This window comes from Enterococcus italicus (genome assembly GCF_023743875.1).
Lineage (GTDB): Bacteria > Bacillota > Bacilli > Lactobacillales > Enterococcaceae > Enterococcus_G > Enterococcus_G italicus.
In genome coordinates this window covers 11,139-68,809 of sequence record NZ_JAMRVB010000001.1, presented here as the reverse complement: position 1 = coordinate 68,809, position 57,671 = coordinate 11,139, and the positions used below count along the sequence as shown (strand labels likewise).

60 protein-coding genes, 1 tRNA gene, 1 pseudogene and 1 other annotated feature (1 of these 63 only partly in view) are annotated in these 57,671 nt (G+C 41.4%); of the genes and pseudogenes, 11 read left to right on the top strand and 51 right to left on the bottom strand.

Features of this window, described 5'->3' with window-relative positions; all coding sequences use genetic code 11:
- The 13 genes from proC to NE257_RS00290 all read right to left on the bottom strand — a co-directional run.
- Nucleotides 1-51, bottom strand: the 5' end (the start) of a protein-coding gene (gene proC / locus NE257_RS00350; protein WP_251854569.1) for a pyrroline-5-carboxylate reductase. It extends 750 nt beyond the left edge of the window; 51 of the gene's 801 nt are visible here — the first part of the coding sequence; it begins with the start codon at nt 49-51; its stop codon lies off the left edge, out of view.
- Nucleotides 48-359, bottom strand: coding sequence for a hypothetical protein (locus NE257_RS00345; RefSeq protein WP_251885530.1), 312 nt, complete (start codon nt 357-359; stop codon nt 48-50). The genes proC and NE257_RS00345 overlap by 4 nt, the downstream gene beginning before the upstream one ends.
- Nucleotides 356-730, bottom strand: a complete 375-nt coding sequence (locus NE257_RS00340) for a type II toxin-antitoxin system PemK/MazF family toxin (RefSeq protein ID WP_007209139.1) — start codon at nt 728-730, stop codon at nt 356-358. The genes NE257_RS00345 and NE257_RS00340 overlap by 4 nt, the downstream gene beginning before the upstream one ends.
- Before the next feature lie 17 nt (nt 731-747).
- Nucleotides 748-1,860 (bottom strand): alanine racemase, encoded by a 1,113-nt coding sequence (gene alr, locus NE257_RS00335; RefSeq protein WP_251851023.1) that lies wholly within the window; start codon nt 1,858-1,860, stop codon nt 748-750.
- Nucleotides 1,861-1,876: 16 nt separating this feature from the next.
- Nucleotides 1,877-2,230, bottom strand: coding sequence for a holo-ACP synthase (acpS, locus tag NE257_RS00330; RefSeq protein WP_007209141.1), 354 nt, complete (start codon nt 2,228-2,230; stop codon nt 1,877-1,879).
- Nucleotides 2,231-2,378: 148 nt separating this feature from the next.
- Nucleotides 2,379-3,947, bottom strand: a complete 1,569-nt coding sequence (gene cshA, locus NE257_RS00325) for a degradosome RNA helicase CshA (protein WP_251885529.1) — start codon at nt 3,945-3,947, stop codon at nt 2,379-2,381.
- A 346-nt stretch (nt 3,948-4,293) separates the two neighbouring features.
- Nucleotides 4,294-5,319, bottom strand: a complete 1,026-nt coding sequence (add, locus tag NE257_RS00320; RefSeq protein WP_251885528.1) for an adenosine deaminase — start codon at nt 5,317-5,319, stop codon at nt 4,294-4,296.
- A 224-nt stretch (nt 5,320-5,543) separates the two neighbouring features.
- Nucleotides 5,544-6,887: a UDP-N-acetylmuramoyl-tripeptide--D-alanyl-D-alanine ligase gene (locus tag NE257_RS00315; protein ID WP_251885527.1), complete on the bottom strand. Its 1,344-nt coding sequence runs from the start codon at nt 6,885-6,887 to the stop codon at nt 5,544-5,546.
- A gap of 56 nt (nt 6,888-6,943) precedes the next feature.
- Entirely contained in the window at nt 6,944-8,011 is a 1,068-nt protein-coding gene (locus NE257_RS00310) for a D-alanine--D-alanine ligase (RefSeq protein ID WP_251885526.1), read from the bottom strand.
- 111 nt (nt 8,012-8,122) lie between these two features.
- Nucleotides 8,123-8,572, bottom strand: a complete 450-nt coding sequence (locus NE257_RS00305; protein ID WP_251869565.1) for a YaiI/YqxD family protein — start codon at nt 8,570-8,572, stop codon at nt 8,123-8,125.
- A gap of 226 nt (nt 8,573-8,798) precedes the next feature.
- Entirely contained in the window at nt 8,799-9,434 is a 636-nt protein-coding gene (gene udk, locus NE257_RS00300) for a uridine kinase (protein ID WP_251869566.1), read from the bottom strand.
- Nucleotides 9,435-9,533: 99 nt separating this feature from the next.
- On the bottom strand, nt 9,534-10,208 hold the full coding sequence (locus NE257_RS00295) for a YjjG family noncanonical pyrimidine nucleotidase (protein ID WP_251885525.1): 675 nt from the start codon (nt 10,206-10,208) through the stop codon (nt 9,534-9,536).
- Nucleotides 10,186-10,932 (bottom strand): pseudouridine synthase, encoded by a 747-nt coding sequence (locus NE257_RS00290; protein WP_251885524.1) that lies wholly within the window; start codon nt 10,930-10,932, stop codon nt 10,186-10,188. Before NE257_RS00290 ends, NE257_RS00295 begins: the two co-directional genes overlap by 23 nt.
- 295 nt (nt 10,933-11,227) lie before the next feature.
- On the opposite strand from NE257_RS00290, the gene NE257_RS00285 reads away from it, so the two are divergent.
- Together NE257_RS00285 and NE257_RS00280 are read left to right on the top strand one after the other, a co-directional pair.
- On the top strand, nt 11,228-11,842 hold the full coding sequence (locus NE257_RS00285) for a 50S ribosomal protein L25/general stress protein Ctc (RefSeq protein WP_251850948.1): 615 nt from the start codon (nt 11,228-11,230) through the stop codon (nt 11,840-11,842).
- Between the two features lie 222 nt (nt 11,843-12,064).
- The gene (locus NE257_RS00280; protein ID WP_251885523.1) at nt 12,065-12,889 is read left to right on the top strand and encodes a helix-turn-helix domain-containing protein; all 825 of its coding nucleotides are present in this window, start codon (nt 12,065-12,067) and stop codon (nt 12,887-12,889) included.
- A gap of 273 nt (nt 12,890-13,162) precedes the next feature.
- Here the strand turns inward: NE257_RS00280 and NE257_RS00275 are convergent, their stop codons facing one another.
- The 24 genes from NE257_RS00275 to lepB all read right to left on the bottom strand — a co-directional run bounded on the left by NE257_RS00275 (nt 13,163) and on the right by lepB (nt 34,217).
- A complete protein-coding gene (locus tag NE257_RS00275) occupies nt 13,163-14,011 on the bottom strand; it encodes a MetQ/NlpA family ABC transporter substrate-binding protein (protein WP_251885522.1) in 849 nt (282 codons plus the stop codon).
- Nucleotides 14,012-14,030: 19 nt separating this feature from the next.
- Nucleotides 14,031-14,717, bottom strand: coding sequence for a methionine ABC transporter permease (locus tag NE257_RS00270; RefSeq protein WP_251885521.1), 687 nt, complete (start codon nt 14,715-14,717; stop codon nt 14,031-14,033).
- Complete coding sequence (locus tag NE257_RS00265; RefSeq protein ID WP_251854558.1) at nt 14,710-15,741, bottom strand: methionine ABC transporter ATP-binding protein; 1,032 nt, start codon at nt 15,739-15,741, stop codon at nt 14,710-14,712. The genes NE257_RS00270 and NE257_RS00265 overlap by 8 nt, the downstream gene beginning before the upstream one ends.
- A 52-nt stretch (nt 15,742-15,793) precedes the next feature.
- Nucleotides 15,794-16,035 (bottom strand) — a binding site (T-box leader).
- A 55-nt stretch (nt 16,036-16,090) separates the two neighbouring features.
- Nucleotides 16,091-16,435 (bottom strand): glycine cleavage system H family protein, encoded by a 345-nt coding sequence (locus NE257_RS00260; protein WP_251885520.1) that lies wholly within the window; start codon nt 16,433-16,435, stop codon nt 16,091-16,093.
- The gene (locus NE257_RS00255; protein WP_251854556.1) at nt 16,417-16,791 is read right to left on the bottom strand and encodes an arsenate reductase family protein; all 375 of its coding nucleotides are present in this window, start codon (nt 16,789-16,791) and stop codon (nt 16,417-16,419) included. The genes NE257_RS00260 and NE257_RS00255 overlap by 19 nt, the downstream gene beginning before the upstream one ends.
- Nucleotides 16,792-16,809: 18 nt before the next feature.
- Nucleotides 16,810-17,988, bottom strand: coding sequence for an FtsW/RodA/SpoVE family cell cycle protein (locus NE257_RS00250; protein WP_007209159.1), 1,179 nt, complete (start codon nt 17,986-17,988; stop codon nt 16,810-16,812).
- 109 nt (nt 17,989-18,097) lie between these two features.
- Entirely contained in the window at nt 18,098-18,466 is a 369-nt protein-coding gene (locus NE257_RS00245) for a hypothetical protein (RefSeq protein WP_007209160.1), read from the bottom strand.
- 132 nt (nt 18,467-18,598) lie between these two features.
- Nucleotides 18,599-18,671 (bottom strand) — tRNA-Thr (locus tag NE257_RS00240).
- A gap of 95 nt (nt 18,672-18,766) precedes the next feature.
- Nucleotides 18,767-19,396: a uracil phosphoribosyltransferase gene (gene upp, locus NE257_RS00235; RefSeq protein ID WP_251854555.1), complete on the bottom strand. Its 630-nt coding sequence runs from the start codon at nt 19,394-19,396 to the stop codon at nt 18,767-18,769.
- Between the two features lie 136 nt (nt 19,397-19,532).
- Nucleotides 19,533-20,774 carry a serine hydroxymethyltransferase gene (gene glyA / locus NE257_RS00230; RefSeq protein ID WP_007209162.1) on the bottom strand — a complete coding sequence of 414 codons (1,242 nt, stop codon included), beginning with the start codon at nt 20,772-20,774 and terminating at the stop codon, nt 19,533-19,535.
- A gap of 80 nt (nt 20,775-20,854) precedes the next feature.
- A complete protein-coding gene (locus NE257_RS00225) occupies nt 20,855-21,895 on the bottom strand; it encodes an L-threonylcarbamoyladenylate synthase (protein WP_007209163.1) in 1,041 nt (346 codons plus the stop codon).
- 161 nt (nt 21,896-22,056) lie between these two features.
- Nucleotides 22,057-22,890 (bottom strand): peptide chain release factor N(5)-glutamine methyltransferase, encoded by an 834-nt coding sequence (gene prmC / locus NE257_RS00220; protein WP_007209164.1) that lies wholly within the window; start codon nt 22,888-22,890, stop codon nt 22,057-22,059.
- Nucleotides 22,883-23,956, bottom strand: coding sequence for a peptide chain release factor 1 (prfA, locus tag NE257_RS00215; RefSeq protein ID WP_007209165.1), 1,074 nt, complete (start codon nt 23,954-23,956; stop codon nt 22,883-22,885). The genes prmC and prfA overlap by 8 nt, the downstream gene beginning before the upstream one ends.
- 12 nt (nt 23,957-23,968) lie before the next feature.
- Nucleotides 23,969-24,547: a thymidine kinase gene (locus tag NE257_RS00210; protein WP_007209166.1), complete on the bottom strand. Its 579-nt coding sequence runs from the start codon at nt 24,545-24,547 to the stop codon at nt 23,969-23,971.
- 274 nt (nt 24,548-24,821) lie between these two features.
- The gene (locus NE257_RS00205; protein ID WP_251850941.1) at nt 24,822-25,238 is read right to left on the bottom strand and encodes an Hsp20/alpha crystallin family protein; all 417 of its coding nucleotides are present in this window, start codon (nt 25,236-25,238) and stop codon (nt 24,822-24,824) included.
- 154 nt (nt 25,239-25,392) lie between these two features.
- Nucleotides 25,393-27,144 (bottom strand): DNA helicase RecQ, encoded by a 1,752-nt coding sequence (recQ, locus tag NE257_RS00200; RefSeq protein ID WP_251885519.1) that lies wholly within the window; start codon nt 27,142-27,144, stop codon nt 25,393-25,395.
- A gap of 108 nt (nt 27,145-27,252) precedes the next feature.
- Complete coding sequence (locus tag NE257_RS00195; RefSeq protein ID WP_251850939.1) at nt 27,253-27,648, bottom strand: hypothetical protein; 396 nt, start codon at nt 27,646-27,648, stop codon at nt 27,253-27,255.
- A 40-nt stretch (nt 27,649-27,688) separates the two neighbouring features.
- The gene (locus NE257_RS00190; RefSeq protein ID WP_007209171.1) at nt 27,689-28,081 is read right to left on the bottom strand and encodes an OsmC family protein; all 393 of its coding nucleotides are present in this window, start codon (nt 28,079-28,081) and stop codon (nt 27,689-27,691) included.
- Nucleotides 28,071-28,973 (bottom strand): ATP-binding cassette domain-containing protein, encoded by a 903-nt coding sequence (locus NE257_RS00185; protein ID WP_007209172.1) that lies wholly within the window; start codon nt 28,971-28,973, stop codon nt 28,071-28,073. Before NE257_RS00185 ends, NE257_RS00190 begins: the two co-directional genes overlap by 11 nt.
- A complete protein-coding gene (locus NE257_RS00180) occupies nt 28,966-29,835 on the bottom strand; it encodes an ABC transporter ATP-binding protein (RefSeq protein WP_007209173.1) in 870 nt (289 codons plus the stop codon). The genes NE257_RS00185 and NE257_RS00180 overlap by 8 nt, the downstream gene beginning before the upstream one ends.
- Nucleotides 29,832-30,668 (bottom strand): ABC transporter permease, encoded by an 837-nt coding sequence (locus NE257_RS00175; RefSeq protein ID WP_251850938.1) that lies wholly within the window; start codon nt 30,666-30,668, stop codon nt 29,832-29,834. The genes NE257_RS00180 and NE257_RS00175 overlap by 4 nt, the downstream gene beginning before the upstream one ends.
- Nucleotides 30,665-31,627 carry an ABC transporter permease gene (locus NE257_RS00170; protein ID WP_251885518.1) on the bottom strand — a complete coding sequence of 321 codons (963 nt, stop codon included), beginning with the start codon at nt 31,625-31,627 and terminating at the stop codon, nt 30,665-30,667. The genes NE257_RS00175 and NE257_RS00170 overlap by 4 nt, the downstream gene beginning before the upstream one ends.
- Nucleotides 31,628-31,708: 81 nt before the next feature.
- Nucleotides 31,709-33,274 carry an ABC transporter substrate-binding protein gene (locus NE257_RS00165; RefSeq protein ID WP_251854551.1) on the bottom strand — a complete coding sequence of 522 codons (1,566 nt, stop codon included), beginning with the start codon at nt 33,272-33,274 and terminating at the stop codon, nt 31,709-31,711.
- Between the two features lie 373 nt (nt 33,275-33,647).
- On the bottom strand, nt 33,648-34,217 hold the full coding sequence (gene lepB / locus NE257_RS00160; protein ID WP_007209177.1) for a signal peptidase I: 570 nt from the start codon (nt 34,215-34,217) through the stop codon (nt 33,648-33,650).
- A 167-nt stretch (nt 34,218-34,384) separates the two neighbouring features.
- Between lepB and NE257_RS00155 the strand changes: the two genes are divergently transcribed.
- The 3 genes from NE257_RS00155 (at nt 34,385) to NE257_RS00145 (ending at nt 37,947) form a co-directional block, all read left to right on the top strand.
- Nucleotides 34,385-35,791, top strand: coding sequence for a TrkH family potassium uptake protein (locus NE257_RS00155; RefSeq protein WP_251885517.1), 1,407 nt, complete (start codon nt 34,385-34,387; stop codon nt 35,789-35,791).
- Between the two features lie 106 nt (nt 35,792-35,897).
- Nucleotides 35,898-37,250 carry a Mur ligase family protein gene (locus NE257_RS00150; RefSeq protein ID WP_251854549.1) on the top strand — a complete coding sequence of 451 codons (1,353 nt, stop codon included), beginning with the start codon at nt 35,898-35,900 and terminating at the stop codon, nt 37,248-37,250.
- A complete protein-coding gene (locus NE257_RS00145; RefSeq protein WP_007209180.1) occupies nt 37,243-37,947 on the top strand; it encodes a type 1 glutamine amidotransferase in 705 nt (234 codons plus the stop codon). The genes NE257_RS00150 and NE257_RS00145 overlap by 8 nt, the downstream gene beginning before the upstream one ends.
- A 228-nt stretch (nt 37,948-38,175) precedes the next feature.
- Here the strand turns inward: NE257_RS00145 and manA are convergent, their stop codons facing one another.
- From manA to NE257_RS00130, 3 genes are read right to left on the bottom strand one after another with little or no spacing between them, the layout of a single operon-like run.
- On the bottom strand, nt 38,176-39,129 hold the full coding sequence (gene manA / locus NE257_RS00140) for a mannose-6-phosphate isomerase, class I (RefSeq protein WP_251854548.1): 954 nt from the start codon (nt 39,127-39,129) through the stop codon (nt 38,176-38,178).
- A gap of 2 nt (nt 39,130-39,131) precedes the next feature.
- A complete protein-coding gene (locus NE257_RS00135; RefSeq protein ID WP_007209182.1) occupies nt 39,132-40,142 on the bottom strand; it encodes a serine hydrolase domain-containing protein in 1,011 nt (336 codons plus the stop codon).
- A 15-nt stretch (nt 40,143-40,157) separates the two neighbouring features.
- Complete coding sequence (locus NE257_RS00130; RefSeq protein ID WP_007209183.1) at nt 40,158-40,967, bottom strand: CppA N-terminal domain-containing protein; 810 nt, start codon at nt 40,965-40,967, stop codon at nt 40,158-40,160.
- Between the two features lie 174 nt (nt 40,968-41,141).
- On the opposite strand from NE257_RS00130, the gene NE257_RS00125 reads away from it, so the two are divergent.
- The 3 genes from NE257_RS00125 to NE257_RS00115 all read left to right on the top strand — a co-directional run bounded on the left by NE257_RS00125 (nt 41,142) and on the right by NE257_RS00115 (nt 43,062).
- The gene (locus tag NE257_RS00125; protein ID WP_007209184.1) at nt 41,142-41,573 is read left to right on the top strand and encodes an HIT family protein; all 432 of its coding nucleotides are present in this window, start codon (nt 41,142-41,144) and stop codon (nt 41,571-41,573) included.
- Nucleotides 41,570-41,923 carry a YtxH domain-containing protein gene (locus tag NE257_RS00120; RefSeq protein ID WP_007209185.1) on the top strand — a complete coding sequence of 118 codons (354 nt, stop codon included), beginning with the start codon at nt 41,570-41,572 and terminating at the stop codon, nt 41,921-41,923. The genes NE257_RS00125 and NE257_RS00120 overlap by 4 nt, the downstream gene beginning before the upstream one ends.
- Before the next feature lie 131 nt (nt 41,924-42,054).
- Nucleotides 42,055-43,062: a peptidylprolyl isomerase gene (locus NE257_RS00115; protein WP_040367035.1), complete on the top strand. Its 1,008-nt coding sequence runs from the start codon at nt 42,055-42,057 to the stop codon at nt 43,060-43,062.
- A 54-nt stretch (nt 43,063-43,116) separates the two neighbouring features.
- Here the strand turns inward: NE257_RS00115 and NE257_RS00110 are convergent, their stop codons facing one another.
- The 6 genes from NE257_RS00110 to NE257_RS00085 form a co-directional block, all read right to left on the bottom strand.
- A complete protein-coding gene (locus NE257_RS00110) occupies nt 43,117-44,064 on the bottom strand; it encodes a 3'-5' exoribonuclease YhaM family protein (RefSeq protein ID WP_007209187.1) in 948 nt (315 codons plus the stop codon).
- A 56-nt stretch (nt 44,065-44,120) separates the two neighbouring features.
- Nucleotides 44,121-46,778: an AAA family ATPase gene (locus NE257_RS00105; protein WP_251850932.1), complete on the bottom strand. Its 2,658-nt coding sequence runs from the start codon at nt 46,776-46,778 to the stop codon at nt 44,121-44,123.
- The gene (locus NE257_RS00100) at nt 46,778-47,983 is read right to left on the bottom strand and encodes a metallophosphoesterase family protein (RefSeq protein WP_007209189.1); all 1,206 of its coding nucleotides are present in this window, start codon (nt 47,981-47,983) and stop codon (nt 46,778-46,780) included. The genes NE257_RS00105 and NE257_RS00100 overlap by 1 nt, the downstream gene beginning before the upstream one ends.
- 94 nt (nt 47,984-48,077) lie before the next feature.
- Complete coding sequence (locus tag NE257_RS00095) at nt 48,078-48,464, bottom strand: VOC family protein (RefSeq protein WP_007209190.1); 387 nt, start codon at nt 48,462-48,464, stop codon at nt 48,078-48,080.
- A gap of 92 nt (nt 48,465-48,556) precedes the next feature.
- Nucleotides 48,557-48,904: a YlbF/YmcA family competence regulator gene (locus tag NE257_RS00090; RefSeq protein ID WP_007209191.1), complete on the bottom strand. Its 348-nt coding sequence runs from the start codon at nt 48,902-48,904 to the stop codon at nt 48,557-48,559.
- A gap of 64 nt (nt 48,905-48,968) precedes the next feature.
- A complete protein-coding gene (locus NE257_RS00085) occupies nt 48,969-51,143 on the bottom strand; it encodes a PBP1A family penicillin-binding protein (RefSeq protein WP_251885516.1) in 2,175 nt (724 codons plus the stop codon).
- A gap of 175 nt (nt 51,144-51,318) precedes the next feature.
- Here NE257_RS00085 and NE257_RS00080 point away from each other — a divergent pair, with 175 nt between their 5' ends.
- Nucleotides 51,319-52,191 (top strand): RluA family pseudouridine synthase, encoded by an 873-nt coding sequence (locus NE257_RS00080; protein ID WP_251885515.1) that lies wholly within the window; start codon nt 51,319-51,321, stop codon nt 52,189-52,191.
- Between the two features lie 26 nt (nt 52,192-52,217).
- Here NE257_RS00080 and NE257_RS00075 read toward each other — a convergent pair.
- From NE257_RS00075 to NE257_RS00065, 5 genes and pseudogenes are all read right to left on the bottom strand, one after another.
- A pseudogene (locus tag NE257_RS00075) lies at nt 52,218-52,295 on the bottom strand (IS6 family transposase); the annotation flags it as partial.
- 92 nt (nt 52,296-52,387) lie between these two features.
- Nucleotides 52,388-52,654: an IS66 family transposase gene (locus tag NE257_RS11715; protein WP_251855262.1), complete on the bottom strand. Its 267-nt coding sequence runs from the start codon at nt 52,652-52,654 to the stop codon at nt 52,388-52,390.
- Nucleotides 52,647-52,784: an IS66 family transposase gene (locus tag NE257_RS11710; protein WP_286011750.1), complete on the bottom strand. Its 138-nt coding sequence runs from the start codon at nt 52,782-52,784 to the stop codon at nt 52,647-52,649. The genes NE257_RS11715 and NE257_RS11710 overlap by 8 nt, the downstream gene beginning before the upstream one ends.
- 94 nt (nt 52,785-52,878) lie before the next feature.
- Nucleotides 52,879-53,628, bottom strand: coding sequence for a pseudouridine synthase (locus NE257_RS00070; RefSeq protein WP_251885514.1), 750 nt, complete (start codon nt 53,626-53,628; stop codon nt 52,879-52,881).
- Between the two features lie 105 nt (nt 53,629-53,733).
- Complete coding sequence (locus NE257_RS00065) at nt 53,734-55,380, bottom strand: putative polysaccharide biosynthesis protein (RefSeq protein WP_007209197.1); 1,647 nt, start codon at nt 55,378-55,380, stop codon at nt 53,734-53,736.
- 213 nt (nt 55,381-55,593) lie between these two features.
- Here NE257_RS00065 and murE point away from each other — a divergent pair, with 213 nt between their 5' ends.
- Complete coding sequence (murE, locus tag NE257_RS00060) at nt 55,594-57,111, top strand: UDP-N-acetylmuramyl-tripeptide synthetase (RefSeq protein ID WP_251885513.1); 1,518 nt, start codon at nt 55,594-55,596, stop codon at nt 57,109-57,111.
- 98 nt (nt 57,112-57,209) lie between these two features.
- The gene (locus tag NE257_RS00055) at nt 57,210-57,629 is read left to right on the top strand and encodes an Ohr family peroxiredoxin (protein ID WP_040367041.1); all 420 of its coding nucleotides are present in this window, start codon (nt 57,210-57,212) and stop codon (nt 57,627-57,629) included.
- Nucleotides 57,630-57,671: the final 42 nt, after the last annotated feature.

The window sequence follows — 57,671 nt, the reverse complement described above, 5'->3', positions numbered from 1 at the left end:
AATCATCGCTTGGGCCATATTACCGGCACCGATGAACCCTATTTTCTTCATGCTTGTTCCTCCGATTTCGTAAATGATTGTACGCTGTTCTCTTTTATGATTAAGTAGCCACGCTGAGGTGGTCGCATCTGAGTAAATTGCTGAAAGGATAGGAGCAATTGCCACTCTTTATCTCCTTGTTGGAAGACACCGACATAAGTGACCCCATCCGGCTCTTCTTTTTTTGAAAGTTGTGTCAACAAACAATACCCAATCAGTATGCCTCGTTTTGTGCACAATTGCTGGCTTTTCTTTCGTAGGAAATAAACAAAGAAAAACAGGGTAATCAAAACAACACTATAGCCTACTAATTGACTCATTTAGGCAACAATCCATTCTCCGATACTTTGATATCAATCCCGACACTTACTTTGATTGCTTTTTCGACTTCAATCATTTTTTCTTCATCAATGCGATAAATTTTATCCTTTAATCGCGACTTGTCAATTGTGCGAATCTGCTCTGTCAAAATCACGGAATCCCGTTCAAGACCCGATTTTGATGCCGGTAGTGAGATATGGGTCGGTAATTTTGGCTTAGAAATTTTTGCGGTAATCGCAACAACGATAACGGTCGGACTAAAGTGATTTCCTAAATTATTTTGAACGATTAATACTGGTCGAACTCCCCCTTGTTCTGAACCAACAACTGGAGATAAATCTGCAAAGTATACATCTCTCCGTCTTATCATACTCTTCCCCCTATTATTTACTCATATTCTCTTGGCAGTCGCTCAGATAATAAGCAAGCGACTTCATAATGAATCGTACCAATATAGCTTGCAATGTCTTGCAATGAGATAGTTTTGTCTCCATCTGTGCCGATCAGTGTCACCGTCGTGCCTACTGGTATATCAGCGGGTAAGCGAATCATCAATTGATCCATGCAGACACGGCCGACTATTTCACAGAACTGGCCATTTACTAACACATGAAATCCTTGTAACTTTCGGACATAGCCATCCGCATATCCAATCGGTACCGTTCCAATCCATTCATCCTGTGTTGTTTCATATGTATGACCATAGCCAACACCGGATCCACTAGGTAATTGCTTGACCTGAACTAGCTGCGAGGTCAATGACAGTGCGGGCACTAATGAATAGCTCGGCTGAAGTGCATCTGAGGATGGATTCAGGCCATACATAGCTACACCATAGCGAACCAGATTCCCTAATGGCTCATGCCACAACTGAGTCGCGCTATTGGTGACGTGAATATACTGAGGAGCTTCTAATACAGCGATAGTCTCAAAGAAGCGTGCCTTTTGCTCTTGCCAATAGGTCGCATCTGCTTGGTCGGCTGTCGCAAAATGCGTGAATACGCCCTCTAGATAAAATCCCTCTGCTTGCGCTAGTGACACCTCTGCTTGCTTGACCTCGCCTGAATCAATAAAGCCAATACGACCCATCCCTGTCTCAATCGCCAAATGGACAGCAATCGGCTCATCCCATGGGTTTTTAAGATAGGTTTGTTCGGCTTGTTTCAACCAGTCAGTTGAAGCGACTGGAATCGCCAATTGATACTGACTGACAATCGGCAAGTATGCACAATCGACCAATCCTAAAATAAAAACAGGTAAAGTAATACCCGCCTCTCTTAATTCAATCCCTTCATCAATTGTTGCCACACAAAAACCAGCAACGCCTTCTTCTTCCGCAATTTTTGCTACTTGAACGGCACCATGTCCATAGCCATTTGCCTTTATTACTGCAAATAATGATTGATCTGCGGATAAATGCTCTTGAACAGTCCGTAAATTTTCACGAATGGCCTCTGTATGGATGGTAATCCGCGTGGGACGATAGATGGATTTCACCATACTCGTTACCTTCTTTCTATTCCTCTAGGATAATTTGTGCAAAGATCATGATATCTGTATGAGTAATACTGACATGTGCAACACCTGACTGAAATGGCGAACGCGTCACAATTGGTGCACCGGCTTCATTTGCCAAAACTTCGATGTCTTGAAAACTCACCTTGCCAATACCAGTCCCCCATGCTTTTGAAAACGCCTCTTTGCATGCAAAGCGACCGCCTAAAAATTCCACTTGACGATGAAAAGGCAACCGATCATACCATTCCAACTCTTTTGAAGTCAAAACTCTTTTCGCAAATTGCGGCTTTTCTTTTACAATTTTTGCCATGCGCTCTGTTTCGACCGCATCAATGCCAATTCCCTTTATCATACTTCAATTGTCCTTCCTTAGTTAGTCTTATTCTACCCAAAAAAAGCGAGAAAATACAGAGGAATTTTCCTCACTCTTCGAATTCCTACTACCGAACAAAAAAAGCTATCGAAGCCCCTAATTTTGTAGGCTTCGATAGCTATCTTCATTAATCTTGGTTAGAGCGGATGACAAAGCTGCGTTTGCTGCTGTCATTTGTGCGACGACTTTTCTTGTAGCCATCTTCACGGTTGCGGTTAGCCGGCTTGCGGTTACGGCTACCATTTTCGCCATCACGGCTATAACGGTTGTCGCGATTTTCTCCTCGACCGCCACGGCTATCACGACGGCGATTGTTGTTGCCTCTGCGGTTGCCGCCACCATTTCCACCACGATTGCCAAAGTTTTTCTTCCCTTGTGGCAATGGTCTTTCAGGTGTAATTTTGACTGGCACTAAGTCAGTTGGGTCTTTGGCTAGTATTTTCACTAGTAAAGCAGCCAAATCTTGTGCAGAGTAGCGTTCAAGCAAATCATCTGCAGCAGATAGGTAACGGTCCAAGCCGTTTTCATCCATTTTTGATTCAATTTCTTCCAAAGCAGCACCAAGTTGTCCTTTAAATGCTTCTTTTTCGGTTGGTGGACGTAATGGTGTCATGCGTTTTTTCGTTAAGTTTTCGATAGTATGCAAGTAGCTCATTTCGTTTGGTGTCACGAATGTTACAGACATCCCACCTTTACCGGCACGGCCTGTACGTCCAATCCGGTGAACATAGCTTTCTGGATCTTGAGGGATATCATAGTTGTACACGTGTGTCACACCTGAAATGTCCAATCCACGAGCAGCCACGTCAGTCGCTACTAAAATATCTAAGTTCCCATTTTTAAAGCTACGTAGGACACTCATCCGTTTTTGTTGAGATAAGTCACCATGGATGCCTTCAGCTTTATAGCCACGTGTTTCTAGTCCACGAGCTAATTCATCTACACGGCGTTTTGTACGACCGAAAATGATCGTCAATTCTGGTGTTTGCACATCCAATAAACGTGTCATAATATCAAATTTTTCAAAGTCTTTTGAGCGAACATAATATTGATCAATTAGGTCTGCTGTCATTTCTTTGGCTTTGATTTTTACGTGTTCAGGATTTTGCATGAATTTCACGCCGATACTTTTAATTGCTGGTGGCATAGTTGCAGAAAATAATAATGTTTGACGAGTCGAAGGTACTTTAGAGATGATTGATTCAATATCTTCTAAAAATCCCATGTTTAACATTTCATCTGCTTCATCCAATACTAAGGTTTCGACAGTTTCCAATTTTAGGGTGTGGCGATTAATATGGTCTAACATACGTCCTGGTGTACCCACAACGATATGTGGACGGTCTTTTAATTGACGGATTTGGCGGCCAATATCTGCTCCACCGTAAACTGCCATTACACGAACCTTTTTATCTTTACCTAGACGATACAGTTCTTCTTGTGTTTGGATTGCTAATTCACGTGTTGGTGAAATAACCAATCCTTGAAGATGGGAACTGCTCGTATCAATTTTTTCTAACATTGGTAAACCAAATGCTGCCGTTTTACCGGTACCAGTCTGTGCTTGACCAATCACATCTCTTCCTGATAATGCTAAAGGAATTGTTTCAGATTGAATCGGTGTTGCTTCCTCAAATCCTGAGCGTTCTACCGCTGTTAACAATTCTGGTGAAAGTTCTAATTCTTTAAATTTCAAATGAATCCTCCTATTATTTCCTCATACAGTTCATCTGTACGGTCCCTCTGTTCTGATTTCAGCGGGCATGTATTCTTTGAGGTGTTCGTAGTTCTCATCTACCGTCATCCAAGGTAGATACACACCGAAAAACCACCTCTTGAAGGCATTAGAAAAGGCTAGGACAAAATTGTACAGCCTTTCGTCTCAGCCTAGCTTTGAATATACAGTAGAATAAATTCTACTAGCTATCTATTAGTTCCTTAATTAAAAGGGTCAATCCGTTTCTAAATGAATACTTCATCTTTCGGCACGTAGATCATTGTATCATAGCTTGAAATTTTCATCAAGTTTACAGTCTTTCATTTCAAACGTTATCAGCAAATTGAGCTGTCGCCATCTCGTGCATTATTTGTTGCTTCAATTGCTCAGATGCATAAGAATACTGTATCGCATCTTGATTCATTTTTTGGATATCTTGCCAGCTTAATTGATGTGCTTGGCTAATTTGCCAATACTCGTTAGTTAAGGTCGTATCAGACACCGTGCGATTGTCCGTATTTAAGCAGACCTTTAAGCCATTACGTAGCCAGTCTTTGATCGGATAATCTTGGTAGTCAGCCACCGCTTTGGTCTGAATATTGCTCGTCGGACATCCTTCAATACAGACCGAGTGACTCGCGCAATCCATTTGTGCTTGCTGATTGTTTTTTAGCGCAATCCCATGCCCAATGCGTGTTGCTCCAAAGGCAATCGCTTGATAAATATTCGCCACACAGCCGCATTCACCCGCATGTAGCGTAAATGGAATGGTTTTTTCTTCTATATAAATACGTAAATTATCACCTAGCTCTTCTAAGTACGCATCTTCTTCCGGTCCAGCTAAATCAAACCCTACTACCTTCTCTTCTGAGCAATCGAGACTCTCTTGAAAGACTTGAGCAATCGCCCGTGCTTCTTCTTGGCGCATACCAATAATCAAAATATTACCATCGATGGGATATTGTTTCTCTGCTTGGGCAATGCCTTTTGCGACAGCTTCGATTGTCTCAATCACCGTCAACCCTTTCGCCATTGAAAGACTCGGTGCAAAGCGAATTTCAATATAGCGTACGCCGTCTTCAGCTGCTTGCTCCATTACATCGAAGGCCGCCATTTCAAGTGCCTTTTTGGTCTGTAAGTAAGGCAATACGAAATCAAAACACTGCAAATATTCAGCTAAATTTCGACAATCCTTTGGCGCTTGCATCTGTTGACGTATGTCATCTATGTTGGATATGGACATGTGTTGCTCCTGAGCAATAGCTTGCAGCGTTTCTGGTCGAATCGAGCCATCCAAGTGACAATGCAACTCAGCTTTGGGGAATTTTTTTAGGGTTTGATAAGTGATCATGCGAACCTCCTGAAAAGTATATTGTTCGCATTATAGCGATATTCCAGATGATAGTAAAGGATATCTTCTTAAGATTAGGATTGTTTTCATTTAATTTTCCTAATTTTTTCATTTTTTTAAAAATGAGCCACAAACAAATAACAGGAACTCCCAAAGTTTGCGGGTAAACTTTGGGAGTTCCTGTTTTTTACTTCCAGCTGAGACTGTATCAGCCGCTAACGTTGTTATTCAGTTTCACTTGTCAGTGCATCAACAACTTGATTCAATTTCATCCCGTTGCTTCCTTTTAATAGCAGCATATCGGCTGGTTGAAGTAATTGCTTTAAGTCCTCAATCAGTGCCGCTAATTCATTTGCATCATACAGTTGGAGCGGAACGTCACTGTCTCTAGCAGCTAATTCTTTGGCCAAATAATCCATTTGTTCTCCGACTAAAAATAAGCCATCATAATTTTGGACGTGATCAGCCATCGCCGCATGCATGACTGATGATTCTGGTCCTAACTCAAGCATGTCCGCTAGTACTGCAAAGCGTCGGCCTTGGACTGGCAGTTTGCCAAAGCTATCTAATACCAACCCCATAGCAGTAGGATTGGCATTATAGACATCACTTAAAAGCCGTGTCCCATTTTCCATCTCTAGCCACTGCGTACGATTTTGGGTCACTTGCACGTTTTTCAGTCCATTGGCGATTTGCTCAGGTGTGACGCCAAATTTTTCACCAATACTATACGCAATTAAGGCATTTTTGACATTGTATGTTCCTAATAAAGGTATGCGGTAGTCTTGCTCCTTCACGGAAAATACCGTTTGTTCCGCATGCTCTTCAAGAATATGCGCAGCGACATCGCCTGCATCTATTCCAAACGTCACGACTTGTTGCGTCATCCCTTGGACAAATGGGGCTAACAATGGCTCATCGCAAGGAATAATCAAGCACCCATCCGCTGCCAATGCTGTCGCAATCTCCATTTTCCCTTGGGCAATCTTTGCTCTAGACCCTAAGTTTTCAATGTGTGCTTCACCAATCATCGTAATGGCTGCGATATCTGGTCTGGCAATTGTGGAGAGGGTCGTAAGGTCACCTGCATGATCCATCCCCATTTCAAGCACGACAACTTCGGTATCTTTTGGCATGTGTAAGATGGTGTAAGGCAAGCCAATTTCGTTGTTATAATTTCCTTGTGTTTTATAGGTGCGGAATGCTTGTGACAACACAGATGCCGTAAGATCTTTGGTCGTCGTCTTCCCGTTACTCCCCGTAATAGCGACAACTTTTGGTGCAAGCAACTCACGGTAATACGTCGCTAGTTTTTGCATCGCTTCTAGACAATCAGTCACCTGAATGACTGTGATGTCTTCTGGTTGGTCTTGCACACTCCAAAACGTTGCAATCGCTCCAGAAGCAATCGCTTGGTTAATAAAGGTATGCCCATCCCTGGCACCGGCTAATGGGACAAATAAACTTCCTGCCACTACTTTGCGGCTATCAAATTCGACACTTGTGACAATCCGACTATCTTCTACTTCAAGACCAAATAATTGGGCCACTTCTTTTACTGTAAACATCTGGCTCTCCTTTAAAAAAGAGCAAAGCCACTAATAAGCGGTTGCTCTTTCCTCGTTTATTCGTTCATAACATCCATTAATAATGCTTGTCGTTGTTCAAAGCGATTCATTCCTAGTTGAATTAATTCCTCAATTAAATCACCATACTTCAGTCCAGTTTGCTCCCATAACGAAGGATACATACTAAATTGGGTAAATCCTGGCATGGTATTTAATTCATTTAAGAACAATTCATTTTTGCTAGTCAAAAAGAAATCACACCGGCTTAACCCACTACCACCTAGCATCGTGTAGGCTTTTTTGGCATACTCTTGTGCTTTCACTTGAACTTCATCAGGTACAGATGCTGGGATTTGCATTTCAATTTTGTTATCAATGTATTTCGAATTGTAATCATAAAACGCAACGTCTTTAACAATTTCTCCAGCCATTGTCGTGCGCACATCTTCGTTTCCAAGAATGGCCACTTCAATTTCTCTAGCTTCAATTCCTTGCTCAATCACTGCACGCGTATCGTATTGATAGGCTTCCTCTAACGCATGCTGTAATTCTTCGCGGTTTTCAGCTTTTGAAATACCTACACTCGAACCCATATTGGCTGGCTTAACAAACATCGGATAAAGCATTGATCCCTCGCATTGTTCGAAAACTTGCTTTGGATTTTCTTTCCATTGATGCTTTAAGACAGGCACATACGGCACTTGAGGAATACCTGCTGCTTGTAAAATGTACTTCGTCATAATTTTGTCCATTCCACACGCACTCGTTACGACACCAGCACCCACATATGGCATGCCGATGGTTTCCAAAAAGCCTTGGATTGTCCCATCTTCACCATTTGGTCCATGTAAGAGTGGGAAGACAATTGCTTCTTCTTGCTTGATTTCACTCGGATGAATTTCTTTTGCTGATGCTTGTTCACCTTTCCAGGTTAATTGCAAGATATCTTTGGACTCTGGCTTCTCTGTCAAGAGCGGACCTTTCACCCATTCACCCTTCTTAGAAATAAATACCAACTGAACTTGGTAATACTCATAATAGATTGCTTGTAAAACAGAAAAAGCAGACAAAACGGATACTTCATGCTCCGCGCTTTTTCCCCCATATAACAAAATAATTTTCAAAAGTTTTTCCTCCTGTAAGGTCACTTTCCAGTAATTTTCTCCCTTATTTTAGCATAAAAACAAGAATATGCCACTAACCCATCCAAAATAATCCAAGCAATTCCGTGCCATTTACTTTAAACTTTTGGTTAACTCTTCGCGTAAAATACGCAAAAAGATTTGGCGATCCTGCTGTGTAAATGCACTAGGTCCTTTCACTCTGCGATGTTGCTTTCGCATCTGCGCATGCTCAAAGCGCTGTAGCAATAGTAGATCAATCGTCTCAGAAAGATACTCCTTGCCTGAGTGGTGAAACACACGCACACCCTTAGGCAATAACAGTGAAGCCAGCCCATAATCTTGCGTAATCACCCAATCATCTGCTTGTACAAGCTTAACAATTTCATAATCTGCCCGATCTGCACCTTTTTCTACATAAATCAAGGAGACAAAATCCGGATAGTCTTTGACCGTATAGTGAGCAATACTCGTTACAATGACGACTGCTAATTGACATTCTTTGGCTACTTGGATGACTTCGTTTTTTACCGGTGAGCCATCTCCATCAATCATAATGCGCAACGCATTTCCCTCACTTTTCTTTGAAATAAAAAAAGCCAACAGACTCTCATCTGTTGGCTAGCCAGTGTTATTTCTAACAGATGACACCATTTCCACATAGCTGTCATCCGACACCCTACAATCCGGTAGGCGAGAATCTCTTGTGCCTCTGGTTGAGTGGTTAGCATACGCTAACTTCCTCGGCTCATCGCATACCAGTTATCATAACACAAAAGTTGACAAAAAACTAGTTTGCTTCAGCTTTTAAGATTGTTTTGACCTTTGTTGTAATCAAATCAATCGCCACATGATTCTTACCACCCTCTGGCACAATCACATCTGCGTAGCGCTTAGTAGGCTCGATGAACTGATGATACATTGGTTTCACCACTGATAAATATTGATGAATAACTGAGTCCAATGTCCGACCACGCTCTTCCATGTCACGCTTAATCCGGCGAATAATGCGGATATCATCATCGGTATCGACATAAATTTTGATATCCATCAAGTCACGCAAACGCTCATCTTCTAAAATCATGATTCCTTCTAAGATAATGACCTCTTTAGGCTCTTGATGTACCACTTGATCACTGCGCGTATGTGCCACGTAGTCATATACTGGGATATCGATTGCTTGGTAGGCTAACAATTGTTCCAAATGGGCAATCAACAAATCCGTATCGAAGGCTAGCGGATGATCATAGTTTGTCTCCAAGCGCTCATCAAAGCTTAAGGAACTTTGATCTTTGTAGTACGAGTCATGCTCAAGCATCATAATGGAATGATTTGGGAAATGATCAAGAATTGCGCGACTCACACTTGTCTTCCCACTTCCTGATCCTCCAGTTACGCCAATAATAATCGGTTGCTTCTTGCCCATTCCATTACCTCTTTCATTCACATTTTTACACTGTTATCTATTATAGCGAAAATCTCAAAAAATACCATGTATAACAGCCGATTTTCTTTGAAAGATGTGTTAGATTTTTTTCAATAAGTATGGCAACTCCGTCAAGTGCTGAATCCAATACGTGCTATTGGTAGATGGGGTGGGGTGCAAATAAATCGTATCAATCCCACTTTGGTGACCACCTTGAATATCAGAAGTCAGTGAGTCCCCGATAATGACAAATTGCTCTTTCATTATGCCTGGATTTTCGGAAAAGACTTGCTCAAAGAAGCGTGGATCAGGTTTTCGGACACCTAAGTCTCCTGATACAAATAGTTTATCAAAATAAGGCAAGAGTTGCGCTTTAGCTAGTCGCTCTCTTTGTGTCTTCCCATCGCCATTTGACACAATTTGCAGTGAATATCCTTGCTTAAAAAGTCCTTGAATCACTTCTAAGCTCGCGCCCAAGCGTTGATGTTGCTGAGTAAGACTCGCTCGAAAGGTGCTGTCTAGTATCGCAGCGTCACCGACTAATTGACAATCACACAACGTCTGAGCAAAGCGCCAGATTAACCACTGCTCTCGAGTAGCCCGACTTTTTTCAATTTGCTGCCAAGCGAGTTGATTATATGTATGATATGTTTTAGCTGTTCGCTTAGTTAATGGTACTTGCTGCTCAGAAAAAGCACTCTTCAAAGCTGCCGCCTCTGCCGCTTGGAAGTCGAGTAATGTATCATCCACATCAAATAATAATACTTGGTACATCTTTGTTGCCACCTTCCATAAAGGGTCGTAATGCTTCTAATTCATGTTTCGTCAGTGCCCGATATTCCCCGACAGGCAACGTCTTGAGTTCAAGAGGACCAAAGCTGATTCGCTTCAAAAAGGTCACTTTTTTCCCACAAGCTAAGAACATTTTTTTCACTTGATGAAATTTTCCTTCTGATAAGACGACTTCCGCCTCACTCTCATCATCATGACAGCTCTTTAAAAGAAGCTGCGCTGGCAGACAGCGCGTCCCGCCGTGAAAAACAATGCCCTCTGAAAAGGCCTGTACGTCCTTTTCAGTCAAGCGCGCATTCACTCGGACACTGTACTTTTTATCGACTTTCTTCGTTGGATGAAGAAGTTGATACCCCAGAGGTCCATTCGTCGTCACTAAGACCAATCCTTCTGTATCGCGATCCAGCCGCCCCACTGCATACAGCCCAGCTACCAGATCGTCTGTGGCGAATAAATCAAAAATCGTTTGCACCACTTTATCATGATTGGCAGTAACGTACCCAGCTGGCTTGTTCAACAGCCAGTAGCGTTCATACCACTTGACTACTTGGCCATCAACAGTTAAACAGTGGAGATGACTATCAACATTAAAAGACTGATTACGCATGATTTCTCCGTCAATCTGCACCAATCCTTTGGCAAATAGTCGTTTCATTTCTTTCCTACTTGTGTGTAGCTGTGTCTCAATTACTTTGTCAATTCGCATGTATTCCCTACTTTTATTCGTAATTTTTTATCATTATACCGTAGCTGCCATTGTGAAAAAAGGGTTATCGTTTGACTTTGAATTTGAAAAGGCCTATCGTTAATAGTGTAAAGTAAATAAGTTTCTCATACACAGCGTTATAACCTGGTGGAGAAAAGTTAAAAAAACTTTTTGGGGTAGCTGTGACTAGCTACCCTCTTTTTGCGTGTCTCACGTACCACTTAATGTGCAAGAGTAACAAAATTTGCTTAAAAACTACTACCCATTTGGTAGGAAATTTAGGAGGAATTGAGTTATGTCAGTATCATTGGAAGTAAGTAAGAGAGAAGTTCGCCCCCGTTCTTTACGGAACAAATTACGTCACGAAGGAAAAATTCCTGCAGTTGTGAATGGTTACCAAATCGAAAGTACAGCCATCTCACTTGATAGTGCAGAAATTGAAAAAGTATTGCGTCAACATGGATTGAATACTGTATTAACCATGAGTATCGATGGTAAAAAAGTCAATACGTTGATCCATAACTATACGACTGATACCTTCACTTCAAAATTAACTCACATTGAATTTTTATCTGTCAACATGAACGAAGTCACTGAAGTCGAAGCCGAAGTTGTTTTAGTCGGTGAAGCTGCTGGTGTGCGTGCCGGTGGAGTCTTAACCCAAACATTGTACAGTGTGACAGTCGCTGCAACACCAGACAAATTACCAGAAAATGTCGAAGTAGACGTAACAGACTTAGAAATTGGTCAATCACTAAGCGTGGCAGACTTGAAAGTTGATGGTGATTACGAAATCGTCACTGATGCAGAAGAACAAGTCGTTACAATCACTGAAGCACAAGTAGAGGAAGAAGAAACAACTGAAGAAGCTTCAGAACCAGAAGTTATTGGTGAAAAAGAAGAAGAATAATTAACTTTAAGGGTCGAACATAGTGTTCGACCCTTTTTTGAAATGAACGTTCAAAGTTAGCCATTTTTGTTACAATTTCTTTTTTTGTACGCTATTTTTTACTTTTTTATTCTCTCAAAATTTCTAGAATGTTGGCGAATAGTCACATTCTGGAAATTTTTTTAGAATCTCGTTTGATAGTTTAAATTTAATAAGTTATTTAATAGTCAGGGAGGTTCTTTCATGCAGAGTTTATTTTTTTCAAAAGCCCATCTCAAAAAACTAACTGAATTAAAACAACTCAATTACCGCTTACTTCCAACTACCAGCTCCTTCACTGTGGCAGAAGCAGCTGTACCTTTTGGTGATTATGTCCATTTTTTCCAAGAATCCTTACAAGAAAGTCTTCATTTCCAATTGCTAAATCAGCTTTTACAAGAGCCTTTTTCAACTAATAAGGACCTGTGTGAAAAAATATTTGTTAGCGAGTCTACCTATCTTCGGAAAATAAAAGAACTAGGCAATCAATTAAACAAGTATTGTCTACTTACTAATGATCTGAGACAACCTTCCTCTAAATTAGCTGAAATTCAACGTCGCACGATGCTCATTCCTGTCATGGCGTTGGATCTACTGGATCTTCCAAGTGAAGAAGCTATCGAACAGACGCTCTTTTCACTCTTATTAGAAGAAAAGCAAAAATGGAACAGTTCGTTAAATCGGTTTATGTATGAAAGCCTCCATCATCCCGCTTCGCTGTTTTTCCAAAGTGAATCAAATTATATCTACCTTTGGAAACTCATTCTGGGCATTGAGCATTATCCAGTCGATAGTCAGTTTTCCAGGTACTTAGCCTCTCATATGAAAAAAAAGAACCTCTTTCACTTTTCTCTCTCTGAACAACGAGAGCTCGGACGCTTGTTCTTATTTTTTTTCGCAATCTATCCTTGTGGTATACCGGATTGTTTCTACGACCTAATATGTAAGCGCTACAAAAATATAAAAAAGCACTACTCACCTGCTATTGATCAATACTCATTGCTACTTACCTTTTTTCTTTTCCCTTAAATACAAAAATAACGTCGTGCTACTAAATCCGCAATAGGAAGTCAAAAATGAGCTACTATTAAAAAAAGAGAATCCAAAAGTTCGAAAAACAACTTCTGGATCCTCTTCTTTTACTGGTACCTAAACGCAATTGTCACAACCTTGGTTAAACGGTGTTCAAAAGCAGCTCCTCGGCAATAAGTCAAAAATTCCCAAAAATTTGGAAATCAATTTTCGGAATTTCTGAGCTTATTGCTCGGAGCTAAACGCTTTTTTTCACAGCCGCTTTTAAAATTATTTGGAATCAGCGTCCACGATTTTAACGGAGCCTTTCCATTTTTCATTAACGTAATCTTTGATTGTATCTGAGTGTAACACTTCAACCAATTTTTTGATTGCGTCTTTATTTTCATCGCCTTTACGTACAGCAATGATATTCACGTATGGTGTGTTGTCTTTTTCCAATAGAACGGCATCTTTTTGTGGGTTTAAATCAATTCCTAAAGCAAAGTTGGCATTAATGGCAACAAGGTCACCTTCGCCATTTTGGTAGACTGTCGCTAGCATTGCTGGTGCAATATCATGATTAAATTTCAAGTTTTTAGGATTCGTAGCAATGTCATCAAATGTTGCGGTTTCTTTATCTACGCCATCTTTCAAAGTAATCAAGCCATTGTCTTCTAGAATCGTCAAAATACGGCCCCAGTCAGATGTCGAGTTCGAAGTAATGATTGTCGCTCCATCTGCTAAGTCTTTGATATCATCAATTTTTTTAGAATACAAGCCCATTGGTTCCACATGGACAGCCCCAGCATTCACAATGTCATACCCGTATTTTTCTACTTCTTGATTCAAATATGGAATATGCTGGAAATAGTTCGCATCAATATCACCTGCATTTAAAGCTTTGTTAGGAATTGCATAGTCGTCCATCACTGTAATTTCCAAGTCTACCCCTTCTTTAGCCAAAAGAGGTTTCGCTTGTTCTAATATTTCAGCATGTGGCGTACTTGAAGCTCCGACCTTTAGTGTTGTGGTTTTTTCACTACTTGACTCACTTGAGCTTGAGTTGCTACTGCCACAAGCTGCTAGCGTCACCGCTGCAACTGCTGTAAAAATTAATCCCAATGTTTTTTTCTTCATCTTCTTTTCCCCCAATTTTTTATCGTTTATCTGTTTGTTTCGTCAACGTATCACCGATTGCTTGAACGATAAAGACAATCACTAATATGATGACTGTTGCAACCATTGTAACTGTGTAGTTCCCTCGTTGAAATCCTTCTTGCCATGCCAATGAACCTAAGCCACCAGCACCGATTGTCCCCGCCATAGCGGTATAACCAATCATAGTAATCGTCGTCACCGTAATGCCCGATATTAAGGCTGGAATGCTTTCAGGAATTAATACTTTGTATACGACTTGCCAATAGCTAGCTCCCATCGCCTCCGCTGCTTCAATCACCCCTGCGTCAACCTCACGCAAAGCAATTTCGACCAGCCGTGCATAAAAAGGCGCTGCGGATAATACCAAGGCTGGAATCGCTGCTTTCGCTCCCAGCATCGTTCCGACTAACATCGTCGTAAAGGGAATCAACAAGACCATCAAAATCATAAACGGTGTCGATCGGAAAATATTACTTATGATGGATACCACTGTATACGAGAATTTTGATGATGCTTTCTTTTGCCTTCCCAAACTATAAAGCACCAAACCTAGTAATAACCCTAAGACAATCACGAGAATTGTTGAGACAATCGTCATATATAAGGTGTCATAAAATGATTGCTTCATCGCTGACCAATCGACTTGGTCAAAACTAAAATACGTTTCTGCAAAAGACTTATTCATGATTGATCACCTCGATTGCCACTTGTTTTGCTTCAAAATAAGCAAGTGCTTGATTAATCTCTGCTTCCTCACCCGTCAGTAAGACCGTCAAGGAACCAATCGATCCTTCTTTGACTTGATCAATTTTGCCAAACACTACATTGACATCTATTTGATAGTGTCTGATTGCTTGTGAAATGACAGGCTCATTGGCATTGTGCTCCGTAAACGTCAACGTGACTAAGCGGCCATTGGGATTTTCTTTGATAAAAGTAGCCAATAGTTCAGGATCGATAGGCTCCTCGATTTCTTGGCGCACAAAGCGTTTCGTGACTTCTTTTTGTGGCTGACGAAAGATGGAAACGACTGACCCTTCTTCAACGACTTGCCCTTGTTCCATCACAGCTACTTTATTACAGATTTGTCTGACCGCATTCATTTCATGTGTAATTAGTACAATGGTTAGATGGAGCTCTTGATTGATTTTTTGCAGCAAATCAAGCACTTCTTCTGTTGTCTGTGGATCTAGCGCACTGGTCGCTTCATCACAGAGCAGAATTTCTGGATCATTGGCTAGTGCTCGTGCGATACCGACGCGTTGTTTTTGCCCACCGGATAATTGTGAAGGATACGCTTTTTCACGTCCTTGCAACCCGACTAGATTTAATAACTCAGTCGCTTTTTGCGCACGTTCTTTTTTGGGAACACCGGCTAGTTCAAGTGGCAATTCGACATTTTCTTGTAATGTACGAGACCACAAGAGATTAAAATGCTGAAAAATCATGCCAATTTTTTTGCGGAACTCTCGTAATTCCTTAGGCTTTAAGCTCGTAATACTATGTTCGTTGACGATTACTGCACCCCCTGTCGGCAGCTCTAATCCATTTAGCATACGGATCAATGTACTCTTCCCTGCGCCTGAATACCCCACAACACCAAAAACATCACCACGTTCAATCGTTAACGATACCCCATCGACTGCGTGAATCGAGCCATTTTTTCCATCATATGCTTTTTTTACGTCTCTTAATTCAATTAATGCCATCTTACCACCATCTTCCTTGTCACTATAAAAAAAACGCCCCTTGTACATATGTACAAAGGACGTGCATCATCTGCCGTGTTACCACCTTAATTCGTTCTATCATAGAACCTCTGCCGATACAGAATACTCATTCGATATCGGTACACTATAACGGGTGTGCCCGTAGCTTGCTCACCAATCAGCTCACTTGCTCTTGCTCATAGACCATCTTCTATCTTACCGCCATACCCTTTTCCACCAGTCAGGGCTCTCTTTGATTTAAGTAAAATATACTCATCTATTCGTTGCTTTTTTCTATTGAGCACATTATAGCAAGGTGTTTTATGACTTGTCAACGTAAACAGATAGATTAGTCTTCGATTGCTTCAAAATCCGTTGCTTGAACATCTTTCAAGCTTAAGAACCATGTATTCATTTCATCTTCATCATTTAACACGTCGATGTAGTTACTGATTTTTTCATTTACCGAAGAAATGACACCTGCTAGTGGGCTTACGAATTCATTCACTGCTTTTTCAGCTTCCACCTCTAACAGCGTGTCGCCTACGTTTACTTGTTTGCCTACAGTAGGTAAAGTCGCAAAGGTCACATTGCCCAGCTCATCTTGCGCTTCTTTGGTCAAGCCAACACAGTATTCTTTGCCATTAAATAAAATCCATAAATTATCTACTTTTTTTAAACATCTTTTTTCCATGACGCTAGCACCCCTTCGTACGTTTGTTCTTTGAAACCATTGAGGACAAATTGCCCATTCTTTAATAAGATTGGTCGTTTGAGTAACATACCATCTGAAGCCAATACTTCACAGGCCTCCTCTAGTGTATACCCATCGACTTTGTCTTTCAAGCCTAACTCTCGGTAACGAATACCACTTGTATTAAAGAAATGACGGATTGGAAAGTCAGTTGATTGAATCCAAGCTGCGATTTGCTCTTTTGATGGTGTATGCTCTACAATATCAATCAATTCAACATCCACATCATGCTCGTGCAAAAATTTCATTGCTTTTTTACATGTCGTACATTTTGGATACCCATACACTGTTATCATTGTTCGTCCCTCCTATTTTCATTCTTTTGCTTGAAATCTCATTGATAAAATTAAGCCAATCCCAATCATATTGCTCAGTAAAGCCGATCCACCTTGACTAATAAATGGTAATGGAATCCCAGTCAGTGGCAAAAGACCGATGTTGGCACCGATGTTTTCAAATACGTGGAACAAAATCATCATGATAATACCTGAAGCGATATAGGCGTAAAATTCATTATTTGTATCGTAACAGACACGGATCATCCGGTAGATCAACATAAAATATAAAAAGACCACAAAAGCACTACCGATAAAGCCGAAATTTTCACCAATTACTGAAAAAATCATATCCGATTCTCGAACCGATACATAGACATCACTCACATTGAAGCCTTTTCCAAGCAAACCACCTGACCCAATCGCCATGATGGCAGTCGCTACTTGTCGTGAACTCCCCTGAATATCATGAAATGGATCAAGCCAGGAGTCAATCCGCTTAAACTGGTACGTCTTCACAATCCCTAAATCTGAAAGAAATTTTCTTCCATCTTCATTAATGACCAAGAAGAGTGTTAAACCGGCCAACGCTAAAAATAAGACAATCACTGGCACAACAATTTTCCAAGAAATACCTGACATCAAAAAGATGCCACCAAAAATGGCTAGAAAGACCAACATCGTTCCAAAGTCTTTTTGTAGTAAGACCAAAAGCAACACAGGAACAGTCACGGCAAAGAGTTTCCCAATCAGTAATAAATCCGAGGTCAAGTTCCGTTGCCGATAGACCGTATTGTGCGCTGTCACCACACGCGCCATCATCAAAATATACGCAATCTTCATCAACTCTGCCGGCTGTAACGTAAAGGAACCAATACTGAACCAATTTCGTGATCCTGTTGACTCTGCTAAAGTACGATCATAAAACTCTAAAAGCAAGGTCATAATCACCAAGCCACCACCATAAATATAAGGTGTCAAACGCCAAAGGACTTTTGATTTTATTTGCATAATAATCATCACTGCAAACATCCCTAGCACATACCACAATGCTTGCTTGGCTACCCCAGCAAATAGACTACCTTTATAGTTAGGATTTTGTGCATAGGCAACGTATAGGGCAGATAAACCAATTAAGCAAAGTAAAAATACCGGTAAAATAACTCCATAATCAATCCGACTATCTAATTTCTTACTCATTCTGCTATTTTTTTCCATGAATTCTCTCTTTCCATCGATTCGTTCTTTTCATTATAGCGCTAGACCACCAACAAAGAAAAGTCTCATCGGCTCGCAATCAATAAAAACTTAAGTTTTTCATCTACTACTATTCATCCGATGAATCAAACTGTTGTTTCATGATTTTTTGGAATTGTTGCTTTTTCGTACGATATTTGTAGAAGAGATGAAAGGCCCCTGCCAATAATAAAGTAATCGCATAGGGTGCGCTGTCATTCCAAAAATAAATCATGTTCCAATAAGCCAACAAGAGTAACGCCATCCAATAATAACCAATGATTCGGAAAAAGACTCCTTTTGAGCCAATTTTATGGAAATACTCCTGCCATTTTTCTTCCGTCATCTTTTGAAGATGGCGTTTCACTTTAAAATGAAGCATCAAAAATCCGACTGATAACACCGCAGACAATCGAATGCTAATAATAAACAAGAGCAATGTTCCTAAAATAAAAAGCATATAAACACTCCTTTAGTTGTTGGTTCCTTTTCTATTTTACACGAAAATAAAAAAAATGGGAATGTGACAAACATCTGTCACATCCCCCTTAAAAATGAAAAAATGAATAAATAGTGCTACTTTATTTTTAAATGCCAGCTGCAGGAATCGAACCTGTGACCTACGCGTTACGAGTGCGTTGCTCTACCTACTGAGCTAAGCTGGCAAAAACCACATAGACGATTATAGAAAAGAAACGGATTTTTGTAAAGAGGAAATAAGAGAAAATAGATAAAAACCTACTCTCTCTCATTCATTCTATTATTTTGTTCCGAATAAACGGTCTCCTGCATCGCCCAAACCTGGTACGATGTAGCCATTTTCATTTAAATGATCATCTAACGCTGCAGTATAGATATCTACATCTGGGTGGGCATCACGTAATGCTTTGACACCTTCTGGAGCAGATACAAGGCAGACAAACTTAATATTCGTCGCGCCACGTTTTTTAAGTGAATCAATGGCCATAATTGCTGACCCACCAGTAGCCAACATCGGATCAACGACAAGTAATTGACGGCTATCAATATCATCTGGCAATTTAATAAAATATTCATGCGGCTCCAATGTTTCTTCATCACGATACATACCAATGTGACCGACTTTGGCAGCTGGAATTAATTCTAAAATACCATCTACCATGCCAATACCGGCACGTAAGATTGGAATAATCGCTACTTTCTTACCAGTAAGAGTCTTTTGAACAGACTTCACGATTGGTGTTTCAATTTCAATGTCTTCTACTGGCATATCTCTTGAAATTTCGTAGGCCATTAGCATGGCGATTTCATCGACAACCTCGCGGAATACTTTGGTCCCACAATTCTTATCACGAATAATTGTCAGTTTGTGTTGGATTAATGGATGATCAATCACTTGAAATTTTCCCATGTTCGTTCTCCTTTGTGTTTTTTTCTATTGTAAAACAACTTTCTCAATGCCGCAAAGAATTTTACCGTTTAATACTATACCACAAAATCGACTTGAAAAAAGAGAATCCAAAAAAAATTTGGATTCTCCTAAGATTTTACTTTTTATAAATTGGGTATTGATCGGTTAGTTCTTTCATCTTCGCTTTCACTTCTGTTTGAATGGCTTCGTCCTCTGGGTTGCTTAAGACTTGCACAATAAATTCAGCGACTTTCGTAGCATCGGTTTCTTTAAAGCCCCGACTAGTAATCGCTGGCGTACCGACACGAATACCACTCGTCTTAAATGGACTTAGTGTTTCAAATGGAATGGAATTTTTATTAACCGTGATATTTACTGAATCTAGTAATTTTTCAGCTTCTTTACCATTCATCTCAAACCCACGGACATCAATCAATAATAAATGATTATCTGTCGCACCAGAAACCAACCGCGCACCCGCAGCTTGATTAAATACTTTTGCCATCGCTTGTGCATTGGCAATTACTTGTTCACTGTATTCTTTAAATTCTGGTGCCAACGCTTCTTTAAAGGCCACAGCTTTCCCTGCAATGACATGCTCTAATGGTCCACCTTGAATCCCGGGGAAGACATTGCTATTGATTTTTTTGGCTAGCTCTTCATCATTGGTCAAAATCATACCACCACGAGGGCCGCGCAACGTTTTATGTGTCGTTGTAGTCGTGATGTCTGCATAAGGAACTGGGTTTGGATGCAAACCAGCAGCAACCAAACCAGCAATATGTGCCATATCGACCATTAGTTTCGCACCGACTTCATCTGCAATTTCTCTAAATTTTTCAAAATCAATGATTCGTGAATACGCACTTGCACCTGCAACAATTAATTTCGGTTGATGTTTTCTAGCTAAAATGCGAATAACTTCATAATCGAGCACTTCAGTCGTTGGATCGACACCGTATCCTACGAAATGATACGTTTTTCCACTAAAATTGACTGGAGAGCCATGTGTTAAATGACCACCTGCAGATAGATCCATTCCTAAAACAGTATCTCCTGGCTCGATTAATGATAAATACGCAGCCGTATTGGCTTGTGACCCGGAATGTGGTTGGACATTTGCAAATTTAGCCCCGAAGAGTTCTTTTGCTCGCTCAATTGCCAAATTCTCAACGACATCAATAAATTCACAGCCACCATAGTAACGTTTGCCGGGATACCCTTCTGCATACTTGTTCGTTAGAATGCTTCCTTGTGCTGCTAAGACACCTTCAGACACGATGTTTTCAGAAGCGATCAGTTCCAAGTTGTTTTGTTGGCGTACACCTTCTTGATCAATTGCCTTCCATAATTCTGGATCAAATGCTCGATAGTCCATATTTGCACTCTCCTTTTTGACTAATTATGTGAATTGTAACACAGGAAAAAACACCCGCCTAGTATTCACCCTAAAAAGTATTAAACTTCTGTTTCATTATTCGTAAAATACATTTGATTCGCTGCTTTTTTCAAGCGATTCATATAGGCGACACCTAAGCCATCTTCTGGATACGTCGCCACATATAAGCAATCTAAGCCCGCTTTCGTCTCATCTAAGGCCCGCAACCCAGAAAATAATCCTTGCGTCGCTGCTTGGACAGAGTCGTCGGCATACATATAGACTGCGGCGGCCTCTCCTCGCACTACTTCAGCGGCAGTCGGGCCCGCGAGTATCCCAGCACGTATCGGATGATGAGCCAGATAGCTTGCTACTTGCTCCCACTCTTGTTCATGAACCATTTGTACAGGGACAACGGGCGCATAATGTTTGTACTTCATTCCAGGAGCTTTGGGCGCTTCATCGGCACGAAGCAAATGACTATCGACAGCGACTGGTGTGTGACAGGCTTGTTCAAGCATTTCTTTTGTTACTGCTCCTGGCCTTAAAATCATCGGCGGTTTGTTCGGATCACTGAGATCAAGCACTGTGGACTCCACACCAATCTTTGTCGGCCCGCCATCTAGTACACCTTTTATACTGTGCTCAAAATCATGGATCACGTGCTCAGCAGTCGTCGGGCTAGGATGACCAGACAGATTCGCGCTTGGTCCGACCAATGGCACACCAGCTTGACGAATTAACTCCAAAGTCAAGGCTTGATCTGGCATTCGAAAGGCAACGGTCGCTAAACCTCCCGTCACGACTGTATCAAACGTATTGGGCTTGATAGGTAAAATAATCGTCAATGGCCCCGGCCAAAATGTTTGAACCAGTACTTCTGCTAATGGATGGCTTTCTTGAATGTATTCTTTGACTTGTTCGAAGCTAGTCACATGGACAATCAACGGATTATCACTCGGACGGCCTTTGACTTGATAAACTTTTTTTACCGCTTGTGGATTCAATGCACTGGCACCTAAGCCATAGACGGTCTCAGTAGGAAAGGCGACTAACTCCCCTTGTTGTATGTAATGTGCTGCTTGTTTGACCTCATCAGTTGAAATTTTTTGAATTTCCACAGTTTATCCACACCCCTTATTGGTTAAAACATTTAGTTATTCACATTTCAATAAGTTATCCCCATTTTGTGGATAACTATCTTTGCTTTTATCTTTCTAATATTGTGTATATCTCAGACTATTTTTGCGATGTTTCTTTGAGTTTTACACATTATCCACAATTAGTGGACAATGACCATTCGCGGTTGACCGAACAAATCCTTTTTCACTTGAACCTCTTTTTGCGGAAAAGCTGCTTGAAAGATTTGCTGGACTGCTGGTCCTTGGCGGTAACCAATTTCTAAAAATAGCCAGCCGTTTTCCGCTAGACAGGATTGCGCTTGGCTAGCAATCTTCTTATACATCGCTAAGCCTTGGTCATCTGCAAAAAGTGCCATCTTAGGCTCAAATTGGCGAACACTAGCATCCATGATGGACCATTCGTCTGAGCTAATATATGGTGGATTCGAGATAATGACATCCCACGTTTGATTTTTTACAGGTACTAGTGTATCACCATGATAAAACGTCACTTCACTGCCGATGCGTTTGGCATTCTTTTGGGCAATGACCAGTGCCTCTGATGACAAATCGACTGCCGCGACCTGCCATAACGGCCGCTCAGCCTTTAGCGTCACCGCGATGGCTCCCGTACCGGTACCGATATCCACAACGTGACAGGCTTCGCTTTGCACGTGCTTTAGACATTGATCGACTAATTCTTCTGTCTCAGGACGCGGAATAAGTGTCGCGTCACTGACTACAAACGTCCGACCGAAGAACGCTTCTTGTCCCGTCAAGTATTGAGGAGGGACATCGGCTAATAGCTGACGCAAATCACTAGTCAGCTGCTCTTCATCTTCTGGAAGACTTGGGTTATGCATTTGAAGTAGCCATGTTGTTGTGTCCCATTTTTTTCGCGTAAGAAAAACAGATTGAATCGCATGGCCTTCTTTGCCATGCGATTCTAATTGAGATTTAGCCTCTTGTATAAGTTGAAAATAACTTTTAGCCATTTTGTAATTCTTCTAGCTTCGATGTTTGATCATAAAGAACCAATGCATCGATAATCTCGTCCAATTTTCCAGCTAAAATTTGGTCTAGCTTTTGGATGGTTAAGCCAATGCGGTGATCTGTGACACGGTTTTGTGGGAAATTATACGTACGGATACGCTCTGAGCGGTCACCTGTCCCGACTGCTGATTTACGGTTCGCATCGTATTCACTTTGTGCTTCGTGTTGCAATTGATCATAGACCCGTGCACGCAAGACTTTCATCGCTTTCTCACGGTTTTTCAATTGGGAACGCTCATCTTGCATCGCCACTACAATCCCTGTCGGTAAGTGAGTCAGGCGGACGGCAGATGCTGTTTTATTGACGTGCTGACCACCTGCTCCAGATGCATGATAAATGTCGACACGAATGTCTTTATCTGCTAAATCTAGCTCTACTTCTTCGGCTTCAGGCATGACGACCACTGTCGCTGTCGATGTGTGAATGCGTCCTTGTGATTCAGTCGAAGGGACACGTTGTACTCGGTGAGCACCACTTTCATATTTAAGCTTGGAGAAGACATTGTCGCCGGTAATCATCATGATGACTTCCTTGTAGCCACCGATACCTGTAATATTGGCATCCATGACCTCTACACGCCAACCTTGTGATTCGGCATAGCGTTGGTACATATTAAACAAATCACCTGCAAATAATGCCGCCTCATCTCCACCAGCAGCGCCACGAATTTCCATAATAATGTTTTTGTCATCGTTAGGATCTTTAGGCAACAACAAAATTTTGATGGTATCTTCTAAGACTTCTTTTTCTTTTTTTAAATCTGATAATTCTTCTTTGGCTAACTCCGCCATCTCAGCGTCTAGATTTTCACCTAGCAATTCTTCTGCGTCAGCAATCCCTTGAACTACTTCTTTGTAACGGCGATACGTCGCTACTGTTTCACGGGTATTGGCTTCTTCTTTTGATAATTCCATAAAGCGTTTCGTATCGGAAACGACTGCTGGATCACTTAATAATTCTCCTAATTCCTCATAACGGTCTGCAATCGCTTGTAACTGATCGTACATACTTGCTCTCCTTTATTCTTCCATTCGTTTGGGGTGAAAATAGTGGTGGCGACAAACAGGATAATAGGCTTCATTGCCACCTATCTGAACTTGATTTCCCTCGTAAACAGGTTTTCCGTCAATATAATGTAAGTTCATCGTCGCTTTCTTATGACAAAACCAACAAATCGTCTTCATTTCTTCGATTTTATCTGCATATAATAACAAATACTTTGAGCCTTCAAATAATTCATTGCGAAAATCATTCTTTAAGCCAAATGCCATCACTGGGATGTTCAACTCATCGACAATTTGGGTTAACTCTATTATATGGTGTTTTTGCAAAAATTGCGATTCATCAATTAACACGCAATAAGGTGGTATTGCTAATTTGCGAATCACGTCATAAACGTTGGTTTTCTCAAAAATAGGAATGGCTTGCTCCTCTAATCCAATTCGACTAGAAACATTGCCCACTCCTGACCGCGTATCCAAAGCACTCGTCATCAAGATGACTGATTTGTTTTGTTCTTTATAATTGTGTGCCACTTTTAAAATCTCAATCGACTTGCCACTGTTCATTGCGCCGTACTTAAAAAATAACTGTGCCATTTCTGCGACTCCTTTTTTAGCTTCTTTGGTATTATACTTGAAATAGCAGATTTTTTACAGTGGAAACATTGGTATTTGTCTTGAACAACTACTTTACGGTGCCCATTTTTTCGTTGACTTGCTCCGCTTTGTTCTTTCTTTTTTTCCTCAAATATTTGTCCTTTGTCAGCGAATGGTAGAAACAATCACTGATAAAAAAAAGACCCCCAAAAATTGACTTGTCAGCCTAATTTTTGGGAGTCCGCATCCTCTAGATGAATTCTTCATTAAAAGGTTACTTAATCTCAATCTTCTTTAATGGTTCTTTCGCATCTGCTCGTTTTGGTAATTGCATGGTTAACACACCATCCTTGAATTCTGCCGCAATGGCACTTTCATCAATTCCCTTTAACATAAATTGACGATGATACGATTGACTACTACGTTCGCGCCGAACGAAATGTCCTTCTTCGTCTTTGTCTTCCACAACATTGTTGCGTTCCGCTGCAATTGTTAAAACATCATGATCATAAGTCACATTTAACTCTTCTTTTTTAAATCCTGGTAAATCGGCTGTTAATTCATATTCGGCATCACTTTCTTTAATGTCTACTTGAAATGTGTCATTACCAAAAAACCTAGGGAAGAAACTGTCGAATAAATCATCCATTCTTGCTAACCCACCATCATATCTTGATACTGCATTTGCCATTTTCACTTTCCCCTTTCAAAATTGGTTTTCTCTTACAAGTACAAGCGGCAACACCTGTAAGTCTGGAAGCCTCTCACTTCCTTACACTTATTATTGTACTCACCCTCTAAAAAAATGCAAAGATTTAGCACTCTATTATATTGGGTGCTAAAAATTATTTATTCTCTTGAAGGATTGCTAAAAAAGTGGTGCCATATTTATCCAGCTTATTTTGGCCCACGCCTTTTATTTGAAGAAGTTCTAGTGTAGTGGTTGGTTGTTTCTGTGCCATTTCTTGCAAAGTCTTATCAGAAAAAATGACATAGGGTGGCACCCCCTGTTCTTGAGCCAATATTAAGCGTAGCTGCCGCAAACGCTCGAATAATTCATCATCTATAATTAGCTGTTTAACGACTGTTTGTTTGCGATAAACCCGTTGTTTTCCTCGTAGAACATCCACACCACTTGCAGAAACACTTAGTAACGGGTACTGGCCTTCAGATAACATGAGATATTGTTCCGCCGTCAAATAATCAATCAAGTCTGTGACTTCTTTTTGTGACCAAGTAGCCAACAAGCCATATGTCGTTAGCTGGTCAAATTTCCATTGACTAATTTTTTGATCTTTAGAACCTGTCAAGACTTTGCTAACCAACCCTTTCCCAAAGCGTTCCCCCATCCGTTTGACACAAGACAATACTTTTTGTGCTTCCTGTGTCACATCAATCGCTTCACGCTCATCTAAGCAATTGCTACACTTGCCACACGCCGTACCTGTTTCACCAAAATAGCGAAGAATGTAACATTGCAGACACATTTGCGTATGCGCGTATTGATTCATCTCACGCAATTTCAAATATTCGTTTTGCTTATAGTCAATTGTCGCTTCTGATTGCTCAATAAAAAACTGCTGAATTTGCAAATCTTGGGCGCCGTACAGCAAGATAGCTTCACTTGGTAAACCATCACGACCTGCTCGGCCTGCTTCTTGGTAATACGATTCGATGTTGCCTGGAATTTGTGCATGAATGACAAAGCGCACATTGCTTTTATTAATCCCCATACCGAATGCATTGGTGGCGACCATGACTTGAATCTGGTCGTACAAAAAAGCATCCTGATTGCGTGAGCGTGCTTCTTCGCTCATCCCACCATGGTACATACCAACTGCAATTTTTTGGTGCTGCAACAAATGATACAAGCGCTCCACTTCTTTGCGCGTACTGGCATAGACAATGCCCGATTGCTTATGATTCACCTTTAAATACTCAAGCAAATACACATCTTTTTGGTCTTTGACGACTTGGAAGGCTAAATTTTCACGTGCAAATCCCGTCTGAATGACTCGTTCTGGCGAAATATGTAACAGTTGGCAAATATCTTGAGCCACCTCTGGGGTAGCTGTGGCTGTAAGTGCGACAATCGTCGGCGTTGTGGCAAATTGCTGTAGCCACTGTGCGAGATACAAATAGCTTGGGCGAAAGTCATGACCCCAATGTGAGATACAATGTGCTTCATCGATTGCCACTAGGGATAAGGTGACGTGTCGCAATAATTCCGTGAACTCTTTGATTGCTAAGCGTTCTGGTGCAACATAAAGCAACGAGATCTCACCTCTTGCCGCCATCCCTAACCGTTGCTGACTTTCGGCAAAAGAGAGACTGCTATTCACATAGGTGGCTGAGATGCCCATCTCGTTTAGACTATCGACTTGGTCTTTCATTAATGAAATCAGGGGTGAAATGACTAGCGTCAAGCCCTCCATCATCATCGCCGGCAATTGATAGCAAACTGATTTTCCACCACCTGTTGGCATGATACCTAGGACATTCTCACCATTAAGGACACGTTCAATGATCGCCTCTTGTCCTGGGCGGAATTGATCGTAGCCAAATGTTTGTTTTAGTCTTTGTTTTAATTCATTCATCGCTTTGTTGCACCTCTCCATTCCTTTCGATTATAGCGAATTCTGTCATCAATTCCTAGCTTCATAGAAAAGAACGCTTGAAGAGATACCCTCTTCAAGCGTTCATGTTTACTTTTCAGTAGGTAGAAATGTCAGCTGTGCTACTTCTTTTGCCGTCAAGCCACACTTAGTCAAATCAAGCGAGCTTGGCTTCATCTGAGGCTGAGCGACTAAAGCATCAATTCCAGCCGGAGTAACGAGTGAGCGCTCAAAGCGAATCACTAAGCAATGATCATCAAGATACACAATTGACCACTTGCTTTTTAGAAAAGCGAGTATACCCTTGCCTCGCCAAGTAAAGCCGCTCTCAGTCCACGTATCAATGCCACAAATCTGCTTTCGTTTGGCTTTTCTAGTGTAACGAACCGTATCGATCAGTTTTAGAGGTGCTTCTTGTAAAACCTCATACGTAATGGTAGGTACTGGCGCTTGCACTCGTCCACATGGGAAAGGTCGTCGCTGCAATGTGCCATGTCTTCAGTAGCTTCATCTTGCTCCCTCCTACTTAGTTAAAAACGACCGTCTCCGTTACTTGAATTCCTTTGTCCAGTGACTGAATCACGGGGCAATTTTTTGAAACCAATTTGACACAACGCAAGGCTTTTTCTTGGTACTCTTTCTCGATGTGTACAAAAAATGTAATGTCAATCGCTGATAATGGTTCAGCTTGCTTTGATTGGTCTCGATCATAGGATACTTCTATTTTATCAAACGTATAGGGGATGTGTGAATTTTCCAGTACTGAACTATAGACATACCCACCACACGTCGCCGTGGCTGTCACGAGCATTTGGACTGGGGAATAGCCTACCTCTCTAGCCAAGATCCAATTCGTCGGCTCAACGGGTAGCTCAAATTTTTCCTTTCCTTTTTGAATGGTTAATGTTTCAACTGACATGATGGTCACTCCTTACAAAATGATTGGGTCGGACTTCTTGCCACTGAAAGTCCGTCGTTAATTGGATTGGTTCTTGATGAATTGGCTGTTGCAATTGCTGTCTAGCTAACTTTGGATCGGCAATCGGAGCCGCCGCCAATAGTTTTTTCGTATAGGCATGCTGCGGATGTTCGAATAAATCATTCGTTGGGGCTAATTCGACTAATTGCCCTTGATACATCACTGCGATGCGGTCAGAAATATGGCGAATGACCGACAAATCATGTGAAATAAACAAATACGAAAGTGCATATTCCTTTTGCAAGCGTACCAATAACGCCATGATTTGCGCTTGAATCGAGACATCCAAGGCGGAAGTCGGCTCATCGCACAAAATGAATTTAGGTTGGCCGACGACCGCCCGCGCGATACCAATGCGCTGCCGCTGACCACCGCTAAAAGCTTTTGGATATTTGTGAACATCGGCTCCGCTAATTCCCACCGTGGTCAATAGTGCCAAGGCTTTTTCTTTGGCGCTCGCCTTTGATTCACGAAATAGTGGCTCCATGACTAGTTCCAAGGCCGTCATTTGTGGATTCAAAGCAGAATAGGGATCTTGAAAAATAATTTGCATTTCTTGCGAGAGAGTATGCTTTTGGCTAGCTGTCGCATGCTGCAAGTCAATACCATTAAACAACACTTGACCAGATGTGAATGGCTCTAGCTGAAGAATCCCTCTGCCTAGCGTTGTTTTTCCGCTACCAGATTCGCCCACTAGCCCTAGCGTCTCCCCTTTGTAGATGGTTAGACTAATGTCGTTGACCGCATGGACTTGCGTTGTTTGCCCCCGCCAGTTTCTCGACTGAAAGACTTTGTCGGCGTGGGTGACTTGTACGAGTGGTTCTTTATTCATGCGTGCTTCCTCCTAGCCAGACACGATGCGTTGGTGACAATACAGTCCACTCGCCCTCGCTTTGTATTTGGTGTTTTTTGGGCTCTTCAACTAGCTCTTTATCCCCTAAATGAGCCGCTGCTAACAGCTGTTGCGTGTACGGGTGTGCGGCATGATAAAAGATTTCTTCTGTCGTACCTTCTTCAACTAGCTGACCTTGGTACATAACTTTGATTGCATCACACATACCTGCTACGACACCAAAATCATGAGTGACTAACAAGACCGCCAACTGCTCTTCTTTTTGTAGTTGCTGAATGAGTGTCAAAATCTGTGCTTGAATCGTAACATCTAGTGCAGTCGTCGGCTCATCGGCAATCAACAGTTTGGGTTTTGCTAAGAGTGCCATGGCAATCATCACCCGCTGGCGCATGCCGCCAGATAGTTCATGCGGATATTGCTTCATTCTTCGCTCAGGCAGCGGGATGCCGACTTTCGTCAATTCTTGGATTGCTAACTCTTTTGCTTGGCGCTTAGGGATTCGTTGTTGACGGCGAATCACTTCAATCAAATGATACCCAATCGTGCGGACCGGATTGAGCGATGTCATCGGATCTTGAAAAATCATCGAAATCGGCAGCTTATCTTTGGGCGTGACGGATTGTCCTTGAAAAAGAAAGGTATCATAACTCGCTTGGGCGCCATCAGGTAATAGATTTAACAAGCTTTTCATCGTGATGCTCTTGCCACTGCCTGACTCACCCACAATCCCGACCACTTCCCCTTTATTGACAGATAGTGATAGCGGATGGACCAAGACTTTTTCTTCGTTTTTTGCTGTGTTTAATTTTACTGTTAACTCTTCGATCGTAAGTAAACTCACGCTGCTTGGCCTCCTTGTAGACGACTCTTGACAAAGTCGCCCAGATTATTAAATGAATAGACCGTTAATACGACAAATAGCCCCGGTAAGATTGCCATATAAGGCGCGCTTTGTAGCGTTGCCTGCGCATTTTGCAACAAGCTACCCCATGAGGACATCGGTTGCTGGATACCCATACCTAAAAAGCTTAACGCTGATTCCGTCATGATGGCACTGGAAATACTATTGGTCGCTGCGACAATCAATGTTGGCAAGACCGATGGAAAGACGTGCTTGGCAATGATTGTGAGGGACTTTTGTCCGATAAATTGCCCATAGGCTACATAGTCGCGCTCTTTAGCCGCTAAGGTCTCCGCTCGAATCAAGCGAGCAATGCTCATCCATGAAAACCCACCAATCACGATGACGATGGTCGATAAGCCTGGTTTTAAGAAGACACTTAAGACAATCACTAAGACTAACCATGGAATTGCAGAGAGCACATCGACCGCTCGCATCAACACATTGTCCAACCAGCCACCGAAATAACCTGCAACTAAGCCAATCACCGTACCGATAAAGGTCGCTGTTAACATCGCCAATATTCCGACTAATAGCGACACGCGCCCACCGTATACCACCCGGATAAAGTAATCTCGACCGACTTCATCGGTCCCAAATAAATGCTGCCAGCTCGGTGGCTGCGACATTTGACTGACGTTTGTTGCAGTCGGATCTAGTGGCAACAGTGGCGCCCCTAGCGAGAGACAAATAAGGACAAGTAAAAAGAGGGCGGACAGCAAATAGATTGGATGGCGCAAAATGCTTTTGAATCTAGAGTGACTGGTATTCATTTCGCGCTCCCTCCTTTACGGATACGAGGATCTACTATCGAGTACAAGACATCGGCAAGCAAGTTCCCTAAAATAACCAACGATGCTGAAAACAACATAACTGCCATAATCACAGGATAATCCAAGCTTTTCGTCGCGCTCATCAAGTAAGGACCGACCCCTGGCCAGCCAAAGATGGTTTCCGTGATAATTGCCCCTGTCACTAACATCGGTAAAGCCATCCCAATTTGCGTCACAATCGGAATCAAGACATTGCGACTAATGTGCCGGCTAAATATTTCCCACTTGGTCGCGTGAAACGCCTTTTGCACCATAACGTAATCTTCTGAGACTTCCTTCATCGCTGATGCTCGAATATAACGCAACAGCTCTGGGAAGAAGACAATCGTTAAGGTTGTATATGGTAAGATGAAATGTGCCAAGTAGTCTGATAAACTCCAAGCTTGTCCGACCGTTTGCATTCCGATAATTGGGAATAAATTCAATTTGTAGCCAAAATAATAAATGAGCAACATCGCCAACCAAAAAGAAGGGACTGCAATACCAATTGAGGCAATCCCATCAATCACGTGGTCTAGCCATTTGCCTTTATTGGCCGCAGCTACTAATCCTAAAGAGACCGCTAAAACCAACGACGTCACATATGCCGGCAACACTAGTCGAATGGTATTTGGTATTTTGGTAGCTAAATCATTGGCAATACTGTGTTGCGATGCCAATGAGTAGCCAAAGTCCCCGTGGAAAATTTGCTTAATCCATAAATAATATTGCACGAGAAACGGTTTATCCAGACCATAACGTTGACGTAACACTTCCACTTGACCTGGTGACATATTGGGTGTCGTCAATGAGTCAATCACATCATAAGGTGCAAGTTGAATCAAAGAAAAAACAATAAACGAAATCACTAGCAACAAAGGGATTGCTTGTAGTATTCGTTTGAGAATATAACGTAACATGCTTTCACATCGCTTTCTATCAAAGTCAATCAGACAAAACAGGCTGTGCGAGAAATCGCTCTTCTCCGCACAGCCTGGCATTTACTTAATGGTTAATTTCGCCATATCTTCAAACGTATAAATTGGGACAAGTTTGGCATCATCAATGCCTTGAATACGTTTGTTTGCCGCTAAAATCTTTTTGTTATCTACAATTGGGTAGATCACAGCTTGGTCGGCAATTTCTTTTTGTAGATCATCATAAATAGCTTCGCGCTTAGTGGTATCTAATTCAACCGCGCCATCATTGAAGAGTTGATCGACGGTATCATTGGCTAGCTTAAAGTAGTTTGAGCCACCACCCGTTTTAAATAAACGTGCGTATTGATCAGGATCATTTCCCATGATGTAGCCACCTAAGAACATATTGTATTTAGTCGAATCCGCTTTGCGCAATTCTGTGTAAATGGCTGTGCCATCGCCACCTTGCAACTCGACGGTAATACCCACTTTCGCTAATTGTTGTTGAATCAATGTCGCTTGTAGACTTTGCGCTGGATCTGATGCCGTAAAGGCTAGATTAATTTTTAGATCAGACACGCCGGCTTCAGCCAATAATTTTTTCGCTTTGGCATCATCTGTACTGTATTTTTCTACATCATCACTAACAAATTTATTCGCCGGTGGCAAGAATGAATACGGTGTCGCATAATATTTTTCATCTAAGTACGCCGCTTTGTTCATTTCATCTTTGTTTAGTGCATAGAAGATTGCTTGACGAACTTTCACATCTTTTAATTGCTCTGTCTGACTGTTTAATCCTAAATAGCCAATCCGGTTTTCGCTGTATGCATATGTGCTAATCGAATCTGTGTCTAGGTCTTTAATATCTGATGGTAAGACCACTGTCGCATCGACCTCACCCTTTTGTAAAGCAACTTTAGCAGTATTGGTACTTTCAATAATTTGTAACGTCACGTTTTTAATACTTGGCTTGGTGCCAAAATAGTTTTCGTTGGCTTCAAATTGTAAGTATTGTCCACGTTTGTATTCTTTTAATTTGTATGGGCCAGTTCCGACTGGTGTTTCAGGCAATTCACTCACTGAAAAATCAGTAACATCTTTGTAGATATGTTCTGGAATGATAAAGGTTTCAGTCACAATATTATTCACAGCTGCTGCACTAACGGTAGGAAAATCAAAACGCACCGTATAGTCATCAACTTTTACTGCTTTGATTGCTTGATCACCAATCCATAAACTGTCGGCATTGCCATTAGCTTTGTCAGCTTTTTTTGTATACGTAAACACGACATCATCAGCCGTGAATGCTTCCCCATCAGACCATTTGATCCCTTGTTTTAGTTTCACGGTCACTGATTTCCCATCCGCTGCTGGTTCAACTGATTCTGCTAAGACATTTTCTGAGTTGCCGTCGCCATCAATCGCTACTAATGGTGAGAAAATCATATTCGCTACAGTGAGCCCCCATCGATCACTAGTATTGATAGGATTCATAGAACTAGGATCACCACTAATCGCATACGTGAACGTCGATGAATCTGCCGTTGTTGTAGAAGACGTTGTCGTTGATGACCCTGAGCCACAAGCAGCTAAAAAAAGTCCCAAAGCTACGAGCCCCACGCTCAACCATTTCTTTTTCCCCATATATACATTCTCCTCTTCACAACAAAATTTTCTTTCATTTGTACAATATATGTACTGTATATGTACTGTAATCAACCTAACGTCACTTTGTCAAATAACAGAACTTTTTAAAAGAGACTCATTTTTCTGAGATAGTATATATCTATCGCTACTTCTTGTCATAGGCCGCTATTACAATAGCTATCTAGACATGTCCGAGCTCGCCTGATTCTTTTTTTCTATCGCGGAACAGGACTTAGCTCGCTTTGTGCTGCTAAATCAGAGTCAAACAGTACGACAGAATCTCCCATAAAAAAAAAGCAGTAAATCCAAAAGTTTGAGCACTAACTTTCAGATTTACTGGTCTTTTATTTGCTGCTGTTGTCTCGCATTTTTAAAATACACTTAGTTGTTTCAATGGCCAATAGCGTAACAGTACTTCACCTTGAATATCGTCTTTGGTCACAAAGCCAAAGATACGACTATCTTTAGACACCAAGCGATTGTCCCCTAAGACAAAATAACTTCCCGCTGGCACCGTCACTTCAAAGTCGGAGGTAAAGCTCGTCGCGGCTTCTGCACGTTCTTGGAATAATGTGCTATAGCTATACTCTGATTGTAATTTATCATCCGCAAAGGCTTTTTTAAATTCGTTTAGATAGGCTTCTTTATAGGTCTTCCCGTTGATTGTTAAGACATCTCCACTCATCTTTACCGTATCGCCTGGCAAACCAATCACACGCTTGACCGCCGTCGTCGATTCATCGTCCGGCTCTTTTGTGGTAATAATATCAAAACGCTCGATTTTTGCTAGTTTATTGACAATCAGGCGTTGACCATCTGCCAAAGTCGGATCCATTGAATGCCCACTCACTTGTACTGGAGTGAATACAAAGATACGAACCACTAAAAATGCAAGGATGATAACGATAAAAAGACCCCAATCACTCAAAAATTTTTTCACTGGACTGACTCCTATTCTTTTTTATGCTTCAGTATAGCATATCCTAAACCGGAAGAATCACCAACCATTTGTAATTAAGAATTTCGCAATCTTTGGATAGAAATCTTATCATTGGCTACTGAAAGTTTGCTATACTAGCTATACTGAACGATAAAGGAGCTTACCTGATGAACTTTAAACGGTTTTCTCAGTTGACACACCGTAAAGGACAGCATTTTTTGACAAAAAATGTGTCTTCTATTCAAATTATTGTCTTTTATTACCTTGCCATGGCAGCAATCGCTTTACTGCTATTTTATTTGCCATTCTTTCGCGTCCCAAATCAAGACGTTTCATTTATTGACCTATTCTTTTTAGCAATTAGCACAGTGAGTGTGACCGGCTTGACAACTATCTCATTGACGGATGTCTTTAATCACAATGGCATTATCTTACTGGAAATACTTTTTCAAATAGGTGGCTTAGGTATTATGATGTTTTCGACATTTTTTGCCATTGTCTCTCGTCGCAAAATTTCCTTAAAGCAACGCCAATTAATTATGACTGATATGAACCAGCCTAGACTAAGCGGGATTGTCAAAATGATTCGAACGACATTTACCATTCTTTTAATTGTCCAAGCAATCGCCGGTAGTCTATTTGCGATTTATTTTAAACTCGGTGGGTATTACGAGCATTGGTCCTCTGCCTTTTTTTATGGCTTCTATCAAGCCATATCGTCGGTAACCAATTCAGGCTTTGATGTCACAGGAGACTCCATCTTACCCTTTGCCAAAGATGGCTTCTTTTTGATTGGAATTATGTTTTTAATCGTGATTGGTGGGATTGGCTTTCCAGTCTTGATGGACCTTCATGAATATAGCTTGCATGTCTTACATAAAAAGCGCAAGCGACTACCGTTTCGTTTCTCGCTTTTCACTAAGATTGCTTCATTGGCCTTTGTCGTGCTTTTTGTGGTCGGTTCGGCTGCAATTTATTTTTTAGAAAAGGACCACTTATTTGTCAGTATGTCCTTTGGTGAGCAACTCTTGAATAGTTCCTTTTATTCAATCACGACTCGGAATGCCGGTCTGCAAATTCACGACCTTAATCAATTTCAAATCACGACGTTGATGTTATTTTCGCTGTTGATGTTTATTGGCTGTAGTCCAAGCTCAGTCGGTGGTGGTGTACGGACGACTACTATGGCGATTATCGGCTTGTATTTGTTTTCTTTTTTAAAAGGCGAAAAACACGTCAACGTCTTCGGACGGAAAATAGCCGATGATGATGTCCAAAAATCCATCACGGTCTTTATGTTGTCCCTAATGATGTGCTTTTTCTGTGTCTTATTTCTGAGTTCAACAGAAGATTTGCCACTGATTTCGATTATCGTTGAAGTCACCTCTGCCTTTGGAACAACCGGCCTCTCTCTTGGCATCACACCAGAGCTGTCGACAGTCGGTAAGATCGTGATTGCACTCTTGATGTTTATCGGCCGGATTGGCATGTTGTATACTTTGCTTTTATTCGTCCCTAAAGAAACACGCGATTTAGGCTATGCCTACCCAACAGAAAAGATTATTATCGGTTAAGTTTCTTAGGATTCATTTGATTTTCACCTGTTACCAGCGCACTGTCTCAAAATTTATGATAAGATATAACACGTTAAAAAGGAAATCGGTCTTGATGGAGGATATTATGGGAATAAGAAGTACGGCCGCTATTCTAGTAGGCAAAAGCTCACAGTGGCTTTTAAAAACATTTTTCAAAGGAGGATCGAGCTTACCTGGTAAGCTAGCTTTACGAATCGATCCCAAAGTATTAGATCAACTAGCAAAAGATTACCAAGTGGTCGTCATTACCGGTACGAACGGCAAAACATTAACGACTGCGCTGACTGTAAATATCTTGCGTCAAGAATTTGATAGCGTCTTAACCAATCCCACAGGTGCCAACATGGTCCAAGGAATTGTCTCGACCTTCTTGTCTGCTAAAGCCAAAAAAGGCGACACAAAATTTGCCGTCTTAGAAATAGATGAAGCAAGCTTACGTGAAGTAACTAAGTACATTAAGCCAGAACTTTTCGTTTTTACCAATATCTTCCGTGATCAAATGGACCGATATGGTGAAATCTACACGACGTATAAACTAATTGTTGAAGGTGCCTCGCAATCACCTGACGCTTTGATTTTAGCCAATGGTGATGCGCCTATCTTCCATTCTGTTAAAACGATCAACCCACAAAAATTTTATGGTTTTGACCACTTGCCTGATAAGGAGCAGCTGGCTCATTACAATACAGATAATGTACTTTGCCCAAATTGCCAGCATATCCTTCATTACAAAATGCTTACATATGCCAATCTTGGCAAGTATTATTGTCCCAACTGTTCCTTCAAACGGCCAGCCTTAGACTATCGCTTGACGGAATTAACAGCCATGACGAATAAACAAGCTTCTTTTGTCATTGATGGAGAACCGTATCAGATTGAAGTCGGTGGACTATACAATATTTACAATGCTCTAGCTGCCACCGCTGTAGCCGAGCACTATCACGTCGCTCCTGAAAAAATTCGTGCAGGCTTAGCGTATGATGAAAAAGTATTTGGCCGCCAAGAAGTCATTCACATAGGCGAAAAAGAATGCACCTTGGTTCTCGTAAAAAATCCAGTAGGCTTAAACCAAGTAATCGACATGATTGGCCTTACACCTGACTCATTCTCACTAGTCTGCTTACTAAACGCCAACTATGCAGATGGTATCGATGTAAGCTGGATTTGGGATGGCAATCATGAAGCCTTTGCCGATATGGAGATTCCCGCAGTCATAGCTGGTGGTGATCGCCACAAAGATATGGCCCTACGCCTGACAGTCGCCGGGATTCCAGCAGAAAAAATTACGGAAGTCGCAAGTATCGACGACACGATTCAAAAAATCCAGCAACTACCAACCAAACACGTCTATATTCTTGCGACCTACACTGCCGTCTTGCAATTACGCAAACGCTTGGCTGAAAAAGGCTTCATCAAAGGAGGCATGAGCAATGACTAAGTACACTTTACGACTCGCACATTTATACGGGAATTTACTAAATACGTATGGCGATAACGGCAACATCTTAATGCTAAACTATGTCGCAAAACAACTCGGCATTACATTAGAGATGGAAGTCGTCAGCATTCATGAATCCTTTGACCCTGAGCGCTATCAGCTTGTCTTTTTCGGCGGTGGCCAAGATTACGAGCAAATGATTGTCTCAAAAGATATTCAAGACAAAAAAGAACCTTTGACAGACTATATCGAAAACGATGGTGTCCTCTTAGCGATTTGTGGGGGGTATCAATTACTTGGTCATTACTATATTGGCGCTGACGGTGAAAAGATTGCCGGTATCGGTGCGCTAGACCACTATACGCTTAGCCAAGACAACCATCGCTTTATCGGCGATATTGTCATCCATAATGACGCATTTAATGAAACATATTATGGCTTTGAAAATCACAATGGCCGCACTTTTCTTGGTGAAGGTGAACGACCTCTGGGGACAGTCGTTCAAGGTAACGGCAACAATGGCGAAGACCAATCCGAAGGCGTCATCTATCGTAATGTCTTTGGCTCATACTTCCACGGACCGTTATTAGCCAGAAATCCAATTTTAGCACAACGGCTACTGAAGACTGCGCTTGTGCAAAAATACGGCGAGGCAGCCTTAGCAGATTTACCCGAGCTACCACTTGCTCAAATTTAAAAAGATAAAGAGACCATAAAAACCAGAAGTTATTTCTCAAACTTCTGGTTTTTTTTCGTAGCTAATTCTGTCACAATCTATTTTTTACATAAAAAAACTCACTAGCTGGGGGCTAGTGAGTCAGGGAGAAAGAAATGAAAAAAAGTTTGGTTTGTTTGGTATGAATGAAGTATAAGACGTCCTCCTTAAACCAACCATAAATGTATTTTTTCTTTCAAAAATTATTCCTTATTCTTTTCGACCAGGCTCTGATGCAATCAACTGCACGTCGCCTTCAATCAGCCAGTCATTGATTTGATTCGGTAAAATAAAACTTGTTCCAGGCGTTAACTCGTAGCTAGTATCACCAACTAAAAGCTTGCCATAGCCTGAAATAGCTGTCACTAAGGTGTAGGGTGCCTGTTTTTTAAACGCGAGTGATCCTTTAACAGACCACTCATAGACGTTGAAAAAGTCTGTTTTTACATACGTGGTGATTGTTGAGTTATCTTTTCTTGCTTCTTGAATAGACGGTGTCGGATAGACAGCAGGAATAGTCGATACATCAATCGATTGTTGAATGTGGAGTTCTCGCTTATTCCCCGCTTGGTCCACACGATCATAATCATAGACCCGATAAGTCGTATCCGAACTTTGCTGTGTTTCTAAAATTAAAATGCCTTTCCCAATGGCATGAATCGTGCCACTAGGAACGTAAAAGAAATCACCCTTACGCACGGGGACTCTACGAAATAGCTCATCCCACGCTGTTTTTTCCACCATTTCCGCAAATTCAGCCTTGCTTTTGGCATGATGGCCATAGATGATTTCTGCACCTGGCTGGGCATCAATCACATACCAGCATTCTGTCTTTCCTAATTCACCCTCATGTTCTTTGGCATACGCATCATCTGGATGGACCTGCACAGACAATTCCTCTTCTGCATCCAATATTTTAACCAATAAAGGAAAGACTGGTTCTGTAGGATTGCCAAATAATTCTTTTTTATTTTGCCAAAGGTCGGCCAAATTTTCACCTTTGAATGGGCCATTTATGACCGTACTAACACCATGCGGATGTGCACTAATCGCCCAGTCTTCCCCTATTTTATCGTTAGGTAATTCAAAGCCAAACACATCATGCAAACGGGTGCCACCCCATATTTTTTCTTGAAATACTGGTTGTAAAAACAATGGTTCCATCGTTACTCCTCGCTTTTCTCTTTTTCACTTAAGTAGCAAGCGACCAACTGATCACGGTGGGTGATGTATGCTTGCCGTTCATCTATTGGGTGCACCCGATTAGACAAAAAAATCAGCCCTGACTGCTGGTCGCAATCAATCAATAAAAATGTCCCTGTATAGCCGGTATGAAACAACATTGTATGTGTTGGACCCACTAATTGCCACCCAATCCCGCGCTTTCCTTTACGATTTGGTGTTTGATCTTGCTGCGTTGCTTGTAGCACTTCTCTTGAGATATAGCCCTCTCCCCCATGCGCATACATCCAAACAAACGCTTCTAAGTCAGCTACATTCGAAAAAAGACCCGCATTGCCTGCGTGCTCACCAAGAATCCGTGCTTTGGGATCATGAACCGTTCCCCTTAGCACCTGACCATTTATTTGCTCGGTTGGCACGACTAACGAACCCTTGGGTGATCCTAGCGAAGTATGAATCATCCCTAGTGGTTCAAATACTTCTTTTTGAAATATGTCTGCTAGCGGTGCCTGATAGATTGCCTCCAATAACAAGCCCAATAAAATAAAACCCGTATCCGTGTAGCTCACTCGCTGGCCTATTTTTGAAGATGCTTGTTGCTGAAGATAGGCTTTTTTTAGCTCATCTGCGGCTAGTTGATCACGGTGTTCAATCCATGTCTGAATGTCTGATGTGTGTGTCAATAAGTGTCTGATGGTCACACGTTTGTCTGCATACTGCGGCAAAAAACGAATGACTGGATCATCTAGCTGCAACTCATGACGATCAAGTAATCGCAAAATGACCGAGGTCGTGCCGATTACTTTGGTTAATGAAGCCACATCAAATAAATAGTCTGCCGTCAGCTTTTCCTTATTCGGGACTGTCGCCGCCCAGCCACTCACCTTGCGCTGAAAGTGACCGTGCTCTAAAAAACTGCCGATATATCCACTATAGACACCCGCAAGCCGTTGTTGCTCCATGAGTGCCAGTGTTTTTTCAAACAAGTCGTTCACCTCTTCTATCTATGGTTAGTTGGTACGCTCAAACCACCATTCCACGCCAACTGAATCGTAGACAGTCAATACTGATTTTTTCTTATCGATGAAAAAGTCGTAATCAGAGTCTAGTAGATTTTTCTCCAGTGCCAATAAATCATTTTGATCTAAGACAAACTTGATAAACTCCAAACCAATCACTTCATCGCTAGTTAATGCCACAGTTGGATCGGATACTTGATTAGCTGTGACTACAAATGACAGTGTTGGACTATGTAATTCTGCTTGCTGATTCAACTCAAAGCCTAATTGGTCAGCTAAAAAGGTTTGCTGTACGTTTTGATCAAGGACGTTTAACGCCACACCGACAAATTGAATCGCTTCGGTTAGACGGATAGAGGTATCTGTTTGATCGCAAACCAAATCAGCGGCATCGACAAGCTGATCCGCTGCCTCTTTTTGATAAGAAATTACCCATTGATTTTCCTCTGGGTCTTTTAGATTCACAGTAACTGTCGCTTCAGTCACGTGGACTTGGTATTCGCTCTCTTGGGTAGCTAATCGTGCAGCAATCGCTGCAAGTTCGGGTAGTGATGGGACTTGCAAGATAATGTGCTGCAATTTTTTGGTTTTCCTAAAATGATCATCGGCACGTGGACTTTCCTCTAATAACAACCGTTCTTCTGGGTGATTGTCCGTCCCCATAATTGCCAATGCATTCTCTTCACTCTTCAATGAAAAACCGATAATATCCCGATAAAACGCAATCATTTTATCGCGGTCTTTTACTCGTATCGCCAATGAAACGAGTTTTGTACTTGGTCCAAGCTGAAATTGCCCCATTCCTTTGTATCTCCTCTCAAGGTTTCTCGCTTCATTTTACTGATAATCTGTCATTCAAGCAAGCAATACCCGAAAAAAGCTAAGAAATGAAGCACTTTTCATTATCTGCACGTTTTTTGAGAATATGGTACACTACTCATAAATAAACAACGGCTTTTAAGGAGGCTTTTTTTGATGGAAAATTGTATTTTTTGTAGTATTTTAGCCCATGACATCCCTAGTCACAAAGTATATGAGGACGACAAAGTGTACGCCTTTTTAGATATCACTCAAGTTACCCCAGGCCATACGCTAGTGATTCCGAAAGTTCATGTATCTGATATCTTTGAATACGACGAAGCACTTGCCGCTGATGTCTTTTCGCGAATTCCAAAAATTGCACGCGCACTTGAGGCAAGCTTCCCTGATATGGAAGGCTTAAATATCATTAACAACAACAAAGAGATTGCCTATCAATCCGTCTTCCATTCTCATATCCACTTGATTCCTCGCTATGGAAAAGAAGATGACTTTGCGTTACATTTTGGCAACCATATGGAAAATTACACAGCAGATGACCTAGCAGCCTTGGCCGAAAAAATCAAAGCGCAGGTGAAAAGCGAATGACATCATTTCTAAAAGGTCTCGTGTTTGGCGCTGGTGTTGGGGGCAGTTTAGGTCTTCTTTTTGCGCCTAAAAAAGGCAAAGACTTCCAACAACAAATTGATACCTATGTCGTTGATGTCACTGACTCTACCAAAGAATTTAAAGAGCACGTCGCACATCTTCAAAGCACGGTCAAAGAAACATCTGACCTTGTCGCTCAGACGGTCCCCGTAGTTTCACGAGCAATCAAAAAAGATATCGATGCTTTTCAATTTCAAGCACAACCACGTATCAAACGAATCAATGACCAAAAGGCACTCTTATCGCAACACCTAAAAGAAGCCAAACAAAAATTAGCTAATACGAAATAGCTTGCTAAAGAAAACATGACAATTCTATGAATTTTATTCGAAAGATTTACCGATTTCTTTTATTCTAATAAAAATATGTTATAGTAGTTGTTGTGATATTTTTACTTTAGAAAATGGGAGTGCTTAAGAATATGAAGAAAAAACTAATTTTGGCAACTTTGGGGCTTTTCAGTGTCATGACCTTAGCTGCTTGCTCTAGCTCAAGCGATGAAACGATTGCTACAATGAAAGGCAATAAAATTACCGTCTCTGATTTTTATGCAGAAGCAAAATTAACCTCTGCCAATCAACAACTGGCTCGTAACATGATTATCTATCAAGCATTTGAAGATAAATATGGTGACAAAGTATCACAAAAACAAGTTGATAAACAATACAACCAAACCGCCAAACAATACGGCGATTCATTTGAATCACAATTGGAATCAGCTGGCTACACAAAAGATTCTTATAAAAAGGCAATCAAACAACAACTTGCAATGGAAGCAGGCTTAAAAGCACACGTGAAATTGACAGATGCTGATTACAAAGCTGCTTGGGAATCTTTCCATCCAGAAGTTGAAGCTCAAATCATCCAAGTTGCCTCTGAAGATGAAGCAAAAGAGGTAAAAACAGAAGCTAGCAAAGATGGAGCAGATTTTGCTAAGATTGCTAAAGAAAAGTCTACAGATAGCACAACAAAAGAAGATGGAGGAAAAGTAACCTTCGATTCTACCTCTACGACCATCCCTGCTGAAGTTCAAGCAGCAGCATGGAAATTAAAAGATGGTGAAATTTCTGATCCAATCGCAGTCACTAACTCATCTACTTACACACAAAGTTACTATATCATTAAAATGGTGAAGACTTCTTCTAAAGGCAATGATATGAATAAATACAAAAAAACTTTGAAAACAATTGCGACAAACACAAAAATCAATGATTCAACGTTCTCAACAAAAGTCATTGGTGAAGTATTGAAAGATCAAAATGTAAAAATTGTTGATAAATCTTTCAGTAATATCTTATCAACCTTTATTGATGCCGCTGAAACGAAAACATCATCTAGCTCAACTTCATCTACTTCAAGTTCAGCAACAACGTCTTCTACTAGCGAAACATCTGAATCTTCTTCAGATACAACTTCTTCATCCAAATAATTAAAAAAAGTAGTTGAAATGACTGTGGTCATTTCAACTACTTTTTTTTGCTATTTACTCATTTATTTTCGGTACATAAAAACTACGGCCATCTAAACCAAAAATTCGTTCAGTGTAGCTTCCTGGTTCTGTTTGACTAATGGCTGTACTCATCATCTGCATTGAAGCATCGAGGTTGTCAATTTGATGTAAAATTTCAGCTTCCATGATGCGTGGGCGTACTGGCGAGCCATATTCTAGTAATCCATGATGGGTCAACACCATGTGCCGGAGCAACACAACATCCTCACTAGCCGGATCAATCGATAAGGCCACACAAGCTTTTGTAATCTCCTCATCCACAATAACAAGATGCCCCACTAGATTTCCTACTAACGTATATTCCGTTCCCACTGGACCAGATAGCTCAATCACTTTGCCTAAATCATGAAGCAAAACACCAGCATAAAGCAAAGCAGAATCTAGTTGGGAATATTGACTTACCATTGCTTTTGCCAAGTGCAACATTGTCGTTGTATGATAAGCCAAGCCCCCAGCAAACGCATGATGGTTACGTTTTGCTGCTGGGTACTCAAAAAATTCCCGATTGTATTGGTTGAACAAATACCGAACAATGCGATTCCAATGAGGATTAGTAATTTCAAATAACGTTTGGCTGATGAATGCCTCCATCTCCTCCCGTTTCACAGGGGCGCGTTCCATAAATAAACTAGCATCGGATGGTTCTTCGTCTTTTGGTAACCGCAAATGAATGATCTTCACCTGTGGATTTCCTTGGTAGACTTCTCGTTTTCCATCAAGACAAACCACTTTTCCCGCTGAAAATTTTTGAATTTCCTCTTCGGATGCATCCCAAAATTTTCCATCAATTGTGCCACTCGTATCTTGAAATGTGAAGGCAATAAATTTTTTGCCATTTTTGGCAATTCGAACATCTGCTTGCTTGATTAAAACAAATAATTGAAAGGTTTCATCAAGGGTTAATTCTCTAATTTTTTTCATTACGTGGCTAGCTTTGTGGATGCACAGCATTCAACAAAGCTAGAATTCACATCCTTTCATTCGATGGACATTCGCATTTGGTCCAATTCCTGATAATAGCTTACCATTTCTCGGTCTGAGGATAAACAGATGACCTGCATCGTTTTTCCAAATTCTTTAAAAAGTTGTGCTAAATCATATTTTCGTTGGTAATCATAATGCAACCATCCGTCGTCAATCATTATTGGACATAACGTTTCATTGCCCTGTAAAGAAAGATACGCAAAGCGAATGGCCATAATCAACTGATCTTTCGTTCCTGTGGACAATTGATAAATATCAAACGTCTGTTTCTCATTTGCTACAAACAATAGTCCTTCATCAAACCAAATTTTTTGATAATGATTTCTCGTCAAAATTTGAAAGAAGTGCACTGCTTTTTGCACTAATTGTGGTAATTGTTGTTCGGACCGATTTGTGGCTAGGTCCCCAAGCATCGCTGCATGAAGTTGATTGCTTGCCCATTGTGTAGTACTTTCTTGCAAGTCGTCTTCAAGCAACACACGCTGTTGGTAAAGTTCATCAAGGGTCCCATCTTCTTGCAATTGAGCCAGTTCCAGTCGCAATTTTTGTTGTTCAGCTACCAACAACTCTTTTTGGTGTTTGAGGTCCATTTGTTGTTGGTGATTTTTTTGCACAAGCGTTGCTAGCTCATCTTTTTTTATTTGCTGAGGATAGATACCAGCTAACATCTGGGCTAGTTCTCGCTCACGCTTCCGCCGTTGCCAATGTTCTTCCCACTGTCTCATCCACATTGGGATATCCGTTGGTTGCTCAATTCCTAATTGATGCAACAACGCATCGTGTGTTTTGATTAACTGCTCCCGTTCGAGTTGCAATTGTTGAACTTGTTTGGCTAATAGAGTACTGGGTTGTTGCAAACGTTCCATTTTAATCGCCTGCATTTCTTCGCCAAAAGCCAAAATCTTCGTCACTTGCTCCATTAAAGGTAACTTGGCCAACGGTAGCCATTCCCCAAAATCAGCCCAAATTTGTTCCTTTTCCGCTAATTTGGTCTGTATAGTGTTGATGCTTTGGCGCAATGGTGGCAAACTTTGTAACAAATCCAAATATATTTGCACTTCTTCATCGTAATGTTGCACGATGAATGGCCACTCATCAACTGGAACTTGCTCTCCAAAGAAAGGATATAATTGGTGCACCAATTTTTCGTATGCTTCTTGTTTTCCCAGCAGTTGATCACTCAGATCTTGCAATTCCAGCTCATAGTTTGTTTGCCTTTTGGGTGCCTCTGAAGAAGACTCATGCACTGACTGGGTATTTTTTGATGATGATAGACGATAGGACATGATGCCACTACTTATTCCTAAAAGCATGAAGAAAATACTTGGTCCCAGTTCCCTTATTAAAACGGTTATCCCACCCAAAACAAGCGCTACAATTGCCACGATACGTAAGGGTTTTGCATAATCCTTTTTCACCTGATAGTGATCAATTTCGCTCATTTGCTTTTCTTCAGTTGCTACTTGTTGTTCAGCTACCCAGCGCTTTCGTTCATGAAGCAGTTGACGTTCTTGTTGTAATTTTTTTATCATTGCTAATTGATCATAAATGGCTTGTTGGGCAAGGGCAGGTGGCTGGTCGGCTTGCCACCCCCATTTTGCTTCCAATTTTTGTTGTTGCTGCAGCTTTACTTGTAACGTACTCGTTTGTTGCGCTACTTGATCAACCATTCGCGCCAATTCGACTTGTGCTTTGCTCACTTGTTGAATTGTTGCTTCATGTTCTAAGTAAAAAAAATACCGTTCAGAAGTGTTGCCTTGCTCCAATCGGGCTATTTCAGCTTGATGTTTTTGAATCGTTGCTGTCACATCTTGATAACGCTGGTAAAAGTGTTGTACTCGTCGTGTCAGCTCCGGTGTTGCTAGGTTTTCTTCTTTAGGCAATGTTTGTCTGAGCATTTGCCATTCTTCATAGAGACTCCAATGAAGTGTCTGCTGCTCATATTGCTGAGCATGCTCATGTAGCGCTGTTGACGTTTGATTCATTTGTTCCATTTCGTGTTGAATTTGCCCAACTCGTTGCACTTTTGCTTGGACTTGAGCCTCTTGTTGTTCTTTAACTTGAATGCGCGCTTGCAACTGTTTGTATTGTTGAATCAGTTGATTTAATGGCAACCGTTGCCCTCTTGGACGGAAGAGTGCCTGATTATTTTTTTTGTCGGCTTGTATACTGGACATGATGGACTGATTTCCACTAATTCCTATTGATAACAGTGCTTGATGCAATTCGTCTTCTTGTAAGTGATCAAGTTTGGACAGTTGCTCTTGTTGGAAGGTGTAGATTTCTTGGAACATTGCTAATGTCAGGCCACCTAATACCGTTTGCAAGTGTTCTTCCGTTGTCTCTAATTCACCAAGCCATACGCGAGCTTTTCCACGATTTGCTTGACGGAACCGCTCGATTTTAATCGATTTATATTGGGGAGTCGCTATCCATAAACGTCCCCCATAGGCAGCTCCATCTGTCGGCGTATAGTCTCGTTTTTTATTGGATTTCTTAGGAAACCCAAAGAGCATCGCTTGGATAAACTGATAAAGAGTGGATTTTCCCGCTTCATTTTCCCCATAAATCAATTGATTGCCTGCTGAAAAGGTAAACTCTCGCTGACGATAGGCGCCGAAACCAACAATTTCGGCTTTCATAATATGCATTATTCCCCCTCCTCTTTCACATCAAATTCTTCGTAGATGCGCCGCTGAACATTGACTAATACCTTTTTTTGGAAAGAGGTAGTCTGAAACAGCTGACTCAAAACCGGTTGTGTCCACAATTCCTCAACAGTTTGATGAAAAACAGCGGGTTCTTGATAGGTCTGATACAAAAGTTGCCATTCAGCAAAATCAAGTAATAGCGGACTGCCTTGGTCCTGCTGTGCTTCTTTAACCACTGTGACATCGTATAACCACTGGGTTGTCTGCTCACCTTGCCTTTGATTCACATAAGCCAACAGCTCTTGCTTTTCTACGGGTGATAACCAATCACTTGGTAAATCGTCCGTATCAAAAAGCTCTAACTGTAAAAAGCATGGGCGAGAATGGATTGGTTCACTCAGCAAGCGATCCAAGACGTTTTTTTTCGATGAACAGCCAGCTAAAGATAGTTGTCCGGTAAGCCAATGAATCCCAGCAACAGAAATTTGTTCGATGATAGGTGCCTGTTGTGGATGGATGGTAACAAGTTGAATTCCTGCAATTTTGTCTTCTTTTTTATTTCGACCGAGCGGGGTCCCCGGATAACAGATCGGAGGCTGACTGGCTAACTTAGTGGGAACATGAATATGCCCTAACGCCCAATAGTCATAGCCTTTGGTTTGCAAATCTGCTACTTGGAATGGTGCGTATTGCCCAGATACCCCCACTTCCCCATGGTACATGCCAATGTGCACATCGACAGCCATACGCGGCGGAAATTCACTGGCTTTTGTCGTGCGAATCCATGGATGACAGTAACTGAACGCACTAATAGCATAACGTTCATGTTCTGCTGTCTCCCCCATCATGGTTGCGACCTCCTCTGATGTAAATAAATGAACATTTTTAGGGAAATCAAACCAATAGCGAGTTGGATCATAATAATCATGATTGCCAAAACAAAGATAGACTGGAATATTTCGCTGCGCTAAACGATCCATTTGTTCAAAAAATAAGCGTTGCATTTTTAATGTTGGACGGTTTTGGTGAAACGTATCCCCCGCCAATACTAAAAAATCAACCGCTTCTTCTAGTGCAACATCGACAAGCGTTTGCACCATCTGTTGATTGTACTCTAAAAAAAAGGCTTGATACTCTTTAAGAGCAGACAGGCCTTCAAATGGCCGATCGAAATGCAAATCGGCAGCATGAATAAACCGTACCATTCTGTATGACTCCTTTGCGTTTATTCCTTTATTTTATCATGTTCTCTGTCAAAAGTCAGAAAAAATGCGAAAACTTGTTCGTATTTTTTCTGATTTAGACGGCAACCACTTCCAATTTAATTCGATCTGGATCTTCAAAATAGACCGCATACTGATTCTGTCCACCTGCAAATGGATACAATTGATCATAAAGTAACGTTGTGGGATTCATGATAGTCAATTGATCATGTATTTGATCAACCTTCAGCCGAGATGTTGCCCAGAAAGCCAAATGATTCAGTCCTATGTGCGTACGATTATAACCCATTGATTGTTTTTCTTTGGCTACTTCAACAAAAACTAAGTAACAATCACCTTGACGGAACGTTACGCCATTCACCCAATGAGTATCCAGTTCGAATTCCAAATTACAAACCAACAACCAATGATAAAATTGGACCGTGTTAGCAAGATTGGCTACATAAATTTCAATATGGTTCATGCTCTCCCACTCTTTCTACAAAACAACAGTCGTTTCACATTTAGTTCGTGCTAAATGTGAAACGACTGTCTTTATTTTAGTATGAACGTTTTTTATTCGCCTTCGTACAATTCATGAACTGGTGCCATAACAATCTTGTTCATATCATTCACCAATAAGCTAAAGGCTTGCTCGGCTTCCATTAACTCTGCAATCCCCGCTTCGGCTTGGACAGCTGTTGTTAATTCTTGCGCTTTTTGAGCATCTTCTTCCGTCATTTCTTCGCCGCTCATCATTTTTTGTTGAAGTGTTTGTTGAAAGGCTTGAAACTCTTTAAATAAGGCATAGGCTTCCGTTTTTTCTTTTAAATTTGCAAATGCTTCTTGCAAGGCTTTGTATTGATCGGTTGCACGAATTTCTCGTTCTAGTTGCGTTGCTGTATCATAAATATTTGCTGTCATGATGTTCCTCCATTCATTCTTCTTTCTCTATTTTACCATCTTATGAAAGCTCTGACAAAACCCTTTATTGATTTTCTTGGATTTTCCCCCAGAGGTTATTCCAAAGCTCTTTTGATTTTTCCTTAACTGTATTTCCAAAATCTGTTAACCCTTCTTTGGCTTTTTCGGTAAAGTCATCTAATCCCTTTTGCCAATTATTGTCCGTGGATTCCCCTGACTGCTCTTTGGCTTCTTCCGGTGTTAACACTTTCCCACCTGTGTCGTAAGCATCAGCCACCTCAAAACTGGTTCCCTTGGTATAAGGTAATACACTTTCCGCAACTTTTTTAAAAATCAACCCTGCGACGGTTTCACTCGTGCCGTGCAAGTAATGTTCAGCACTCGTCTTTTCAAAGCCCAACCACGTCGCCATCACTAAATCTGGTGTGTAACCAATCACCCATTGATCATTTACTTTGGTTGCGTCAAAACCTGTTTCGGTCGTTCCTGTTTTCCCAGCGACTGTGTAGCCATATGGATCTGCTAAAACCCCTGTTCCATGTGAATACGTCCCTAGTAAAATACTCGTCATTGCAGTGGCTACTTTTTGCGATACCACTCGTTTGCCTTTGACTTCAGTATTGTCAACAATCACCGCACCGGTAGAGTCGACAATCTTCGTAATTAAATGTGGCTGATAGTACGTGCCGCCATTGGCAAATACGCTATACGCTGCCGCCATCGTCAGCGGTGACTCGCCATATTGTAGCCCACCTAACGCTAAGCCCCAATACTTGTCTTCATCAGTCAAGGATAAGCCGAATTCTTTGGCCTTATTAAACCCAGTCTCTAAACCAATCTCATGTAACAACCAAACTGCAGGCAAATTCAAGCTTTGTGCGACGGCTTGATACATTGGGACCTCACCAGAATACGTCCCGCTATAATTTTGCGCATCGTAATAACTTAGAGGACTATCTTGTAAGACGCTAGCTGGTGTATAACCTTTTTCCAAAGCTGGTGCATAGACAGCTAGTGGCTTAATGGTCGATCCAGGTGACCGCTTCATCTGGGTAGCAAAATTAAACCCACGAAAGACTGACTCCCCTCGTCGACCGACTAAGGCTGTCACGCCCCCATTGCTTGGATTGATGGCGACCGTTGCTGATTGTACGATTGCGCCATCTGATGCATTCTCTGGGAAATAGCCATCGACAGCATACGTTTCTTGCATCGCTTTTTGTTGATCTTGATCCAACGTGGTATAGATCTTATAGCCGCGATTCATAATATCATCGGCATCCAGCCCATATTCATCGACTGCTTCATTAATCACTGCATCAAAGTACGAAGGATACTGGTAACTATCAGACGATGCTTGGTATGTATCATTTAGCAAACTATCTAACGAGACATTTTCTTGTACTTTTGCATCGCTAGCACTTAATTTATTATTATCGACCATCAGTTGTAATACGGTATCTCGGCGATTCGTTGCATTTTTCAAATGATCAATCGGGTTATAAATTGATGGTCCCTTTAGCATTCCAATCAAGGTTGCTGCTTCACCCACTGTCAGCTCACTTGCATTGACACCAAAATATTTATTTGCAGCATCTTGCACACCCCATACCCCATTACCAAAGTAAGAAGTATTTAGGTACATCGTCAAAATTTCATCTTTGGAATAGTGCTTTTCTATTTCGACAGCCAAGAAAATTTCCTTCGCTTTACGCGTAAAGGTCTGGTCTAACGTCAAATACGCATTTTTAGCCAACTGCTGGGTAATCGTACTTCCGCCGCCGCCCTCGGTACTCCGATTAATCACCATCCGTACAGCAGCCCGCGCAATTCCTTTAACATCAAAGCCGTGATGCGTATAAAAATTACGATCTTCGGTCGAAATAACTGCATCGATAAGCGCGGGTGACATATCATCTAAATCAATATACGTTCCTTTTTGCGCATATAATTTCCCAGTGCTTTCTCCATCTGTATCGTAGATCATCGTGGATTCTTTTAATCCTGATTCTAATTCTGATACATTTGTTGTCTTTGCTACATAAAATAAATACACACTCACGCAAAGCAAACAGACTAAGGCAACTAAGAGAAATACTTTATGCAGATGGTATTTTTTCCAAATCCGCTTGCGCCATAAATGCAGTTGATGCAAGTATGGTTTGATCCATAACCAAAAGCGCTTGCTGTATGTTTTGAGGGCTTGCCATAAAGCAGCCAAAAATTGTTTCACATTCATCTTCTTCCTCCATTAAGTCTACTATACCGAAAAAAAGCAAGGCCAGCATACGTCTTAGGAAGGAAATTCCTTCTCATACGATCTCAATTAGTGTATCATGTGTTTGCTATCAAAAGAGGATTTTTTTGTTAAAAAAATCTTAAACATCAATCATGCTCTATTAGAAAGGAATCATATGGATTACCAAATTACTTTGCCACCTACCCAACAGACGACCACTGTTCGCGAACTGCTCGAAACACAATGGCTTGTGCCAAGAAAAGTACGGCACTTTCTTCGTACCCGCAAAAATGTTTGGGTCAATGATCAGTTAGCACTCTTTCACCAAGAAGTACGAGCAGGGGATCGAATCACGCTACGTTTAGAAGCAGACGACTATAGCTATCAGCCCGTCGCGCTCGGTCAGGCAAGCCGAGTATCCGTCTTATTCGAGGATGAGCATCTGCTTTTAGTAAACAAGCCTGCTGGTATCAAGACCCATCCGAATCAACCAAATGAAGACGACACACTACTCAATGATATAAAAGCGTACCTTGCACCCAAACAGCAACAAGCCTATGTCGTCCATCGACTAGATAAAGAAACGAGCGGTGTCATTTTATTTGCCAAAAATCCGCTAGTCTTACCGATTTTAGGACGTCTGTTAGAGCAAAAGAAAATCTATCGCACCTATCAAGCAATCGTAACTGGCAAACTCATAAAAGATTGCACGATTCGAAAAAAAATCGGCCGTGATCGCCATGACCGCCGCAAACGAGTGATAGATGAGCGTCATGGACAGCAAGCCGTGACACATGTGCAAGTCATACAGGTTCACTCCCAGACAACAAATATTACCTGTCAACTAGAAACGGGACGCACCCATCAGATTCGCGTCCATCTCGCAAGCATCGGCCACCCAATCGTCGGTGACCCACTTTACCAAACCAAACCGGCCGAACGTCTCTTCCTACATGCCTACCAAATGCACTTTATCCATCCTTTCACGCAGCAAGAAATGACGATTGCCACACCTGATTCCTTATTCGGTTGCAACCTTGTAAACTAAATCAGACTGCTTTTATTTATGATGAATTATGCTGGAAATTCCAGTAATCGTTTGATTTCAGTGCAGCCTGAAAAACCGAAGAGAATTCCTTCTTTTCGGTTTTTTTATATCCATCGATTGGTTGTCTTTGTTTTTGGGATGGCTTCGTAGAATTTTCGTCGCGCATGGGCAAGACAATGAATGGGTAAAATCCCATCTAACGAACTATACCCGAGTACTCATCACAATGGAGATAGCCAGTACATTCTTTCAAGAAATCTTGTGAGACTACCGTTTTTCTTGTCTCATGATGATGGGAAATAACTAACGGAGTAGAACTATCAGACATGTTACTAAATAACCAGAAAAACGTTGATTCCTTATTGCTGTTTAGCACACGATAGCTTTTTTCATCGGCATAAGCTACATCTTTTTTTCCACAATTGTTTCTGAAATCGTTCAACGAGTAATGATAACTACTCATGTCCAACTAAATTTCGCCAATTACTAATGTTTTCTCGTGTAATTGCTAATCCTAGTTGATTCCAATAAGTAATTTGACGATAGGTTGGTACGTTCATTTCAAATTTCTGACGAATTGTTTCTGTAACGATACTTTATTACCTACTGAATTCTTCTACTGCGTTTTCAAAAATCCAATGTATTTTTATTATATTTTGGATTTGTACACTTGCGGCATGATCGTTTTCAAACGATACGTTCTGCATTATCAGAAAAAAGGTTCTGTTGCAACGCTTCGACTTCTAAAGCAGTGAGCGCCCGGTACTCCCCTAATGACAATGATTCATCTAGCGTTAGTTGCCCCATCCGAATGCGTTTCAAATAGACCACTTCTTTGCCCACTGCAGCAACCATACGCTTTACTTGATGAAATTTCCCTTCATGCAAAATGAGCGAAATCTGACTTGTTTGGGCTGATTCATCGACAGATAAAATAGTTAGTTTTGCTGGTAGACACTGTTCTCCTTGGTCAATCATCAGACCCTCAGAAAACAATGCCACATCCTCAGCCGTCATCACGCCAGCCACCGTGGCATGATATTCCTTCTCCACGTGCTTTTTAGGGGACAACAAGCGATGTGCTAGTTGACCATCATTGGTCAGCACTAATAGCCCTTCTGTGTCTCTATCTAAACGCCCCACTGGAAATAAATCTTCTCTAAAATCCTCATCTACTAATAAATCCATAACCGTTTCGTCGTAATTATCGACCGTCGCTGAGATGACACCAGCCGGCTTATTTAATAGATAATAATAATCCTTCTGATACTGAATGACTTCTCCTTCAAAAGAAATTTGATCTTCATATTCGTTGATTTGTGCTTTATCACTGCGAGTGATTTCGCCATTGACGGTCACTTTTCCTTTTTTGATGAATTGTTTTACTTCTTTGCGACTACCCAGTTGCATCGTAGCCAAAAATTTATCTAATCGCATCGTTTTCCTCCTTGTGAGTACAAAGAACTTTCCAGACAAATGGCAAACACCCATAGTTTGAGCATTCATTTTCCACCTTTTGTCTAAAAAGTTCTCGTCTCATGTTTATTTTATATGCAATTTTCGTCTTAGACGCACCATACCAGGTCCTAATAATTTGTCGGCAATCCGGATTTTTAACGCCATGTAACAATACGCAGCGGCCCCGATTCCACCTACAAGTAAGACCAATAAGAAAGCCGCACCTTTATGCTCTACTGAGAAGACTTGTCCAAAAATCAAGCGAGAAATACCGGCAATGATAAGTAAAATCACTGTCATCAAGCTAATCAAGACAATCCTTCGTAACGTCAACATCCGATTAAAGCGCGTCATCTTATGTAGGTGACGGACATTCAAGTAGCACGTTACACTTAGCGCGATGGTCGTCGATAAGAGCGGCCCATATACTTCAAATAGAAAAATAAAAGGAACCTGTAAAATAAGTTTTAAGATAAAACCAATCACTAGATATTGGACTGCTGCTTTGTTTTCATACATTCCTTGCAACATGCTGGCTGTTAACATGAAAAAACCTAATACCAAGCCAGACAAAGAAGCTTCAATCAAGACTCGTGTTCCTAATACATTTGGTTCATAAAAAATGGTATTCAGTGGATAGGCCAATAAAATCATCCCGAAAGTCGCCGGCAACATCACAAAAAAATACAGTTGCAAATTGTTACTAATCAAGCGTGCTAAGCCACGACGATCATCTAATGCATAGGCCTCTGTAATCAATGGTAACCCCACGGATGCCAGTGCGATTGCCAAGCCAATAACCACCATCGTTAGCTTGTCAGGGTTTGCTCCAAACAATGCCAACAGCTCCATCGCCTGATTTTGCGTATAGTCTGCAAACAATCGTAACGTATGGATAAATGAAAATTGATCAATTAATTTAAAAATCGTAATTCCAGATCCTACAATAATAAAAGGAATCGACTCTTTTATTGTCGTAATCAGCAAAGACTTGGTATCCAAGACGACTTCTTCTTGGCTATGCTCGGCTTTTATATCCATCCGAATCTTTTCAGTCCGGAAGTAATAAATCAAAATCCCCATCCCTGCAATGGCACCGATAAAGGCGGCAAACGTCGACTGAGTGACCGCATCCACATAATTACCATCGCGAATCTTCATGATGATAAACGTCGTCAATAACATATAAAAGACACGTGCTAGTTGCTCAATAATTTGCGAAATTGCATAAGGAGCCATCTCATGAATCGCTTGAAAATAGCCCCGCATCACACTCATCAATGGGATAATTAACAGCGCCACACTTAAAGAACGCATCGTAGGAATCAAGGCCGCACCACCACCCGCTACGCTAGCTAAAAATGGCGAGCTAATGTACATAATCAAGGCAAACACGCCACCAAAAACGGACATTAATTGCATCGCACGCACGAATAGTTTCTTACTGGTTTTGTATTCTCCTCGCGAATTATGGTAGGCGATTTGCTTGGCAATGGCCGCAGGGATACCCGCTGTCGAAATCATGATGAACAATGCATAGACATTGTACCCCATACCAAATAATGCATTGGCTGACTTCCCGTTTTCTCCCATCCAGTAATACCAAGGTAAGATATAGATTGCACCTAATAGCCGCGAGCCGATATTGCCAATAGTTAACCAGGCGGAACCGCGAGCCATTTGTTCCTCATTGCTTAGACGTTGCTTGTGAGTATCATCTGTTTGCTTCATCGCTTCTTCTCCATCTTCTATCTCTACATATCTTCTATTCTAATGCGAAACGCTACTAGTGGCAATGAATTTTTCTAAGATGCCACTAAACAAGCTGCTCATTATGGACTTTCTGAATTGTTCACAAGTGGAGGATTCTTCTATGCCTATCTCATACATACTAGCTAATATGGTATAATACCTTCAATGATAATTAGTCAAGGGAGCTTAGCTATGTACAAAAAAAAATTAAAAGACATCTACGCAGTCCTCTTGCGTGAAAAGATGCTAAAAGAAGTCATCATCCAACAACAATGGCATATCACACTACCCGATCACCCCATTGTGGATCACGCGTTTCATTCCTTATCTTATGACTCACGAGAAGCCGATGAAGCGACACTATTCTTTTGCAAAGGGCAACAATTTAAAGAAGTATTTTTAGAGCAGGCAGTTACTGGTGGAGTTAAAGTATACGTCTCCGAACAACCATACGATTCAATCGATGCAGTCGGTCTGATTGTCACAGATATTCGAGAAGCCATGGCTATGATTGCTCAATTTTTTTACGACCATCCTGAAAATAAATTAACAAAAATCGGTATTACTGGTACCAAAGGAAAAACCAGCTGTGCCTATTTCTTAAAAGATAGTTTGGAGCAAGCCACAAATCATAAGACTGCCTTGTTCTCTTCTGAAGAAACGACTTTAGATGGAGTTCACTACACACGCTCCCATCTCACAACACCAGAAGCGCTCGATTTATACAAGCAAATGGCTAAGGCTGTCGAAAACGGACTGACCCATCTAGTGATGGAAGTCTCTTCGCAAGCGTACAAGACAAAGCGCGTCTTCGGCCTGACTTTTGAACTAGGAATTTTCCTAAATATTAGCCCGGACCACATTAGCCCAATCGAGCATCCAACATTTGACGATTATTTGTATTGTAAGCGTCAGCTGATTCAACACAGCAAACAGATGATCCTAAATGCCGATAGTGATTATTTTGAGCTTTTAGCTGAGACGTGCACCCTTTATCACGTACCCTACGTCACGTTTGGTCGCTCATTAACAGTCGATGTCGAGATTCAAGATGCAACAGACACACGCTCGTTTGACTTGATTGCACACACGCTGTCATTCTCAGACCTAGAAGGCGGCTATCGTCTGGCAATCCTTGGTACGTTTAATCACGACAATGCCACCGCAGCACTACTGGTCAGTCATTTACTCGGCTTTTCCGAAAAAATCAGCCGTCAAGCCATCGCAAACACCGTCATCCCTGGTCGAATGCATGTGATTGATGAGCCGAACCAGCCATTGATTTTGATTGACTTTGCGCACAATTACCTAAGTATCAAAGCAGTCGGCGAACTGGGACATCACTTGCGCCCGAATGGCAAAGTAATTATCCTGACTGGTAGTACGGGCGGCAAAGCCTTGAGTCGGCGAGCAGACATCGCCAAGGCACTCTCAGAAATTGCCGATGAAGCGATTCTAACGAGCGATGATCCGAATTTTGAAGATCCCGCAGCGATTGCAAAAGAAATCATTAGCCATATCGACAACGATGCTCTCTCGATTACAGTCGAGACACAGCGCGAGAAAGCCATCGCTATCGCCCTATCCCATGCGACGACCGAAGACATTGTTGCAATTTGCGGCAAAGGAACCGAAAAAGAAATGAAAATCAACGGTCTAGGTGAACCTTATCCTGGTGATTATGAAGTCGTACAACAATTATTGAACTAACTGTTCATGCTTGCATAATGCGCAAGCACTTTCTTTTGTTTTTGTCACAAGTTGTACTATAGTGAATGTGTAAGACCACTAAAGAAAGGGTGTTTTTCATGAGCAAAAAAATGGCAGTATCGACCGTTATTAATGAAGGTGGACGTGAAGGCGTTAGTAAATCATTGAATGGCCACTTAGAAGTCAAAACAACCGGTACGAAAAAAGAAGGCTACACCAATCCTGAAGAATTATTCGCAGCAGGTATTTCTGCTTGTTTTAATGGCGCGATGGTCTTTCCACTAGAACGCGACGGCTTAGGCGACAAGCATCGTTCTGTCCGAGCTGAAGTGACGTTATTAGGTGATTTGCCCGACTTTACAACCTTGCATCTTGCTGTCCATTTGATTGGTAAAATCGATGGTGTTTCAAAAGAAGATACATTGAAATATATGGAAGAAACCGATGGCATCTGCCCTTATTCAAAAGCGATTCACGGTAATGTGGAAGTTACCTACGATGCGGAAGACGGTCGCTAGAAGTATACTCGTCTAAATAACGTTCTAAGAGTATTTCAGACG

What these genes read in the sequence shown, in the direction of transcription:
- NE257_RS00275 (WP_251885522.1), bottom strand. Translation starts at nt 14,011, where the DNA reads ATGAAGAAAAAAACATTGGGATTAATTTTTACAGCAGTTGCAGCGGTG.
- NE257_RS00115 (WP_040367035.1), top strand. Translation starts at nt 42,055, where the DNA reads ATGAAGAAAAAACTAATTTTGGCAACTTTGGGGCTTTTCAGTGTCATG.
- NE257_RS00110 (WP_007209187.1), bottom strand. Translation starts at nt 44,064, where the DNA reads ATGAAAAAAATTAGAGAATTAACCCTTGATGAAACCTTTCAATTATTT.
- NE257_RS00340 (WP_007209139.1), bottom strand. Translation starts at nt 730, where the DNA reads ATGATAAGACGGAGAGATGTATACTTTGCAGATTTATCTCCAGTTGTT.
- prfA (WP_007209165.1), bottom strand. Translation starts at nt 23,956, where the DNA reads ATGTACGATCAGTTACAAGCGATTGCAGACCGTTATGAGGAATTAGGA.
- acpS (WP_007209141.1), bottom strand. Translation starts at nt 2,230, where the DNA reads ATGATAAAGGGAATTGGCATTGATGCGGTCGAAACAGAGCGCATGGCA.
- NE257_RS11715 (WP_251855262.1), bottom strand. Translation starts at nt 52,654, where the DNA reads ATGAGTAGTTATCATTACTCGTTGAACGATTTCAGAAACAATTGTGGA.
- NE257_RS00085 (WP_251885516.1), bottom strand. Translation starts at nt 51,143, where the DNA reads ATGAATGTGAAACAATTTTTGGCTGCTTTATGGCAAGCCCTCAAAACA.
- NE257_RS00155 (WP_251885517.1), top strand. Translation starts at nt 34,385, where the DNA reads ATGAACTTTAAACGGTTTTCTCAGTTGACACACCGTAAAGGACAGCAT.
- recQ (WP_251885519.1), bottom strand. Translation starts at nt 27,144, where the DNA reads ATGAATGAATTAAAACAAAGACTAAAACAAACATTTGGCTACGATCAA.
- manA (WP_251854548.1), bottom strand. Translation starts at nt 39,129, where the DNA reads ATGGAACCATTGTTTTTACAACCAGTATTTCAAGAAAAAATATGGGGT.
- glyA (WP_007209162.1), bottom strand. Translation starts at nt 20,774, where the DNA reads ATGGACTATCGAGCATTTGATCCAGAATTATGGAAGGCAATTGATCAA.
- NE257_RS00130 (WP_007209183.1), bottom strand. Translation starts at nt 40,967, where the DNA reads ATGGGGCAATTTCAGCTTGGACCAAGTACAAAACTCGTTTCATTGGCG.
- NE257_RS00295 (WP_251885525.1), bottom strand. Translation starts at nt 10,208, where the DNA reads ATGTACCAAGTATTATTATTTGATGTGGATGATACATTACTCGACTTC.
- add (WP_251885528.1), bottom strand. Translation starts at nt 5,319, where the DNA reads ATGATCACTTATCAAACCCTAAAAAAATTCCCCAAAGCTGAGTTGCAT.
- NE257_RS00170 (WP_251885518.1), bottom strand. Translation starts at nt 31,627, where the DNA reads ATGTTACGTTATATTCTCAAACGAATACTACAAGCAATCCCTTTGTTG.
- NE257_RS00290 (WP_251885524.1), bottom strand. Translation starts at nt 10,932, where the DNA reads ATGCGAATTGACAAAGTAATTGAGACACAGCTACACACAAGTAGGAAA.
- alr (WP_251851023.1), bottom strand. Translation starts at nt 1,860, where the DNA reads ATGGTGAAATCCATCTATCGTCCCACGCGGATTACCATCCATACAGAG.
- NE257_RS00145 (WP_007209180.1), top strand. Translation starts at nt 37,243, where the DNA reads ATGACTAAGTACACTTTACGACTCGCACATTTATACGGGAATTTACTA.
- udk (WP_251869566.1), bottom strand. Translation starts at nt 9,434, where the DNA reads ATGGGCAAGAAGCAACCGATTATTATTGGCGTAACTGGAGGATCAGGA.
- NE257_RS00105 (WP_251850932.1), bottom strand. Translation starts at nt 46,778, where the DNA reads ATGCATATTATGAAAGCCGAAATTGTTGGTTTCGGCGCCTATCGTCAG.
- NE257_RS00270 (WP_251885521.1), bottom strand. Translation starts at nt 14,717, where the DNA reads ATGAATAAGTCTTTTGCAGAAACGTATTTTAGTTTTGACCAAGTCGAT.
- NE257_RS00205 (WP_251850941.1), bottom strand. Translation starts at nt 25,238, where the DNA reads ATGGCAAATGCAGTATCAAGATATGATGGTGGGTTAGCAAGAATGGAT.
- NE257_RS00285 (WP_251850948.1), top strand. Translation starts at nt 11,228, where the DNA reads ATGTCAGTATCATTGGAAGTAAGTAAGAGAGAAGTTCGCCCCCGTTCT.
- NE257_RS00070 (WP_251885514.1), bottom strand. Translation starts at nt 53,628, where the DNA reads ATGCGATTAGATAAATTTTTGGCTACGATGCAACTGGGTAGTCGCAAA.
- NE257_RS00120 (WP_007209185.1), top strand. Translation starts at nt 41,570, where the DNA reads ATGACATCATTTCTAAAAGGTCTCGTGTTTGGCGCTGGTGTTGGGGGC.
- NE257_RS00125 (WP_007209184.1), top strand. Translation starts at nt 41,142, where the DNA reads ATGGAAAATTGTATTTTTTGTAGTATTTTAGCCCATGACATCCCTAGT.
- NE257_RS00210 (WP_007209166.1), bottom strand. Translation starts at nt 24,547, where the DNA reads ATGGCACAGTTATTTTTTAAGTACGGCGCAATGAACAGTGGCAAGTCG.
- NE257_RS00185 (WP_007209172.1), bottom strand. Translation starts at nt 28,973, where the DNA reads ATGAATAAAGAACCACTCGTACAAGTCACCCACGCCGACAAAGTCTTT.
- NE257_RS00255 (WP_251854556.1), bottom strand. Translation starts at nt 16,791, where the DNA reads ATGATAACAGTGTATGGGTATCCAAAATGTACGACATGTAAAAAAGCA.
- NE257_RS00090 (WP_007209191.1), bottom strand. Translation starts at nt 48,904, where the DNA reads ATGACAGCAAATATTTATGATACAGCAACGCAACTAGAACGAGAAATT.
- NE257_RS00175 (WP_251850938.1), bottom strand. Translation starts at nt 30,668, where the DNA reads ATGAATACCAGTCACTCTAGATTCAAAAGCATTTTGCGCCATCCAATC.
- NE257_RS00265 (WP_251854558.1), bottom strand. Translation starts at nt 15,741, where the DNA reads ATGGCATTAATTGAATTAAGAGACGTAAAAAAAGCATATGATGGAAAA.
- NE257_RS00100 (WP_007209189.1), bottom strand. Translation starts at nt 47,983, where the DNA reads ATGGTACGGTTTATTCATGCTGCCGATTTGCATTTCGATCGGCCATTT.
- prmC (WP_007209164.1), bottom strand. Translation starts at nt 22,890, where the DNA reads ATGGCTAAAAGTTATTTTCAACTTATACAAGAGGCTAAATCTCAATTA.
- NE257_RS00165 (WP_251854551.1), bottom strand. Translation starts at nt 33,274, where the DNA reads ATGGGGAAAAAGAAATGGTTGAGCGTGGGGCTCGTAGCTTTGGGACTT.
- murE (WP_251885513.1), top strand. Translation starts at nt 55,594, where the DNA reads ATGTACAAAAAAAAATTAAAAGACATCTACGCAGTCCTCTTGCGTGAA.
- NE257_RS00150 (WP_251854549.1), top strand. Translation starts at nt 35,898, where the DNA reads ATGGGAATAAGAAGTACGGCCGCTATTCTAGTAGGCAAAAGCTCACAG.
- NE257_RS00260 (WP_251885520.1), bottom strand. Translation starts at nt 16,435, where the DNA reads ATGGAAAAAAGATGTTTAAAAAAAGTAGATAATTTATGGATTTTATTT.
- NE257_RS00080 (WP_251885515.1), top strand. Translation starts at nt 51,319, where the DNA reads ATGGATTACCAAATTACTTTGCCACCTACCCAACAGACGACCACTGTT.
- NE257_RS00250 (WP_007209159.1), bottom strand. Translation starts at nt 17,988, where the DNA reads ATGGAAAAAAATAGCAGAATGAGTAAGAAATTAGATAGTCGGATTGAT.
- NE257_RS00095 (WP_007209190.1), bottom strand. Translation starts at nt 48,464, where the DNA reads ATGAACCATATTGAAATTTATGTAGCCAATCTTGCTAACACGGTCCAA.
- NE257_RS00245 (WP_007209160.1), bottom strand. Translation starts at nt 18,466, where the DNA reads ATGCTTTTTATTTTAGGAACATTGCTCTTGTTTATTATTAGCATTCGA.
- NE257_RS00345 (WP_251885530.1), bottom strand. Translation starts at nt 359, where the DNA reads ATGAGTCAATTAGTAGGCTATAGTGTTGTTTTGATTACCCTGTTTTTC.
- NE257_RS00315 (WP_251885527.1), bottom strand. Translation starts at nt 6,887, where the DNA reads ATGTTTACAGTAAAAGAAGTGGCCCAATTATTTGGTCTTGAAGTAGAA.
- NE257_RS00065 (WP_007209197.1), bottom strand. Translation starts at nt 55,380, where the DNA reads ATGAAGCAAACAGATGATACTCACAAGCAACGTCTAAGCAATGAGGAA.
- upp (WP_251854555.1), bottom strand. Translation starts at nt 19,396, where the DNA reads ATGGGAAAATTTCAAGTGATTGATCATCCATTAATCCAACACAAACTG.
- NE257_RS00280 (WP_251885523.1), top strand. Translation starts at nt 12,065, where the DNA reads ATGCAGAGTTTATTTTTTTCAAAAGCCCATCTCAAAAAACTAACTGAA.
- NE257_RS00055 (WP_040367041.1), top strand. Translation starts at nt 57,210, where the DNA reads ATGAGCAAAAAAATGGCAGTATCGACCGTTATTAATGAAGGTGGACGT.
- NE257_RS00190 (WP_007209171.1), bottom strand. Translation starts at nt 28,081, where the DNA reads ATGTCAGTTGAAACATTAACCATTCAAAAAGGAAAGGAAAAATTTGAG.